This window comes from Coleofasciculaceae cyanobacterium (assembly GCA_036703275.1).
Lineage (GTDB): Bacteria > Cyanobacteriota > Cyanobacteriia > Cyanobacteriales > Xenococcaceae > Waterburya.
On sequence record DATNPK010000089.1, the window covers coordinates 1 to 57,671 of the forward strand.

Annotated in this window: 45 protein-coding genes (1 of these 45 running past the window's edge); 20 read left to right on the forward strand and 25 right to left on the reverse strand. The window is 38.7% G+C overall.

The annotated features are described in order from the left end of the window. The coding region (locus V6C71_16635) for a photosystem II q(b) protein (protein ID HEY9770087.1) at nt 1-193 on the forward strand (193 nt) is incomplete at its 5' end. 460 nt (nt 194-653) lie between these two features. On the opposite strand, the gene V6C71_16640 is transcribed toward V6C71_16635, so the two are convergent. Then, the gene (locus tag V6C71_16640) at nt 654-2,171 is read right to left on the reverse strand and encodes a PsbP-related protein (protein HEY9770088.1); all 1,518 of its coding nucleotides are present in this window, start codon (nt 2,169-2,171) and stop codon (nt 654-656) included. Between the two features lie 64 nt (nt 2,172-2,235). Next, entirely contained in the window at nt 2,236-2,841 is a 606-nt protein-coding gene (locus V6C71_16645; protein HEY9770089.1) for a peroxiredoxin, read from the reverse strand. A gap of 169 nt (nt 2,842-3,010) precedes the next feature. Between V6C71_16645 and sat the strand changes: the two genes are divergently transcribed. The 5 genes from sat (at nt 3,011) to V6C71_16670 (ending at nt 11,434) form a co-directional block, all read left to right on the forward strand. Further along, the gene (sat, locus tag V6C71_16650; protein ID HEY9770090.1) at nt 3,011-4,174 is read left to right on the forward strand and encodes a sulfate adenylyltransferase; all 1,164 of its coding nucleotides are present in this window, start codon (nt 3,011-3,013) and stop codon (nt 4,172-4,174) included. Nucleotides 4,175-4,393: 219 nt separating this feature from the next. Beyond that, nucleotides 4,394-6,694, forward strand: coding sequence for a caspase family protein (locus V6C71_16655; protein HEY9770091.1), 2,301 nt, complete (start codon nt 4,394-4,396; stop codon nt 6,692-6,694). A gap of 66 nt (nt 6,695-6,760) precedes the next feature. Further along, the gene (locus tag V6C71_16660) at nt 6,761-8,023 is read left to right on the forward strand and encodes a lipid-A-disaccharide synthase (GenBank protein ID HEY9770092.1); all 1,263 of its coding nucleotides are present in this window, start codon (nt 6,761-6,763) and stop codon (nt 8,021-8,023) included. A 682-nt stretch (nt 8,024-8,705) separates the two neighbouring features. Next, the gene (locus tag V6C71_16665) at nt 8,706-10,718 is read left to right on the forward strand and encodes an Rne/Rng family ribonuclease (protein HEY9770093.1); all 2,013 of its coding nucleotides are present in this window, start codon (nt 8,706-8,708) and stop codon (nt 10,716-10,718) included. 98 nt (nt 10,719-10,816) lie between these two features. Continuing rightward, nucleotides 10,817-11,434 carry a ribonuclease HII gene (locus tag V6C71_16670; protein ID HEY9770094.1) on the forward strand — a complete coding sequence of 206 codons (618 nt, stop codon included), beginning with the start codon at nt 10,817-10,819 and terminating at the stop codon, nt 11,432-11,434. A 29-nt stretch (nt 11,435-11,463) separates the two neighbouring features. On the opposite strand, the gene V6C71_16675 is transcribed toward V6C71_16670, so the two are convergent. After that, on the reverse strand, nt 11,464-12,048 hold the full coding sequence (locus tag V6C71_16675; protein HEY9770095.1) for a DUF1997 domain-containing protein: 585 nt from the start codon (nt 12,046-12,048) through the stop codon (nt 11,464-11,466). 121 nt (nt 12,049-12,169) lie between these two features. Here V6C71_16675 and pheA point away from each other — a divergent pair, with 121 nt between their 5' ends. Continuing rightward, nucleotides 12,170-13,075: a prephenate dehydratase gene (gene pheA / locus V6C71_16680; protein ID HEY9770096.1), complete on the forward strand. Its 906-nt coding sequence runs from the start codon at nt 12,170-12,172 to the stop codon at nt 13,073-13,075. Between the two features lie 68 nt (nt 13,076-13,143). Here the strand turns inward: pheA and V6C71_16685 are convergent, their stop codons facing one another. The 8 genes from V6C71_16685 to V6C71_16720 all read right to left on the reverse strand — a co-directional run bounded on the left by V6C71_16685 (nt 13,144) and on the right by V6C71_16720 (nt 20,443). After that, a complete protein-coding gene (locus tag V6C71_16685; protein ID HEY9770097.1) occupies nt 13,144-13,785 on the reverse strand; it encodes an LON peptidase substrate-binding domain-containing protein in 642 nt (213 codons plus the stop codon). Nucleotides 13,786-13,910: 125 nt separating this feature from the next. Then, on the reverse strand, nt 13,911-14,219 hold the full coding sequence (gene rpsJ / locus V6C71_16690) for a 30S ribosomal protein S10 (protein HEY9770098.1): 309 nt from the start codon (nt 14,217-14,219) through the stop codon (nt 13,911-13,913). Nucleotides 14,220-14,425: 206 nt separating this feature from the next. Next, nucleotides 14,426-15,655, reverse strand: a complete 1,230-nt coding sequence (gene tuf, locus V6C71_16695) for an elongation factor Tu (GenBank protein ID HEY9770099.1) — start codon at nt 15,653-15,655, stop codon at nt 14,426-14,428. Between the two features lie 19 nt (nt 15,656-15,674). Further along, nucleotides 15,675-17,756, reverse strand: a complete 2,082-nt coding sequence (fusA, locus tag V6C71_16700; GenBank protein ID HEY9770100.1) for an elongation factor G — start codon at nt 17,754-17,756, stop codon at nt 15,675-15,677. A 404-nt stretch (nt 17,757-18,160) separates the two neighbouring features. Then, nucleotides 18,161-18,631 carry a 30S ribosomal protein S7 gene (gene rpsG / locus V6C71_16705; GenBank protein ID HEY9770101.1) on the reverse strand — a complete coding sequence of 157 codons (471 nt, stop codon included), beginning with the start codon at nt 18,629-18,631 and terminating at the stop codon, nt 18,161-18,163. Between the two features lie 324 nt (nt 18,632-18,955). Then, a complete protein-coding gene (gene rpsL / locus V6C71_16710; GenBank protein ID HEY9770102.1) occupies nt 18,956-19,330 on the reverse strand; it encodes a 30S ribosomal protein S12 in 375 nt (124 codons plus the stop codon). Nucleotides 19,331-19,518: 188 nt separating this feature from the next. Beyond that, the gene (locus V6C71_16715) at nt 19,519-19,881 is read right to left on the reverse strand and encodes an iron-sulfur cluster assembly accessory protein (protein ID HEY9770103.1); all 363 of its coding nucleotides are present in this window, start codon (nt 19,879-19,881) and stop codon (nt 19,519-19,521) included. Nucleotides 19,882-20,020: 139 nt separating this feature from the next. Next, on the reverse strand, nt 20,021-20,443 hold the full coding sequence (locus tag V6C71_16720) for a phosphomannose isomerase type II C-terminal cupin domain (GenBank protein HEY9770104.1): 423 nt from the start codon (nt 20,441-20,443) through the stop codon (nt 20,021-20,023). A 900-nt stretch (nt 20,444-21,343) separates the two neighbouring features. On the opposite strand from V6C71_16720, the gene gltB reads away from it, so the two are divergent. From gltB to V6C71_16740, 4 genes are all read left to right on the forward strand, one after another. Then, nucleotides 21,344-25,987, forward strand: a complete 4,644-nt coding sequence (gene gltB, locus V6C71_16725; GenBank protein HEY9770105.1) for a glutamate synthase large subunit — start codon at nt 21,344-21,346, stop codon at nt 25,985-25,987. Between the two features lie 314 nt (nt 25,988-26,301). Continuing rightward, entirely contained in the window at nt 26,302-27,447 is a 1,146-nt protein-coding gene (locus tag V6C71_16730; GenBank protein ID HEY9770106.1) for an S-layer homology domain-containing protein, read from the forward strand. A 263-nt stretch (nt 27,448-27,710) separates the two neighbouring features. Then, a complete protein-coding gene (gene ylqF / locus V6C71_16735) occupies nt 27,711-28,571 on the forward strand; it encodes a ribosome biogenesis GTPase YlqF (protein HEY9770107.1) in 861 nt (286 codons plus the stop codon). A 36-nt stretch (nt 28,572-28,607) separates the two neighbouring features. Further along, nucleotides 28,608-28,910 carry a hypothetical protein gene (locus V6C71_16740; protein ID HEY9770108.1) on the forward strand — a complete coding sequence of 101 codons (303 nt, stop codon included), beginning with the start codon at nt 28,608-28,610 and terminating at the stop codon, nt 28,908-28,910. 16 nt (nt 28,911-28,926) lie between these two features. Here the strand turns inward: V6C71_16740 and cobN are convergent, their stop codons facing one another. Beyond that, complete coding sequence (cobN, locus tag V6C71_16745; GenBank protein HEY9770109.1) at nt 28,927-32,772, reverse strand: cobaltochelatase subunit CobN; 3,846 nt, start codon at nt 32,770-32,772, stop codon at nt 28,927-28,929. Nucleotides 32,773-32,881: 109 nt separating this feature from the next. Between cobN and V6C71_16750 the strand changes: the two genes are divergently transcribed. Continuing rightward, nucleotides 32,882-35,170 carry an ATP-binding protein gene (locus V6C71_16750; protein HEY9770110.1) on the forward strand — a complete coding sequence of 763 codons (2,289 nt, stop codon included), beginning with the start codon at nt 32,882-32,884 and terminating at the stop codon, nt 35,168-35,170. 331 nt (nt 35,171-35,501) lie between these two features. Here the strand turns inward: V6C71_16750 and psb29 are convergent, their stop codons facing one another. Further along, nucleotides 35,502-36,224: a photosystem II biogenesis protein Psp29 gene (psb29, locus tag V6C71_16755; GenBank protein ID HEY9770111.1), complete on the reverse strand. Its 723-nt coding sequence runs from the start codon at nt 36,222-36,224 to the stop codon at nt 35,502-35,504. A 209-nt stretch (nt 36,225-36,433) separates the two neighbouring features. Here psb29 and V6C71_16760 point away from each other — a divergent pair, with 209 nt between their 5' ends. Beyond that, a complete protein-coding gene (locus V6C71_16760; GenBank protein HEY9770112.1) occupies nt 36,434-36,721 on the forward strand; it encodes a hypothetical protein in 288 nt (95 codons plus the stop codon). 63 nt (nt 36,722-36,784) lie between these two features. Here V6C71_16760 and V6C71_16765 read toward each other — a convergent pair whose 3' ends face one another. Next, nucleotides 36,785-37,360: a phycobiliprotein lyase gene (locus V6C71_16765; GenBank protein HEY9770113.1), complete on the reverse strand. Its 576-nt coding sequence runs from the start codon at nt 37,358-37,360 to the stop codon at nt 36,785-36,787. Between the two features lie 143 nt (nt 37,361-37,503). Between V6C71_16765 and ruvB the strand changes: the two genes are divergently transcribed. Then, on the forward strand, nt 37,504-38,607 hold the full coding sequence (gene ruvB, locus V6C71_16770; protein HEY9770114.1) for a Holliday junction branch migration DNA helicase RuvB: 1,104 nt from the start codon (nt 37,504-37,506) through the stop codon (nt 38,605-38,607). 57 nt (nt 38,608-38,664) lie between these two features. Here ruvB and V6C71_16775 read toward each other — a convergent pair whose 3' ends face one another. After that, nucleotides 38,665-38,955 carry a DUF4090 family protein gene (locus V6C71_16775; protein HEY9770115.1) on the reverse strand — a complete coding sequence of 97 codons (291 nt, stop codon included), beginning with the start codon at nt 38,953-38,955 and terminating at the stop codon, nt 38,665-38,667. Between the two features lie 329 nt (nt 38,956-39,284). Here V6C71_16775 and V6C71_16780 point away from each other — a divergent pair, with 329 nt between their 5' ends. Then, complete coding sequence (locus tag V6C71_16780) at nt 39,285-40,229, forward strand: pentapeptide repeat-containing protein (GenBank protein ID HEY9770116.1); 945 nt, start codon at nt 39,285-39,287, stop codon at nt 40,227-40,229. On the opposite strand, the gene V6C71_16785 is transcribed toward V6C71_16780, so the two are convergent. Beyond that, complete coding sequence (locus V6C71_16785; protein HEY9770117.1) at nt 40,189-40,443, reverse strand: hypothetical protein; 255 nt, start codon at nt 40,441-40,443, stop codon at nt 40,189-40,191. The genes V6C71_16780 and V6C71_16785 overlap by 41 nt on opposite strands. 301 nt (nt 40,444-40,744) lie before the next feature. Here V6C71_16785 and V6C71_16790 point away from each other — a divergent pair, with 301 nt between their 5' ends. Beyond that, entirely contained in the window at nt 40,745-41,323 is a 579-nt protein-coding gene (locus V6C71_16790; GenBank protein HEY9770118.1) for a DUF3172 domain-containing protein, read from the forward strand. 66 nt (nt 41,324-41,389) lie between these two features. Continuing rightward, entirely contained in the window at nt 41,390-43,273 is a 1,884-nt protein-coding gene (gene glmS / locus V6C71_16795; protein HEY9770119.1) for a glutamine--fructose-6-phosphate transaminase (isomerizing), read from the forward strand. 751 nt (nt 43,274-44,024) lie between these two features. Here glmS and V6C71_16800 read toward each other — a convergent pair. Continuing rightward, entirely contained in the window at nt 44,025-44,960 is a 936-nt protein-coding gene (locus V6C71_16800; protein ID HEY9770120.1) for a glycosyltransferase, read from the reverse strand. Between the two features lie 603 nt (nt 44,961-45,563). On the opposite strand from V6C71_16800, the gene V6C71_16805 reads away from it, so the two are divergent. From V6C71_16805 to V6C71_16815, 3 genes are all read left to right on the forward strand, one after another. Continuing rightward, nucleotides 45,564-46,355 (forward strand): phytanoyl-CoA dioxygenase family protein, encoded by a 792-nt coding sequence (locus V6C71_16805; GenBank protein HEY9770121.1) that lies wholly within the window; start codon nt 45,564-45,566, stop codon nt 46,353-46,355. Nucleotides 46,356-46,517: 162 nt separating this feature from the next. Continuing rightward, nucleotides 46,518-47,726, forward strand: a complete 1,209-nt coding sequence (locus V6C71_16810; GenBank protein HEY9770122.1) for a DegT/DnrJ/EryC1/StrS family aminotransferase — start codon at nt 46,518-46,520, stop codon at nt 47,724-47,726. Between the two features lie 397 nt (nt 47,727-48,123). Further along, nucleotides 48,124-48,816 (forward strand): hypothetical protein, encoded by a 693-nt coding sequence (locus tag V6C71_16815; GenBank protein ID HEY9770123.1) that lies wholly within the window; start codon nt 48,124-48,126, stop codon nt 48,814-48,816. A 143-nt stretch (nt 48,817-48,959) separates the two neighbouring features. Here the strand turns inward: V6C71_16815 and V6C71_16820 are convergent, their stop codons facing one another. From V6C71_16820 to V6C71_16855, 8 genes are all read right to left on the reverse strand, one after another. Further along, on the reverse strand, nt 48,960-49,478 hold the full coding sequence (locus V6C71_16820; GenBank protein ID HEY9770124.1) for a hypothetical protein: 519 nt from the start codon (nt 49,476-49,478) through the stop codon (nt 48,960-48,962). A 163-nt stretch (nt 49,479-49,641) separates the two neighbouring features. Next, nucleotides 49,642-50,352 (reverse strand): hypothetical protein, encoded by a 711-nt coding sequence (locus V6C71_16825; GenBank protein ID HEY9770125.1) that lies wholly within the window; start codon nt 50,350-50,352, stop codon nt 49,642-49,644. Between the two features lie 511 nt (nt 50,353-50,863). Continuing rightward, a complete protein-coding gene (locus V6C71_16830) occupies nt 50,864-52,123 on the reverse strand; it encodes a lipopolysaccharide biosynthesis protein (GenBank protein ID HEY9770126.1) in 1,260 nt (419 codons plus the stop codon). 40 nt (nt 52,124-52,163) lie between these two features. Continuing rightward, a complete protein-coding gene (locus tag V6C71_16835; protein HEY9770127.1) occupies nt 52,164-53,141 on the reverse strand; it encodes a glycosyltransferase in 978 nt (325 codons plus the stop codon). A gap of 30 nt (nt 53,142-53,171) precedes the next feature. Then, nucleotides 53,172-54,140 carry a glycosyltransferase family A protein gene (locus V6C71_16840; protein ID HEY9770128.1) on the reverse strand — a complete coding sequence of 323 codons (969 nt, stop codon included), beginning with the start codon at nt 54,138-54,140 and terminating at the stop codon, nt 53,172-53,174. A gap of 54 nt (nt 54,141-54,194) precedes the next feature. Continuing rightward, nucleotides 54,195-55,040 (reverse strand): class I SAM-dependent methyltransferase, encoded by an 846-nt coding sequence (locus V6C71_16845; protein HEY9770129.1) that lies wholly within the window; start codon nt 55,038-55,040, stop codon nt 54,195-54,197. Between the two features lie 47 nt (nt 55,041-55,087). Next, nucleotides 55,088-56,380, reverse strand: a complete 1,293-nt coding sequence (locus tag V6C71_16850) for an O-antigen ligase domain-containing protein (GenBank protein ID HEY9770130.1) — start codon at nt 56,378-56,380, stop codon at nt 55,088-55,090. After that, a protein-coding gene (locus V6C71_16855) for a response regulator (GenBank protein ID HEY9770131.1) crosses the window boundary here: on the reverse strand, nt 56,377-57,671 show its 3' portion. The gene runs 676 nt beyond the window's last position; 1,295 of the gene's 1,971 nt are visible here — the last part of the coding sequence; its start codon lies off the right edge, out of view — the gene reads right to left on this strand; the stop codon is at nt 56,377-56,379. Before V6C71_16855 ends, V6C71_16850 begins: the two co-directional genes overlap by 4 nt.

A 57,671-nucleotide genomic window follows, 5' to 3' on the forward strand; every position in this document is an offset into this window, starting at 1 on the left:
AAATGGATTTAACTTCAACCAGTCGGTAATGGACTCACAAGGACGTGTAGTCAACACTTGGGCAGACATTCTCAACAGAGCTAACCTCGGTTTTGAAGTAATGCACGAGCGTAATGCACACAACTTCCCCTTAGATTTAGCTAGTGGCGAACAAGCTCCTGTAGCTTTGAGCGCTCCTGCTATCAACGGTTAGAAATGACTTTTGCTAAGATAACTTATCAGTGGTCAAGATAAAAGAAATGCTCTCCATGTACTTGGAGGGCATTTTTTTTGGCTAGTTTTTAGTTATATCAATAAGAAAAAATATACTTAAATTAAACCTTTACCTCCAAAGAATTTTTTAACTAAAATTTATCTTAAAGTAACGATTTGGTATAAATTCCATAATCCTGCTGCGTTTGACATCAAACTGTCATCAAGATTTTTAGTTTTTTTACAAGTTTACAAGAATTGCTGATATTATTATTCAAATGCCCGTATCAGTATATTTAAAAGCTTTTATTATTAATTATCTCTTAAAACTCTTAATAATCTATCCTGCTCGATTACTCTCGCTATTTTTAACGTTCTTTTGCTGTCGAGTATTTATTTTTATTTTTTCCTATTTTTAGATAAATTTATTATGTCGATTTTGCTTAAAGGTTATAACTTATTTACTGTATTTTCCAAGAATCAATCATCTTTTCAACAGTGTCATAAAACCGATAAAATTTAGCTCTTTCAGCAGTATAAATAGCTATGTAGACTTGATTGTTTCTGATTGTAAAAGCTTCCATTTGCCTGAGCTGCAATTTTCCTTCCTGACGAGAATAAATCACAGTCCGAGCAGGAAAATTATTGATAGTTGTTTTAGTGTCTTTATATGATTCAATTTTACTACCCTTTGCTTGATTAATACGATTGAAAACAGTTTGAGTGTATTGTTCTAAGCTAGTAGATTCTGATGGTAAATATTCAACAGCAATATTAACTTTTTCGAGGAATAAATCTGCATCGGTTTCTAAAGGAGAGGCGAAAACTACTATCTCTCCAGTAATTGGATCGTCTAATTGACGCTTTGACCAATCTTGAGGATATCTAATTTCAAATTGATAGTCATCATTAATATAGCTAGCGAAATTCTGGTCTGAGTTTTTATGAATACCAATAAATATAATTGTTGAAGCAAGAATAAAAGGCAATGCGAGCAGCGACCAAATTATTTTGGCGGAAAACTTGGAATGACCAACTGATGATAAGAAATTAGCTTGTTTTTTGACTCTCTTAGAAGATGATGGTACAAAGTAAGAGCTGTCAAAAAAAGGTGGAGGTAAAGTAATTACGTTGTGTACATTGTGATTGAAGTCTAGTTCAGCTAAAATTTCAGTTGCTGATTGATAGCGTTGATCGCGAACATCACTGACCATTTTATTAAGAATATCGGCTAACTCAACTCTGATATTTGCTGTAGACAAATTGTTCGAGCTACCTACTTGTGCAGGCTCGATTAAATCTGTAGATTTTGAATAAATAAAGTCAGTAATATTGCCAGTTAAAGCATAAATAATTGTTTTACCTAAGGCATAAATATCAATGTTAAAATCAAATTTTTCTCGATGTCTTGAAGGATTAAAATTGTTATTAATTATAATAGTTTTTAAAGGTTTATCGCTCGACAAAACAGCTGTTTTAATTGCAGCAAAATTAATTAAAAATTTTCTACCATCTTGATGCTGAACTAAGCTTGAAGGTTGTATATTGAAATGAGTTATACCTGCTTTATGAGTAAATTCCAAAATACCAATAATTTCTTGCAACCAGACAACTGCTTCTGCTTCATCGATTAATTTGTTCTTTAACTTTTGTTCTAAACTTTCACCTTTGATCTGTTCATAAACTAGATAAAATTCGCGATCGCATTCAAAAAAAGCTAATAGTTGGGGGATTTGCGGATGCTGGCTAATATTTTTCAGAAGATTCGCCTGAGTCACAAACGTTTGAAGAACTTTTTGCCAAGACTGTGCGCCTAAAACTTCGTTATCGTACTGAGGCTGCAATCGTTCTATTTTGCATTGTGCTTTGTTGTTTGGCTCGAGATCTTCTGCAAGATAAATTGTACTAAAATCGTCTTGACTTAGCTCTTGAAGGATGCGGTAGCGATCGCACAATATTTTACCAACTATTGACTCCATTTAGATTTAACTCAGCTCACAGCACCAAATAAACATGGGTTTCTATTGTAACTAAAACTAGTTTTCAACTAGATAATTCTCGATTTAATTCATCTAAACGGGCTAATACTTCCTGACTATGAATGCTTGGTCTAACTCCTAAAAAGGTTGTTCGCAAAATACCCTCTGGATCGATTAAATAGGTATGTCTCAAAGACATTGCTCCCAACCAAGAACCGTAAGCTTTGCTAACGCTACCATCCTTATCTGTTAACAAGGGAAAGTTAAGCCCTTCTGAATCGCAAAATTCAGCATGAGAATCAATATTATCAACGCTAACTCCTAAAACTTGTGCATTTCTTGTTCTATATTCTGCAAGGTCTTGTTGAAAACGTCGAGCTTCTAGAGTACAGCCTGAAGTAAAATCTTTTGGATAAAAGTACAGTACAACCCATTGTCCGCGATAATCTTTTAAAGCAATATCTCCATCACCTGTATTGGTAGGCAAAACAAATTCAGGAGCAGGCTTATCGAGTGGTGGCTGTTTGCCTCCCATTGCCCAGGCATCTGACAAAGTTAATCCAAAAAGCAAAAAAGACAAACCAATAGATAACCAAAATTGAACGCGTGGGATACGTCGTCTTAGGGTGCATATCCAACCACATTGTTGAATCGAAAGCAAACGTTTCATAATTTACAAAAATATGTTTTACTTATCATAAGATTACAAGTAATGCTTAAACCATAACAAAAAATTAACCTGCAAAATTAATTTGTTGTGGTTCAAATTGAGTACATTCTCCAAATTATTTGTTAACGTAGTTGCCTAAATATCAAGCTTAGTAATAAAAAAGGAATTTATGAGTACAAATTTAATTGCACCTCATGGCGGTGAGCTGATCGATCGCCTGGCTACCGCTGAAGAAAAGCAAAATTTCTTAGCCAAAGCAAATTCTTTGCCCAGAATTCAGTTAGACAAAAGAGCAACTTCCGATTTAGTTATGATTGCGATCGGTGGTTTTAGTCCAATCGCTGGCTTTATGGGTCAAGATGACTATTTAGGCGTGGTTAAAGATATGCGTCTGGCTAGCGGTGTTCCCTGGTCAATACCTGTAACCCTCTCTGTAACTTCAGAAGTGGCAAACCCTTTACAAGTTGGTAGCTTAGTTCGTTTAGACAATACTAATGGTAAATTTATTGGTATTTTGCAGCTAAGCGAAAAGTACAGCTATGATAAAAAGTTGGAAGCCAAAAATGTTTACCGCACTGACGAAGATAAACATCCTGGGGTAAAAGTAATCTACAAGCAAGGAGAAGTTAATCTTGCAGGGCCAGTTTGGTTACTCGAGCGAGAAGAACACCCGCAGTTTCCTAAGTATCAGATCGATCCTGCTGCCTCTAGAGCAATGTTTAAAGAAAAAGGTTGGAAAACAATAGTTGGGTTTCAAACTCGTAACCCAATTCACCGCGCTCATGAGTATATTATTAAATGTGCCTTAGAAATTGTTGATGGTCTATTCTTGCACCCTTTGGTAGGAGCTACCAAAAGCGATGACATTCCTGCTGATGTTAGAATGCGGTGTTACGAAATCATGATGGAAAACTATTTTCCCCAGGATCGGGTTGTATTAGCGATTAATCCCTCTGCGATGCGTTACGCAGGGCCTAGAGAAGCAATTTTCCACGCCTTAATTCGCAAGAACTATGGCTGTACACATTTTATAGTCGGTCGCGATCATGCAGGCGTGGGGGACTATTATGGTACTTATGAAGCACAAGAAATCTTTGGTGAATTTGACCCAGAGGAATTAGGGATCACTCCTCTTAAGTTTGAACACGCTTTCTACTGTACTCGTACAGAACAGATGGCAACAGCGAAAACCAGTCCCGCAACTAAGGAAGAACGCATTCACCTGTCGGGAACGAAAGTTCGGGCAATGCTGAGAGAAGGGAAAACTCCACCACCACAATTTTCTCGTCCTAAAGTCGCCGAAGAATTAGCCAGAGCAATGAAAGTCAATTAGTCTGGTTAAGTGGTGAAACAGTTCTGTCGGCGAAATCGTTGCAGAACCGTTGGAGCTTTTAATAAGATTGAGATAATTATTAATTGTTATGGCAAAACACTATAATTGGTTACAGGTTCAAGAGATTCACTTCTCGAGCTGTAACCTTGATGATTTCTACCAACATTTGGCAGCTATTATTGATAGGCTGATGCAGATTTCTAGACGCTAGTAGCTGATATGGGACTTGACCGCAGAACTTTTCTACAGCAAGCTGGATTGGCTTGGTTTACTTGGGGAACAACCGAGGCTGGAATTTCATCTCTATTGAGTAATAACCGCCTGGCAGCCTCAATTAATTCTTATCAAGAAACTTTAATACAACCGACTAACCGTAAATTAGCCTTGCTGGTAGGGATTAATCGTTACCCTTATCATGATAATTTGACAGGTTGTCTGATGGATGTGGAACTACAGCGAGAACTATTAATTCATCGTTTTAATTTCAATCCCAGTGATATTCTTACTTTAAGCGATCGCCAAGCTACTAGGGAAAATATTGAAACTGCTTTGGTCGAACATTTAGTAAAACAGGCTAAACCAGATGACGTGGTCTTGTTTCACTTTAGTGGTTATGGAGGTCAAATCAAAATGCCTTTAACCTCAGGTAGTGAAGCAGCTAAACAAACAGCCAGTACTGATTCCTTTGGCATAGCTAATAGCTTTGTACCAGTAGATGGATTAGCATCGTCAAAGAAAGCTTTGTTTGCCAACAGCATCCTGCAAGAAACTCTTTTAGTATTAGCCCAATCTTTATCTACGAGCAAATACACTTTTGTTCTCGATACTTGTTTTAATACCACTCCTGGCAGCCAACATGGCAGCTTTAAAATTCGCTCCATTCCTAACATAGCTGAAAGCCCCAGTTCTCAAGAACTAGATTTTTTGGCACAATTACGCGACAATCTAGCTAATAAAGGACTTAAACCCAGTAAAAGATTATTATCTCTGCCTGGAGTAGTTTTATCTGCTACCAGCAAAAATCAAATAGCAGCAGAAAGACAGTGGGGTGGTTTGAGTGCTGGGCTATTTACCCAAGCTTTAACGCAGCATCTTTGGCACATTACCCCCAGTAGCAAGGTACAAGTGGCGATCGCCAGAACGGCCGAAACGGTAGAGCAATTTATGGGTAACCAACAGCAGCCTACTCTGAATAATCCTAATAAATCAGCGCTCGCCTATTATTTAGCTGCTAGCGATGTTCCTAATGCTGTTGGAATGGTCAGTATGATTGCTAAAAATGGCAATGTAGAAGTAAAACTTTTAGGTTTGCCAGCTAATATTTTGGACTGTTACGGAGTTGATTCCTGTTTAAGTTTGGTATCTAATTCTCAAAATGCTGCTCCTCAACTACAGGTAAAGTCAAAAGAAGGTTTAATCGCGAAAACTCAATTATTATCTCCAGCGCTCGAACTTCAAGTCGGAGAATTTGCTGGTGAATCGATCCGCATTCTCAGGCGCGATCTAAATTTGAATTTAGCATTAAACGATGATTTGCAAAGAATCGAACGAGTTGATGCCACTAGCGCCCTAGCCAATATTGCCGCCATTAATTCCGCAGTGGTTGCTAAAGAACAAAATGCCGATTGTCTTTTAGGAAAAATAGCTTTAAATCCAGCTTTAAAATCTGCTGCTAATTTAGAAACTGAAACACCAGTCTTTAGCTATGCTTTGTATACTGCTGGCGGGAATTTGATTGCTAAAACAAAGGGAATAGTAGAAGAAGCCGTTAAAATTGCTATCGACCGTCTTCAGCCTCAATTCAACAATCTTTTGGCAGCAAAATGGCTGGAATTGACTAACAATGAATTTTCTTCGAGATTGAAAGTTAATGCAGCTTTGACAACAGGAGTTGCCAAACAATCTGCTAGCTGGCAAAGATCTACTCATGCTTCAGAGAAGCTGCAACTAGCTGCTAAACAACCAGTTTTCTCGACTAGTGTTGGTGGTTCAAATACTGACACTAAGAGTAACGTGCCGCTCTTAGTCAAGGGTACAGAAATCAATTTAGCTTTAAATAATACAGGCGATCGCCAACTGTATGCGGTCATCTTAGGTATTGATTCTGACTGTAATATCTATGGTCTTTATACTCCAGCAGAATCTTCTACTGCTGAAGCAGCAATCAAGCTGGAGGATATTGCGATCGCCTCTGGTAGTGAGTTGGTGATTCCTGACTCAGACAGTTCTTGGAAGTGGAAAGTTCCTGAATCAGTGGGCATCAACACTCTATATGTTATTTTTGCTGTTCAACCATTTCAAGCAACACTTAAAGCTTTTTCCACTCAACAAAACTTCAAGCTCGACCAACAGCAAGTGCTAAACGTGACTAATTCGATCGCTGTAATCAATTCCTTAATGCAGGATTTACACCAAGCAAGTTCTGTTTCGAGCGAACTATTGACTAACGGAAATGTCTATGCTCTAGATGTTAATAGCTGGGCAACCTTAAAATTTGTCTATGAAGTAACGACCGCTTGAATGATTACTAATTACTGATAATCACCCTAATCAGCTTATTTTATTGCTTAAATTCACGTCAGATAAATGCAACCGACTGATATTGTTATTTTATCTAATGGCCCTGGAGAAGTGGCAACTTGGGTACGTCCTGTGGTTAAATGTTTGGCTCAAGTTATGACAGATGAGCAAATTGGACAAATTAGGATTTCAGTGTTGTTGTCCCCTTGTCCTCATAGTACTGGTAAAGAAGCAGCGATCGCCTCTAGCTACCCTGAAGTAGAGCGAGTGTTACCAGCCTCTGATTTTTGGGCTTTTCTTTTTTGGGGCAAAACTAAAGATGATTGGCAATGGCATCAACGTGGCATCGTGGTCTTTTTAGGAGGTGACCAGTTTTATACCGTTGCTATCAGTAAAAGATTAGGCTACTCAAGCTTAATTTATGCAGAATGGGATGCTCGTTGGTATCGCTTGGTTGACCGCTTCGCAGCGATGAAACAAACAGCGATTGAGCGAGTACCGAAGTCTTATCGACACAAATTTACTCTGGTAGGAGATTTGATGGCAGATGTGACATTAGGAGTAGATAATCAATCTAGCCAGTTAAAACAAGATCCGCCTGTAATTGGGTTACTGGTAGGCTCAAAACCAGCCAAACTGTCTCAGGGTGTTCCTTTATGTTTAGCGATCGCTGAAAAAATTTGCCAGCAAGATCCTCAAGTTAAATTTATTATTCCTGTTGCCCCTACCCTCGATTTAACTACTCTGAGTAAATATGCCAATCGGCAAGACAATCGTTTAATCTCATCTCTAGGTAATGTTGAAGCAGAATTGGTTTTGGCTACCGCAACTCAAGCTGCTTATCTTTTGACCCCTCAAGGAACAAAAATTCAACTAATTACCAAGTTTCCTGCCTATGATACTTTAGTTAACTGTCAGATATGTTTGACTACTGTAGGAGCTAATACTGCTGAATTAGCCGCTTTGAAAGTACCAATGATTGTTTTGTTGCCGACTCAGCAACTAGATGCCATGCGTTCCTGGGACGGACTACCAGGGATTTTAGCTAATTTACCAGGGTTAGGATCGGCATTTGCCAAATTAATCAATTGGCTAGTGCTTAAGCAAGGACGTTTGTTTGCCTGGCCCAATATTTGGGCAGGAGAGGAAATTGTACCTGAATTAGTGGGCAAACTTGAGCCAGAAATGGTTGCTGAATTAGTGTTAGACTACCTTGCCCATCCCGAAAAACTTCAAGCCATGCGCGATCGTTTACAGGTACTCGGAGGACGAACTGGCGCAGCCAACCAGATCGCAGATATAATAAAACAAGAAATAACTAAAACTTAATAATCATTTGAACTCACTGAATTTTTAGCTTTACTCGGCTATGTGGTTCGGGGAACAGCCTAATTACCTTGCCAAAGATTGTTCTTCAAGGTTATATTCAGGTTAAAATTTGGTAGAGTAACGTCTCAGTAATTTCGTGTCTTAAGTAATCGTAGTTAGAAAATTGTAAATTCAACTGGCGGTCGCCCCAGAAGTGATTAAGCTAATCGCTATCTAAAGCTAACAAAATCCGACCGCCTCCTAAAAGTTACATTAGTCGGCTAAGCCTTGACCAACGGTTGCAGTAAGCTCTATCGTGAAACGGCGGAGTCCTGTAAAGCACCATCGAGATAGTCTGTGACTAATCTTAATAAAGTTGCAGCCTCAGCTATCTAGTTTAATTACTTTCGACCCTTGAATTCCTCTAACCTGCTTCTTTTTAAAAGAGCAAAAAAGTAGAAAGCTAATTCTACAAGAGACAAATAGCTAAATAATAAGCAAGACTACTCAAATAAATATTATTTGGTAACATCGAAACGCCATATAGCTTTAGATGGAATTTACTGATTTATTTACATTCCGTAATTTTTTTGCTTTGAGAAAAATCGAAAAATAAATGATTGCCCATTTCTCAATCAATGGATTGTGTGGTTTTAAGACAGGCTTATTGATAATCAGCCATCAGAATTTTTGAGGAAAATTAATGCCAAAACAGATTATTATTGCAGAACAACATCACATAGCTGCTGTTTTCTGGGAAGAACAGATACAAGAATTAATTGTTGCGACTGGACATCAACAGGTTAGTGATATTTATTTAGGTACAGTAGAAAATGTCATTCCTGGTATTGATGCTGCCTTTGTCAATATTGGTAATAGCGAACGCAATGGGTTTATTCACGTTACAGATCTAGGTCCATTGCGTCTTAAAAAAAGCGCAGCAGCCATTACCGAACTATTAATCCCTCAACAAAAGGCTCTGGTTCAGGTAATGAAGGAGCCGACAGGCAATAAAGGACCGAGACTCACTGGAAATATAACTCTTCCGGGTCGCTATTTAGTTTTGATGCCCTATGGCAAGGGAGTTAAGTTATCCCGTCGCATTTCTAATGAAAATGAGCGTAGCCGTCTTCGTGCTTTGGCAATTCTCATCAAACCCCCTGGTATGGGTTTATTGATTAGAACCGAGGCAGATGGTAAGGCGGAAGAAGCCATCATGGAAGATTTAGAATTTTTGCAAAAGCAGTGGGAGTCAATTCAGTATCAGGCAAATTATGCCAAGCCACCTGTCTTGCTCAACCGCGATGATGATTTTATTCAACGTGTGCTGCGAGATACTTTCTCCGCCGAAGTAAATACCATTGTGGTCGATTCGTCAGCGGGAGTAAAAAGAGTCAAGCAACATTTGATGAACTGGAGTAGTGGTCGCTCTCCTCAAGGGGTATTTATTGATTACCATCGAGAACCACATCCTATTTTAGACTACTATCGCGTTAGTGCTGCGGTCAGAGAAGCCTTAAAACCCAGAGTAGAGTTGCCGTCTGGAGGGTATATTATTATTGAACCCACCGAAGCTTTAACCGTAATAGACGTGAACTCAGGTTCGTTTACTCGTTCGGCAACAGCTAGAGAAACAGTGCTGTGGACAAATACCGAAGCGGCAACGGAAATTGCCCGTCAGCTACGCTTGAGGAATATCGGTGGGGTAATTGTCGTTGACTTTATTGACATGGACTCCCATGGCGACAAAATTAAATTGTTGGAACACTTTAACAACAGTTTTAAAGGAGATAAAGCTCGTCCTCAAATAGCTCAACTATCAGAACTAGGGTTAGTCGAGTTGACGCGCAAACGCCAAGGGAAAAATATTTATGAACTATTTGGTCAAACTTGTCATACTTGCGGAGGTTTAGGTCAGATAGCGCATCTTCCCGGAAAATTAGAGGCAGAATCAATTGAAACATCACCGATAATCCCACCCGCAGCAATTCGTGAACCGATAAATACGATTCGTCCAGTCATTCCCTCTCCGATAGAAAGAGAAAAAGTAGAAGTATCTAGCAAACCTCTTCCCAACCTGAGTTACGACGATAATAACCAACCGCCAGATTTAATTAATCATCCTAACTATCAGGAACAGGGCGTAAACAACAACGGTAATCGTCGTCGCCGTCGCAGTCGCCGCAACGATCTATTAATCAAAGATGAATTAATGGAACAGGAGGTTATATCGACTGATGAAAGCTTACAGGATTCTGAAAACAATAGTGAAGAGCGCAAATCTCGGACTCAATCGCGATCGCCGCGTCGAGATGAGGCTAACTTGGAAAAAGTTACGGTGGAAATGAATGATTTAGAACAAGAAATTTACGCCTTAATGGGAGTATCTCCTTTGGTTTATGCAGACCAATCTCAAGACCCAAAATCGGTATTAGTATATGTCAAAAAACCAGGAGAAGAATTGCCCACCACAGATTCACTCATCGTTTCAAACTTGGTAGAAACTGATACAGAAGCAGAACAACCTAAAGCCGAAAGAAAGCCCAGAACTAAAATCAAAAAAAATACAGTTCAAGACATAACTGAGTCAGAGCCTATGCCGCAAACCGAGCCAGAAATTACCAATCTAACTGAGCCTGAGCCTTTAGCTCAAGAGGCTTCTACCGATCGTCGTCGTCGCCGTCGTCGTTCTTCGGCCAAGGAAGCAAATCTGTAAACGCTGGGAAAAACTCAGTTTATCTTCAATAATTTGGTGGAAAGAAGAAAACAAAATGTGTATTTAATTTTCCCCAATTTATCTTTGAAGCTAGCTTGATGAATAAACCTTCTTTCGATCATTCTTTATTGGCAGAATTTAGCTCTCACTATACTTTAATTGCAGGAGTAGATGAAGTTGGCAGAGGTGCTTTGTTTGGTCCTGTAGTTGCAGCAGCAGTAGTTTTACCTCTGTCGGCTATTCCTCAGTTAATTGCCCTGGGAGTTAAAGACAGTAAAACATTGTCCTGGTCAAAACGTCAGGAATTAATTGGGCCGATCGAGGTGGTGGTGACTAGTTGGCATATTAGCTGTGCTAGCGTTGCCGAGATAGATCGGCTGAATATTTTTCACGCTTCTTTGCTAGCAATGAAACGATGCGTGATGGGCTTGGAAGCTACTCCAAATATCTGTTTAGTGGATGGTAAGTTTGCGATCGCTGATTTAGATCTTCCCCAAAAAACCCTGATTAAAGGAGATTTGCGATCGCCGATTATTGCAGCAGCCAGTATTTTAGCCAAAGTATGGCGTGATGAGTTGATTACTGATTTAGCTCAAAAATATCCAGAATATGATTTGGCTAATAACAAAGGATATCCCACTGCCAAACATAGATTAGCTATTAAACAATATGGAATATGTGCCGAACATCGTCGTTCGTTTAAATCCTGCCAGTAGCTTGGTGAAACGAAAACTTCTGTCTTCGCTTAATATCCCAGATCGGGAGACAATCTGGCTGAAGATTTTGGTTTTAACTGCACTTCTTGAGATGCCCAGGTGCGATAGTCTTGAACTAGCTGAGTGGTTAGCTTTTGTTTGATTCTACCCAAAACTCCTTTGAGTAATGTGTTGCCAGCTCTTTCTAAAAATGGTTTAGGGGTAAACATTAAAGCCGTAGGCAATTCAACTCCAACCTCTAAATCAGCTTGACCCTCAATAATAGTCAGACCCTGAAATTCGCGAGGATATAAAACTCCTTTCAGCTTCAGGGAAAAACGTTCATTAATATAGTCAATGCCTTTAATTTGACAATGTTCAGATTTCAAATATACACTGCCGTTAGAGCCAGACCAAACTTTCAGCAACACAATTGGCTGGAAATGATACATCTCCATAAAATTAATTGGTCGCATTTTTAATTCGTATAAATCTTCAGATATCTGCTTCATTAGTCGTGGCTCGGCGATCGCATTGACCAATCTTCTTGGTTGGCGTAGGTAATGCTGTATTGGTGTTGCCTCGTTGTTTACTGATATCTCGACTGATTCTGAAGCGTTGAAACTGACGTACATGAGTGGAACTACTAAACTTTTTACTATTTCTTAATCTTAGGTTACATTTCGTGAACAAGTTATCTTTATGTAAAAAAATGATACCTTCGTTATATTGTTACGTCTTCAAATTTTAATTTTTATGAAGCTTTCTCTGGCGTATCTTGGTCCTACAGGCACTAATTCTGAAACTGCTGCACTGACATATTCAGCTTGGTTATCTAAAAACCGACAATTTACAACTACTCTATGTCCCTATCCCAGTATTGCTCTGGCTCTACAGTCTGTAGCAAGAGGCGAAGTCGATTTAGCCGTAGTTCCCATCGAAAATTCGATTGAGGGCAGCGTAACTGTAGTTTTAGATACTTTATGGCAGTCTTCTAGTCTCCAAGTTCATCAGGAACTAACTCTTCCTATTTATCACGGATTGTTATCTTTTAGTCAATCGCTAGAACAGCTTGAAACTATTTATTCCCATCCTCAAGCTTTGGCCCAATGTCAGAAATGGTTAGAAAATTTTTTGCCACAGGTTCAGCTTGTTCCTACGAGATCTACAACCGAAGGAATTAAGCTGCTTAAAGAGGATTTAACCGCAGCGGCGATCGCTTCGCCAAGAGCTTCTGAGCTATATCAAGTGCCGTTATTAGAATCAGATATTAAAGATAGTCCTGATAACTGTACTCGCTTTTGGATTATCAGTTCTCAAGTTAGCCATAAGCCTAACGGCATCCTAAAGGATACCGCTTCGCATATAGCTTCGCTACGCGGTAGCCATCTTTCTTTAGCTTTCAGTTTATCCAAAAATGCCCCTGGAGCATTGGTTAAAGCGTTAGAAATTTTTGCTCGTAGAGAAATCAATCTTAGTAAAATTGAATCTCGTCCAACTAAGCGTTCTTTAGGCGAATATATTTTCTTTATAAATTTAGAAGGAAACTCTCACAATCCTGAGATTATCGCAGCTTTAGCCGAACTATCTAAATGTACAGAAAATTTAAAAATATTTGGCAATTATAATCAGCTAGACGTTGAAATAGCTTCGTTCAATTAAATTGATTTTTTGGGGTTATCTGCGCATGATAATCTCCTACTCTTCACCATGCTGTTTGAAGTTAAATATTAATTATCAAGAGCATCTTTAAGCGCAGTTCTAGCTGCTAAATGATTACGAGTAGAACTAAGGATCTCTTGTTCTCTTTGCAGACGTTTTAGGGTATCTTGCATCTCTAATAGCGCTTGCTGTTCTGATGCTACTCCATATAAGTTACTAGCTATCCAATATGATAATTCTGTAGGTGAACTAGGCAAATCATCGGGAAGTTCAATCTTTTGACTAGTCAATTTGGCAGAGAGATGCACTACATCTCTAAGCAATTCTTCAACTTCAGTCGCCATAGGACTCAAATCTTCCGCAGACGGTCGATCCTCAATCCACTCTACTAAACCCACGCGATAGGGTTTTTCGCGAACATATTCCAAAACTTTAAATCTTTGTTGACCAAAAGAAAGCATTTTCATTCGGTCATCAGGTAATCGCTGAAAGTGAAGAATTTCGGCGCAACAGCCATACTCCGCAATTTCTCCTGTGGTAGGATCGATTGACAACACTCCAAAGCGACGATCGTGTTCTAGGATCGTGTTCATCATGATCCGATAACGATATTCAAAAATGTGTAACGGTAATGGACGGCTGGGAAATAAAACTACTTCAGGGAGGGGAAATAAAGGTAATTCTCTAACTGCGATTGAAGGAAATGCCATCTAAACTTGTTTCTAGCTATAACTAGTGTTACTACTTATTTACTTTAGCTGATTTTTCCTCAAAGCGTACCTACCAGAATAACGCTCTAGGATACTAATATCAAAGGGTTATTCTGGTAGTAAGTCTAAAGTTTAACTTCAATATCAACGCCAGCAGGAAGGTCTAATTTCATCAAAGCGTCGATAGTTTTGGAAGAAGGCTTATATATATCAATAATACGGCGGTGGGTACGAGTTTCAAAATGTTCGCGAGAGTCTTTATCGACGTGAGGCGATCGCAAAACACAATAAATTTTCCTTTTTGTCGGTAAAGGTATTGGACCAACGGCGGAGGCATTAGTTCGGTTGGCCGTATCGACAATCTTTTCACAAGATGTGTCAAGTAAGCGTTGATCGAATGCTTTAAGGCGAATGCGTATTTTTTGTTGTTGAATCGTTGCCATATTGTTTAGTTGTCGAGGTACGGGTATTTAATCAAATATCGCTCAAAAGCAAATTAACATTTCCCAGAATAATATTTGCCAGGCTTCATTGTCTCATAAAAACTAAGAGAGTAGACCACGCTAGTTAGAATTTTGCCTGGCTCGGTCTACTCTCAAAGGTTTGGTTGCTTGTTTTAGATTAGTTGTGTCCTACGGACCTACTTAATAATCTTAGAGACTACTCCAGCACCAATCGTGCGACCACCTTCGCGAATTGCAAAGCGCATTCCCTGTTCGATGGCGATCGCGTTAATTAGTTCGACATTCATTTTAATGCGATCGCCAGGCATTACCATTTCTACTGCACTGCCATCATCAGCAGTATAGTCGGTGATAGTACCAGTTACGTCAGTTGTACGAACATAAAATTGAGGACGGTAATTTTTGAAGAAAGGAGTATGACGACCACCTTCTTCTTTAGTTAAAACATAAACTTCTCCTTCAAATTCAGTATGAGGAGTGATTGAACCAGGTTTAGCCAAAACCATACCGCGTTCAATATCTTCTTTGTTAATACCGCGAAGCAGTACACCAACGTTATCCCCTGCCATACCTTGATCTAGAGTTTTCTGGAACATTTCTACTCCAGTAACAGCAGCGGTGCGGGTATCTCTAATTCCAATAATTGCAATGGTTTCGCCAACTTTAACGACACCGCGCTCAATACGACCAGTTGCAACAGTGCCACGACCAGTAATAGAGAATACATCCTCTACCGCCATTAAGAAAGGCTTATCAATTTCACGTTCAGGAGTAGGAATATAAGTATCTACTTGTTCCATTAGGGCATGAATTTTATCAACCCACTCATTTTCACCTTTTTTAGTGTCGGGTTTAGCAGACAAAGCTTCTACTGCTTTCAAAGCAGAACCAGAAACAATCGGGATATCGTCACCAGGAAAATCGTACTCGCTCAATAGCTCACGAATTTCCAATTCAACCAATTCAAGTAATTCTTCGTCATCTACTTGATCTTCTTTGTTCATGAAGACTACTAGGCTAGGAACACCTACTTGTTTGGCCAATAGAATATGTTCGCGAGTTTGAGGCATAGGACCATCTGCTGCCGATACCACTAGAATACCGCCATCCATTTGGGCAGCACCAGTAATCATGTTTTTCACATAGTCAGCATGTCCAGGACAGTCTACGTGAGCGTAGTGACGCTTTTCAGTCTCATATTCAACGTGAGCAGTATTAATAGTGATGCCACGTGCTTTTTCTTCAGGAGCAGCATCAATATCTTCGTAATTTCTCGCTTTGGCATTACCCGTAGCAGCCAAGGCTAAAGTAATTGCTGCTGTCAAAGTAGTTTTACCATGGTCTACATGACCTACGGTTCCAATATTAGCGTGGTCTTTAGTACGTTCAAACTTTGCGCGTGCCATTAATTGATTTATTCCTTATTTAAACTAAAGTGTTCCCTTTGTTTTTTGCGATTATTACCTCAGCTTCATTGCTTGGAACATCGCTATATTCACTAAACTCCATTGAAAATATACCTCGTCCCTGAGTTTTAGAACGGATATCTGTTGCATAGCCAAACATTTTTGCTAAAGGGACTTGAGCATCTATTTTTGCTATGCCACTTTCGGAGTTCATACCTTCAATATTGCCCCGACGCGAATTTAAGTCTCCGATTACATCTCCTAAAAAATCTTCAGGAACTTCGACTTCAACTTTCATCATCGGTTCTAATACCACAGGAGCAGCCCGATTTACTGCATCTCTAATTGCCATAGAACCTGCTACTTTAAAAGCCATCTCGTTAGAATCTACATCGTGGTATGAACCATCCACTAAAGTTACTTTGATATCTATCAAAGGATATCCTGACAAGATACCAGATTCACAAGTTTGTTTCACTCCTTGTTCAATTGCCGGAATATATTCTTTGGGAATAGTACCGCCGACAATTTTGGAAACAAACTCAAAACCAGTAGCTGATTCGGCAGGCTCAATTTCTAATACGGCATGACCATACTGACCTTTACCTCCACTTTGCTTTATGTATTTACCTTCCCCTCGGCTGCTTTTACGAATTGTTTCTCGATATGCCACTTGAGGTTTCCCTACGGTAGCTTCGACATTAAATTCTCTCAGCATCCGATCTACCAAAATTTCTAGATGAAGTTCACCCATTCCCGCAATTACGGTCTGATTGGTTTCGGGGTTAGTACTAACGCGAAACGTAGGATCTTCATCACTAAGAGTCTGTAGAGCTTTGGATAGCTTTTCTACATCACTCTTCGTTTGAGGTTCTACAGCCACAGAAATTACTGGCTCAGGAACATAGAGAGACTCTAAAATAATGGGATTTTTATCATCGCATAAAGTGTCACCAGTCGCTGCAACCTTAAGACCGACTATTGCACCCAAATCTCCTGCTCTAAGTTCGTCAACCTCAATTCGCTCATTGGACTTTAAGACTACTAAGCGAGAAATTCGTTCTTTCTTTTGCTTGGTAGAGTTATAGACATAAGTTCCTTTTTCCAAAACTCCAGAATAAACTCTTACAAAAGTCAGGCGACCAAACTTATCAGAAGCAATTTTAAACGCTAATGCTGAAAATGGCTCTTCATCGCTGGAATGTCTAACTGCCTCATCTCCATTGGGCAATTCTCCTAAAATAGGAGGCACTTCCGAAGGAGCAGGTAGATAATCAACTACCGCATCCAAAAGAACTTGAACTCCCTTATTTTTAAATGCAGAACCACACAACATTGGCATAATTGAACCATTGATTGTCCCTTGGCGAATTGCTGCCTTTATTTCGGCTTCGCTAAACTCCTCTTCCATCATAAACTTCTCAAGGAGTGCCTCATCAGTTTCAGCGATAGATTCAATTAGCTTTGCTCTATATTCTTGAGCTTGAGCTTGAAGCTCATTGGGAATATCAGCTTCTTCTATTTCTTTTCCTAAATCATCTTTATAAATAATGGCTCTCATTTTGACTAAATCGACGATCCCTTGAAATCCTCCTTCGCTGCCGATAGGAATCTGAATTGGTACCGCATTTGCCTGGAGACGGTCTTTAATCTGCTCATAAACTTTAAAAAAGTTTGCCCCCGTGCGATCCATTTTATTTACAAAAGCGATTCTTGGAACTTTGTATCGATTCGCTTGTCGCCAAACAGTTTCTGATTGAGGCTGTACACCTCCAACCGAGCAAAAAACAGCGATTACACCGTCAAGAACCCGCATGGAACGCTCGACTTCAATTGTGAAATCAACGTGTCCTGGGGTATCGATAATGTTAATTTTATGATCCTTCCAACTGGTGCTGATAGCAGCAGCGGTTATGGTGATACCTCTCTCCTGCTCCTGCTGCATCCAGTCCATCGTGGCAGAGCCATCGTGAACCTCGCCCATTTTGTAGGCGATGCCAGTGTAGAAAAGAATTCGTTCTGTTGTTGTTGTTTTGCCCGCATCTATGTGAGCTGCGATACCTATATTTCGTACTCGCTCGAGCGGGATAATACGTCCCACAAATACCTCCTTTCATCTTGCAAGATGAAATTGCTAGATGTTTTTAACAATGCTTGAGCAGGCTCTCGGTAGATCGACAGAGGAGTCTGTGACTCGATCTAACACCGTTTATAATTCTATACTTTTATCTAAAAATTAAAGTACTAACCCTAAATATTGCTACTGTTAGTGTGTTGCACTTGGGATCAATAGCAGATAGATTTACTTCTAATTGAAATTTCTCTTTGCTAATTGAGAAATAACCAGATTGGAAGAAAATAGTCGATTTTGAGGAGCAAATCTTTTCAGAATTTACTCCCACTGTCCATCATAATTAAATAATGAGAGCCAAAATTTAATTTGAGATTAGTTGCGCCTTTACTTAATCAGCTATGTCATTGTCTAAAGCAACTTTAACTCTTGATTTAATAACGATAATGAGCAAAAGCTTTGTTAGCTTCTGCCATACGATGAGTTTCGTCTCTTTTTTTCATGGCACCACCTGTTTCGTTAGCAGCATCCATAATTTCGCTAGCCAGCTTAGTCGCCATGGTACGGCCACCTCGGGCGCGAGCAAACTGAATTAACCAACGTAGAGCTAAGGTTGTTCCTCTTCCTTGTCTAACTTCCATGGGAACTTGGTATGTTGCTCCACCTACTCGGCGAGCTTTAACTTCTACTAAAGGAGTAAGGTTTTTTATGGCTTGCTCAAATACTTCAATTGGCTCGTTTGCTGTTCTTTCGCCAATGATACTCATAGCATCATAAATGATACGAGACGCTAAAGATTGCTTTCCACTACGCATGATTCTTCTAATTGTCATGCTAAGCAAACGGCTATTATAAACTGGATCGGGGGGAACTGGACGCTTTTTATTACTAGAACGACGAGACATTTGCTTATTACTTAGGTTAAAGAATATGAAATTGCGATTTAGCCGTTTTCTACATTAATTATGTCATTGCCTAAACTATAACTAATAGAAAACCAACTAGTTTGAATCAAAGCTATTTACTGTCTGAATTTTGATTCACTAACAAGCTAATTAACTTGAAGGTATAAACAGCCATAATCATTTACTTTTGAATGTGTGAAGTTAAAGTTCTCATCTCCAGCCTTTATTCTAAATGCCATCTTTATTTTCAAACTGCAACCCTTAAAATTTCGATGGACTAAAGCTGCTTTACTTCAGCAATTATTCATAAGCTATGATATTGACTTAACTTTTAGGGCGTTTAGTACCATACTTAGAACGACCCTGCGCTCTATCTTTCACTCCAGTTGTATCTAGAGTTCCACGAACTATATGGTATCTAACTCCTGGTAAATCCTTGACACGACCTCCACGAATTAAAACCACTGAATGTTCTTGTAAATTGTGTCCTATTCCTGGGATATATGCTGTTACTTCAAAGCCTGAAGTCAAACGTACCCTGGCTACTTTTCTTAGTGCTGAGTTAGGCTTTTTGGGTGTGGTAGTATACACTCTAGTACAAACTCCGCGACGCTGGGGACACTCTTTTAAAGCGGGAGATTTAGTTTTCTTTTGCGATTTCGCTCTTTCGCTACGGATTAGTTGCTGAATAGTGGGCATAGTTGTTGACTTGTATAGTTTGAAGCCTTACTGTCTTATAATGTCAAAAAGATATAACACAATAGTAGACAAATTCTGATTATAGATTAATATTAGCTATTGCGTCAATTAATAGCTGAATTTTTAATTAATTGACTGTATATTATTATGGTTTAAATTTTTGCTTAATTTGATGCTTTAAGCAAATTTTATTTTAGTTCGGCAAAAGATATGCCGCAGCCACAAATGCTGATTATTCGAGGATTATGAAAGCGAAATCCTCCACCCATCAGATCTTCTGAGTAGTCTAGTCTTAGATTTTCGATATACCTCCAAGATTTAGCATCAACTTTTAAATTGATTCCGCTGATTGTTAATAAGCGATCGCCATCTTTTAAAGATAAATCAGGATCATTACTTATCAATATTGCGCTCTGTTCAAATTTTAAATCGTAAAATAAACCAGCGCAGCCCCCTGACTTAACTGTAAGTATCAAAGAGCTGCCGGTAGTTTGTCTGTTTGATCGAAGACGCTTAATCTCTATTATTGCAGCTGGACTAATATCAATCATGAAAAGCTGGTCTTACCAAGTTATCTATGCTTAACTTAATATGTTAGCGTAAAAAAACTCCTGCCCCAGTATTAATTAACCTACGTAAATGATTTTTAGGTTAATAATTAAATTTTGCCAGCAGTAGAGAACTTAGATTTTATTGACGAGCATAATCATCGCTGAAGCGAATAATATCGTCTTCGCCTAAATACTGACCATTTTGGACTTCAATTAAGACCAAATTAATTACACCAGGATTTTCTAGTCTATGAGTAGTACATTGGGGAACATATGTAGACTGATTGCTGCCTAGAATCATCTCTCGTTCGCCACACGTAACTTTGGCTGTTCCCGAAACTACAATCCAATGTTCGCTTCGGTGATGGTGCATTTGGAGGCTGAGGCGATGCCCAGGATTTACTTCGATGCGTTTAATCTTATATCCTAAACCTTCCTCTAGAGTTGTAAAAGAACCCCAAGGACGAATTTCTCTAGCGGCAACTCCTAGTTGAGTTGAGGGAGAAAGCTTATTCTCAATTTTTTGATTTGTAGCTGATTTAGTTTTGGTAGATTGAGACATAATTATTTAACTGGTAATAATATTATATGAACTTAATTTAAGTCAAATTGATAAATGACTAGATTATCTGCTATTGAAAGTTTTCCAATAAACTTATCCAAAAGATAGCAAATAATCGTCTGGAAATTAAAGATAATCCTGCGAAAATCAAACTATCCATACAGAAACTTTATAAATCAAAGTCAAAAAGCAGATAAAATCTGGCTGAAATTAAAGTTTAATTGAAGTTTAATTCGAGATAGCTACTGTAAGCTTGAGTGCAAATACTTATAAAAAATATTAAAATTCATTTGAGATCATTTGTTCTGTTCGTTAAAACTGTATTCGATAGAGCTTTTTATCGGATGTTACTTCGGTTACAATAAGGTGCTATAAAATTGAAACATAAGTTTTTGGCAACTGTGCAGATTAAAGAGCTGAATCTACTGCGTTAACGACTGAAAAAATTTTAGGGGAATTTGATACTGTTAGTTTTGATCACGCAAATTGTTAGGTATCATCAGAATTAACTATCTAGGTGGCTTCAGCCTATATGTATAGAAATGATGAGCTACGAAATAATCATTACTAGATTTTTGTAGGTCTATTTTTGAAAGCATCAGACACCAAAATAGTAGCTAGTCGTCTCAGTTAAACCTGTCAGCTTAATTATTGTGTAGCAGTACCATGCTTGATTTGATTATTTTATAAATTCCTATATTCAAGACATTTTGTATAATATTATACCGATAATCGGCGATGCTCATTTATAGTCTTGGAACAAATTAAGTCGGCACAAAACAATTGCTATCAATATATATCTTTTTGAACGAAAGCAAATTTTGAGATAGCCATTAACTTTAAATAACTATCCCCAAATAATTCATTTAATTCATTACCTTTCATCTAAGCGAGTAAGAAATGGAATTTAAACCAGTTACAAGTAACAATGTGCCTCAGCCAGACTCACCATCTAAGCCCTTTCAAGGTCAAAGGTGGTTAGTAGAAGAAAGAGATGCCTGCGGGGTAGGTTTTATTGCCTATCAAGATGGTCGCCAAAGCAACAAGACTGTCAAGCAAGCTTTAAAAGCCTTAGGATGTATGGAGCATCGCGGGGGATGTAGTGCCGATCGCGACTCGGGAGATGGTGCGGGAGTTATGACTGCCTTACCACAAAAAGTTTTTGCGGCTTGGTTTGCTGAAAATAATATTTCTCAGCCACAGCCAGAGGCTTGGGGTGTGGGAATGGTATTTTTGCCTCAAGATATGAGTCAAATTGCCGAATCTAAGCAGTTTATCGAAAAGATAGTTAAAGCGGAAAACTTACGGGTACTGGGTTGGCGAAAAGTACCAGTAAGCCCAGAAATACTAGGTCAACAGGCAAGAGATAATCAGCCTCATATTGAGCAAATAGTAGTTAGCTCGCCTGACAATCTTGTAGGAGACGATCTAGAACGCAAACTATATATAGCGCGATCGCGAGTCGGCAAAAAACTATCAGATGATTTTTATATCTGTTCTTTTTCTTGTCGTACTATTGTGTACAAAGGTATGGTGCGTGCGGTTATTTTAGGCGATTTTTATCAGGATTTGCTAAATCCAGATTATGAAAGCAACTTTGCCGTTTATCATCGTCGTTTTAGTACTAATACAATGCCAAAATGGCCCTTTGCTCAACCGATGCGCATTTTAGGTCATAACGGTGAAATTAATACTCTGCTAGGTAATATCAACTGGATGTCCAATAGAGAAAAAGAATTGATATCTAGCTTCAGCGAGTCAACCTTACCTGGCTGGACTCAGGATGAGATTGAAGGACTAACGCCAATTGTCAATAACGATAATAGTGATTCTTACAACTTAGATAGTGCTATGGAGTTGCTGGTAAGAACTGGTCGCAGCATTACCGAAGCTGCCATGATTCTTGTCCCCGAAGCATATCAAAACCAGCCTTCGTTAGCAGAATATCCAGAAATTGTTGATTTTTACGAATACCATAGTGGGCAGCAAGAACCTTGGGATGGGCCAGCATTACTAGTGTTTGGCGACGGTAAAACAGTTGGTGCAGCTTTAGACCGCAACGGTTTGCGCCCTGCACGCTACACCATTACGAAAGATGGCTATATAGTTGTAGGTTCAGAGACAGGAGTAGTGGATCTGCCTGATGAGGAAGTAATCGAAAAAGGTAGATTGGGACCTGGTCAAACAATAGTGGTCGATCTTCAAACTAAAGAAATATTGCGTAACTGGAAAGTAAAACAACGAGTTGCGCAAGCAAATCCTTATCGCGAATGGATCGAGCAATATCGCCAGTCAGTTGAGCCTCAGAAATTTGGGACAAAAAATCTTTTGGCCTCAAACGAACTATTATGTCGGCAAACTGCTTTTGGCTATACAGCTGAAGATGTGGAGCTGATTATTCAGTCAATGGCAATCAACGGCAAAGAGCCAACTTTCTGTATGGGAGATGATATTCCCTTAGCGGTACTTTCTGATAAGCCTCGATTACTCTATGACTATTTCAAACAAAGATTTGCTCAGGTAACCAATCCAGCAATTGACCCTTTACGAGAAAGTTTAGTTATGTCCCTATCGATGCAGTTAGGGGCAAAGGGTAATATTCTCAACTTAAAACCCGAAGATGCCAAATTACTTAAATTAGAATCCCCAGTATTAAATGATGAAGAATTAGCCAGTATTGAGGCGACTGATTTTAAAACTCAATCCTTGTCCACCTTATATCAAATCTCTACAGGTCCAGATGGTCTGAAAGATGCAGTAGCTAAATTGTGTCAAGATGCAACTGCTGCGGTTAAGGCGGGAGTGGAAATTATTATTTTAAGCGATCGCCCCAAAGCGTATCAAATCGGTACAGAATATAGCTATATTCCCCCTTTACTGGCTGTGGGAGCAGTTCACCATCACTTAAGTCGCCAGGGATTACGCTTGAGAACTTCTTTGGTCGTAGATACGGCGCAGTGTTGGAGTACACATCACTTTGCTTGCTTAATCGGTTATGGTGCGTCGGCAGTCTGCCCTTATTTAGCCCTAGAAAGCGTTCGTCAATGGTGGAATGATCCTAAAACCCAGAAATTGATGCAGAATGAGCGTATTGAAGCAGTTGCTTTAGATAAAGCTCAGCAAAACTATCGTCAGTCTATTGAAGCGGGATTACTCAAGATTCTGTCAAAGATGGGAATTTCGCTGCTGTCTTCCTATCATGGAGCGCAAATTTTTGAAGCATTGGGCTTAGGAGTCGATTTAGTTGACTTAGCTTTTGCTGGCACAACTTCTCGCTTGGGCGGTTTAACTGTAGCCGAGTTAGCACATGAAATTATTGCTTTCCATCACAGAGCCTTCCCCGAACTTCAGGGCAAAAAGTTAGAAAATTACGGCTTTGTCAAGTACAAAAAAGGCGGCGAATATCACATGAACTCCCCTGAAATGTCGAAGGCACTTCATAAAGCGGTAGAAAGCAAACAGTATGACCATTACGAGCTTTATAAGCAGTATCTCCACGGCAGACCAGTAACAGCACTGCGTGATTTATTGGACTTTAATCCAGACCGCGAATCTATTTCTATTGACGAAGTTGAATCCGTAGCCAGCATCGTCAAACGCTTTTGCACTGGCGGGATGTCTTTAGGTTCTTTATCCCGAGAAGCTCATGAAACTTTGGCGGTGGCGATGAATCGAATTGGTGGCAAATCCAACTCAGGAGAAGGAGGAGAAGACAGTATTCGCTTCAAAGTATTAAATGATGTGGAAGCTAACGGCAAGTCTCCAACTCTACCTCATCTTAATGGCTTGAAAAACGGCGACACTGCCAGTTCTGCCATCAAACAGGTAGCATCAGGGCGCTTTGGGGTAACTCCAGAATATCTAATGAGTGCCAAACAGCTAGAAATCAAACTAGCTCAAGGAGCGAAGCCAGGAGAAGGAGGACAGCTACCAGGAAAAAAAGTTAGTCCTTACATTGCTTCTTTGCGACGTTCTAAGCCAGGGGTAACTTTAATTTCTCCTCCACCGCACCACGATATTTACTCCATTGAAGATTTAGCTCAGCTAATTTTCGATCTACATCAAATTAATCCTCAAGCCAAAGTTTCCGTTAAGCTGGTGGCAGAAATAGGCATCGGGACAATTGCTGCGGGGGTAGCTAAAGCCAACTCTGATGTGATTCAGATTTCGGGTCATGATGGTGGTACGGGAGCATCTCCTCTAAGTTCAATCAAACACGCAGGGGTATCTTGGGAATTAGGACTAACTGAAGTACATCGAGTATTGCTCCAAAATCAGCTACGCGATCGCGTCTTATTACGAGCCGATGGTGGTTTAAGAACTGGCTGGGACGTAATCATGGCTGCTCTGATGGGTGCAGAAGAATATGGATTTGGCTCAATTGCGATGATTGCCGAAGGCTGTATTATGGCGCGAGTTTGTCACATGAACACCTGCCCTGTAGGGGTAGCAACTCAACAACAGCATTTGAGAGATCGTTTTAAAGGTATTCCCGAAAACGTAGTAAATTTCTTCTACTTTGTCGCGGAAGAAGTGCGATCGCTGTTAGCCAAACTCGGCTATCGTAGTTTATCAGAAATCATTGGGCGTACCGATTTATTGGTACAGAATCTCAATGCCCAAATTGCTAAAACTAAGGGCTTAGACCTAAGCTGTCTGATTGATTTACCTAATGTGAAAAACGACCGTAGCTGGCTAGAACACGTTGAGGTTCACACTAATGGTGCCGTCTTAGATGAAGAAATATTAGCCGATGAAGCCATAAAAAGTGCGATCGCTAATCAGGACAAAGTGACTAAAGACGTAACGATTATTAACACTGATCGTAGTGTAGGGGCAAGAATTTCTGGAGAGATCGCTTCTAAGTATGGTAACAGTGGTTTTGCTGGAGAAATTACGCTGCAATTTAAAGGTACTGCGGGTCAAAGCTTTGGCGCATTCAATCTCCCGGGCATGAATCTAATTCTCTCGGGAGAAGCTAACGATTATGTTGGTAAAGGAATGCACGGCGGAGAAATTATCATTACTCCCGCTCAAAACGCTACCTATGATTTTGCTACTAACGTTATTGTCGGTAATACCTGTCTTTACGGAGCGACTGGTGGGGAACTTTATGCCAATGGACGTGCCGGCGAAAGATTTGCGGTACGTAACTCTCTCGCTAAAGCGGTAATTGAAGGAGCGGGCGATCACTGCTGTGAGTATATGACAGGCGGTTTGATCGTGGTTTTGGGTGAAGTTGGTCGCAATGTCGGCGCGGGGATGACTGGTGGTTTAGGTTATTTCCTCGATGAAAACAATACTTTCCCCAATAAAGTCAATCCTGAAATTGTCAAAATTCAACGGGTTGTTGCTGATGAAGGAGAAAAACAATTAAAAGAGATGATTCAGAATCATGTTGACAAAACTGGTAGTCCCAAAGGCAAAGCAATTCTGCAAGATTGGGATAACTATCTAGGCAAATTCTGGCAGGTAGTACCGCCATCAGAAGCAGACAGCCCAGAGGCTGGTGCAGCAGAAACCAAAACGCTGACATCGGTATAGTATTTTACGATTTAAGAAAGCTAAGTGCTGTTTAATTCTTGAATACTAGGGTGGTTGTAATCTAAGTGACAACTACCCTATTTTTGTTCTGGTGAAATCAACTTTTGCTGAGTTAAGCTGATTTTTGTTGCTAAGAGTAACTATCATCAGCTTTGTGAGTACACTTTTGCTAAAAAATGCTTAATATTTTATTACCTGCTTGCATCTAGTTAACTTAAAGCTTAAAACCTAAAAACTTAAACTTATTTTCTGGGCAGTAGCTTAAACTTAGTTTATTTTCTAGATATCATTGTTAAATTCGCAGCTTAATATCTATGACAAATTCATCACCTCCAGAACCGCAGAATCCGATTCCAGAGCGCAGAAGAAGACCGGCAACTGGCGTAACCTTTGACGAAATGATTGCGATTATTGTTGCTTTTTCTACTATTGGAGCAATATTATTTTGGTCTATTGGCGGTAGAAATCGCAATTTTGGTTTGGGAAGTAGTAGCAATTTACTATTTTCAGATCGAACCACAGATACGGGTCTTGGTCTTGGTAATTCTGGTCTAGAAGATACTAGCTCGGGCGAAGTAGAATCTGATGAACAAGAATTAGTTACTCGCTTGCGTCAGCAAGAATCACCCGTTGCTTATGTTCCTCCCGCGCAAGACCTTGATTTACCGCCAAGAGTAGAACAAAAATCTTATCAGCTTGATTCTGGAGCAAAGCTAGTTCCTTTGACTGGAATTGCAACTCTACCAGCATTGAGAACTAATCCTCAGGAGAAAATTAATACTCGCGATCGATTACAAACTAAAACTCCTGAAAAAACTGTTAAGCCAGTAAAACCACAAGCAACTGCTCCTAGACAAACCGAAATGCCTAGGGATGTTACTTCTGACGATTGGGCTTATCCATTTGTGAAGCAAATGAGCGATCGGGGATTGGTTAGCGCCTTAACAAGAGATCAAAATTTTGAACCAAATAAGCTGATTACTAGAGCTAGTATGGCTACTTTAATTATCCGAGCTTTTGATACGCAGCCTGAAACTCAAGGGATTAAACAATTTCAAGATGTAACCAATAGAAATGAGATTGCAGCTGATATCGATAAAGCCGTTCGCCTTGGCTTTATGAAGGGTTATCCTGAGAATACGTTTCGTCCTCTAGAAAATATTCCTCGCTATCAAGTATTAGTTGCTCTGGCAACAGGATTGGGTTTAAAACCATCTCAAGATGCTGACCAAATTCTGCAAAAACTCAATGGTAGTAAGAATTTACCTGATTGGGCAAAAGAACAGATAGCCGCTGCTTATGAAGCAAAATTAATTGTTAATCGTCCTGGTTTTGCGAAAAATTCGCTTATGCCCAACAAATCAGCAACTCGTGCCGAGGTAGCAGCGATGATTCACCAAGCTTTGGTCCAACAAGGAAGACTCCAACCTATAGATTCCGAATATATTCTTCAACCATAAAAATTTATGCCTCAGTCATTTAAAGATAGTTTTAACGTCTATTGTTCTACCTATACCAAATAGTTACATCTCCATCAAAACAACAACTATTGCCAATTGATGACTATAGCCCCTAGATTAATCTATGGGGTTTTTCATTAGCAAGGTTTGAGTTTTGATCGATTAATTTTGTTCTTGGCTCTGCTTCCCCGAGATTCAGCCAGCAATTCTTGGTTAATAACTACAAATTAAATTTAATAATTTTCGCGCAGGTTAATAATTCCATGTCTGCTCCCCCTATTCAATGGTATCCAGGTCATATTGCCAAAGCCGAAAGGCAGCTAAAAGAACAGCTCAAAAAAGTTGACGTAGTTCTCGAAGTACTGGATGCGAGAATACCGATGGCTTCTCATCATCCTCAGATAGATAGCTGGATTGGCAGCAAGCCAAGAATTATAGTTTTAAATCGCATGGATATGATTCCTGAATCTGCTAAACAAGATTGGTTACGGTGGTTTCAAGCTCAGTCAAAACAACCATATTTTGCCAATGCTAAACAGGGAAAGGGAATTAAGGCCATTAAAAGTGCTGCTCAAAAAACAGGAGTGGCGATGAATCAGCGTCGGCGCGATCGCGGAATGCGTCCTCGTCCAGTGCGTGCAGTAGTAATTGGCTTTCCTAACGTGGGCAAGTCTGCTCTCATCAACCGTTTAGTCGGCAAAAAAATTGTAGTTAGTGAGCGTCGTGCAGGAGTAACTCGTCAGCTACGCTGGGTCAGAATCTCCGATGAAATTGAATTACTTGATGCTCCTGGAGTTATTCCCTGGCGGTTAGAAAATCAGCACGATGCGATAAAATTAGCTATTTGTGAGGATATTGGTCAAGCCTCTTATGATAATCAGGTCGTTGCAGCCTGTGGGGTAGATTTACTAATAAATATAGGTTACGATCAGACCTTAAAATCTCGCTTTAATTTTGATTTCGACCCCGCCGAAACAACGGGAGAAGCCTTTATTCAAGAAGTTAGCGATCGCTCTTATCAAGGAGACAAGGAAAGAGTAGCCCGTCAGATACTGGATGATTTTCGGACAGGAAATATGGGAGAGATTCCCCTGGAGTTGCCCCCCTTTTTAAGTAGCAAGTAGAAAGTAATAAATTATTGGCAGAGATGGTTGGAAGTAGTGAGATATAGACGGCTGTTCTTATTGTTATTGCTAGTGTTTTGGCTAGGATTTGCGCCGATAGCTGATGCGGCAATGTGTCGCGATCGCAACGGTCAACAGGTGTGTATTCTTAAACTTAAACGTAGTGCCAAAAACTATTGGGAATATCGAGCTAAAGTTAGTATTGATGGCAAAAAACAAAAAGACCAAGAAATTTATAACTGTCGCGATCGCACTTTAACCCGTAAAGGTAAATATCCCATTCCCTTCAAGTCTGCTAGTCCAGGCGAATTAGTTTGTAGTATACTTAAACATACTTAAACATACTTAAACATACTTAAATTTCTTCAATTACTGCTTCGGACTGATTGGCGATCGCTTTTAAGTCATCAATCATTTGCGGCGCGACATCTTGCCATAGTCCTCGTTGGTAAGCTTCTAGCAGTCTTTCCGACATATCTCGCAACGCCCAAGGGTTTTTCATGTGCAAGAATTCTTGTACCTGTCGATCAAAGATATAAGCTTTAGCTACTCCTTCGTACATATGATCGGCAACGCAGTTAGCCGTAGCATCGTAGGCAAACAAATAATCTACCGTAGCAGCCATCTCAAACGCACCTTTGTAACCGTGGCGCATTACACCTTTAATCCACTTGGGGTTAATTACTCGCGATCGATACACTCTAGCTATTTCTTCGCTTAACTTGCGTACTCTGGGGTTACTTGGCTGAGAATTATCGCCAAAATATACTTCAGGGTTTTTCCCTGTTAGGCTACGTACCGCAGCAGTTATCCCTCCCTGAAACTGATAGTAATCATCGGAGTCGAGCAAGTCATGTTCGCGGTTGTCTTGATTATGTAAGACGATCTGTAGCTGTTTTAAGCGACGTTGAAAGGATTCAGGTGCAGCATAGCCTTTGCCACTGGCATCATAAGCATAAGAACTCCAGTTAAGATACGCCCTGGCTAAATCCTCATCACTTTGCCAATTTTGCGCCTCAATCAACCCTTGCATTCCTGCACCATAAGCCCCAGGCTTAGAACCAAATACACGATAGCTAGATCTTTGTCTGGCGGTTGCTGCATCTATTCCCTGTGTCTGTAGGATCTGCTGTTCGGTTTGCACCTGGGCAGCTAAAGGATTGACTTGTGCGACTTCTGGTAAGCTGGCGACGGTTTGGGTAATTTGATTCAGCAAGTTGATTATATTAGGGAAGGAGTCTCTAAAAAAGCCCGATATCCTTACCGTTACATCTACACGAGGACGATTTAAAATAGAGGTAGGCAACACTTCAAAGTCTACTACCCGACGGGATATACCATCCCAGACTGGTCTAACTCCCATCAACGCCATTACCTGGGCAATATCATCTCCTCCTGTACGCATGGTAGATGTTCCCCAAATAGAAATAGCTAAAGATCGAGGATATTCACCGTTTTCTTGGGTATAGCGTTCAATTACGGCTTCGGCTGCACTGCTGCCTACTTCCCATGCGGTTTCGGTAGGAATACCTCGAATATCAACCGAATAAAAGTTGCGTCCTGTAGGCAATACTTCTGGTCTACCTCTGGTAGGCGCGCCCGATGCGCCACTGGGTATATATTTGCCGTCTAAAGCCTTAAGTAAATTGGTGATTTCGCGATCGCTTTGAAGTAAATTCGGCAACAGGGTTTGCTTAATCCACTGGAGTTGTGATTGGGTAAAGGGTAGGGGAAAAAGGGACAAGGGTTTCTGGTCGATAATTTGTTCGACTAACTCGATGGCAATTTCTTCGAGGATAGCGATCGCATCACCTTTTTGGGCTTGTTTTAATCGTTGTAGATAATTGTCCTGCCAACCTGTCATTTCTGGTAAAGGCGATTGGTCAATCATCTTTAGATCGTTGTTGTCTGTGCCTAGTAAAGGATCGAAATCTAAACCAAAATCTTTGGCTAAAGCCTGGGTTAAACCTATACGGTTGTAGCTAGGTGAACGAGCGATCGCAATGATTAAATCTCTCAGTTGTTCTCCTGCTGGACACTGCCCAAAAATATGTAGCCCATCTCGTATTTGTGCCTCTTTTAATTCGCAAAGATAGCCATCGGCGACAGCCAGGAATTGCGTTAGAGTTTGGGTGTCGGTAGGGTTAATGCCCAGATCTCGATCTAAGTTTTCCTGTTGAACTAGTTTGGTAATGCGATCGCTAATAATATTTAAGCGAGTTGGATCTAAACTCTGGGCTTCGTAGTATTCATCGATCAAGGCTTCTAGTTTTTCTAACCCACCATATAGTTCAGCGCGGGTAAGAGGTGGGGTGAGATGATCGATAATTACCGCTTGCGATCGCCTTTTTGCCTGTGAACCTTCCCCTGGATCGTTAACAATAAAGGGATAAATATTCGGAATAGTAGAGAGTGCAACTTCAGGATAGCAGTTAGCTGATAGTGCCAAACTTTTTCCTGGTAGCCATTCTAGGTTGCCATGTTTGCCAACATGAACAATCGCCTGTACCCCAAAGCAACTTCTCAACCAATGATAGTAAGCCAGGTATTCGTGGGTAGGTTCTAAATCTGGTGCATGATAATTTAAACTTGGATCGCGATCGTATCCCCGCGATGGTTGAATACCGATAAATATATTCCCTAACTGAATACCAGGAATTTGTATGGACATCTGATTGAACATTGCCGATCCTTGTAAGGGCGTTTCGCGTTCGCGTAGCGTCTTTGAAGGAGATAACGCCCCTACGTCTCCCCATCTGTCGATTATGCCCTGCTGTACTGCTGCGGGTAATGTGTGCCAATATTGCTGATATGCTTCGATTGAAAGACTTTGATAACTAGGGCGACTAATTCGGCTTTCTGGATCGTTGGTAATACCTGTAGTTAGGCGTTGAATTAATTCGTCTCCTGTAGTGGGAATATCGGTAATCGTATATCCTGCTTGTTGCAAAGCTTCTAAAATTTTAATGCAGCTTGCGGGAGTATCTAAACCAACTCCGTTGGCAATTCTACCGTCTTTATTGGGATAATTAGCCAAAATCAAAGCTACTTTGCGATCTGAAGATGGCGTATTTGCTAGATCGATCCAGTTGGCTGTGGAGTCAGCGACGAAATCTAGGCGATCGCTCTTTGGTTGATAGACAACAACATTAGTTTCTAGTTTAGCGTTCCAGGTTTGGACTGATTTAAAAGAGATAGCGCGGGTAATGATTCTGCCATCAACTTCAGGTAACGCCACGTTCATCGCAACGTCTCTAGGCATCAATCCCTGTGGACTAGACTCCCATTGCTCTTTAGTACTACCGCTTAAAATAATTTGTAACACGGGAATATTTAGCTGTTGCCAAAACTCTAACTGCGCTGATTTCCCTATTTTTGCCAAAGAAAAACTAGTGGTATTGAGCAGAACTTTTACAGTCGTTTTTTGAAGTAAAGCTAACAGTTGTTGCTGTAATTCTATATTTCTTAATGAAGAGATAAATATCGGTACGGGATGTAAATTACGCGCTATTAGCGACTGGCATAAAGAATCAATTGGTAAAGTATTCCCTGCCAAATAATGAGAACGATAAAAGAGTATTCCGCATTGGCGATCGCCATTTAAATTTAGCTGTTCGTTACTAAATTTAGTTGAATTATTAGCTTGTTCTTGCCATTGATATATGCCTAATTCAGGAATAGATTGTGCTGGTGCTGGATTGTAATTTGTTTGTAGACAAGTATCACTAAGAAACTGCAAAGCATGAACATAATTTTCTTTTCCTCCTTCAATTAAATATCGCCATAAATGATTGACGGCAGCAAGAGGAACTGTAGAATGACTAATTAAATCTAGATCGGGAGCATTGTCACCTGGTAAAATAAATAAAGCTATATTATTAAACTGGGCAGTTTCTTTAATTCTCTCAAATCCATAAGACCAGTAAGTACTTCCACCTAATAAACGTAGCACGACAATTTTAGCTTTTGACAAGACAGTTTCCAAGTAAACATCTATACTTAATTGCTGTTGTAAATTCAGCAAATTAACTACTCTAATTTCGGGAAAACTATCTCCTAAAAATGATTGTGCAGTAGCAATAGTTTGAATATCTGTATCAGCATAAGTCAGAAAAATAATGGGTGCAGGAGACTGATCGATAAAAATTACCCCTTGCGTATTAGGATCCCATCCCCCAGGTAGTGCAGCGATTTTGTGCATAGTTTTATTAGTCTAATCTTGAGAAATAATTACGGTTCAGTCTAAGCCCATAAAAATGAGCCAAGCTATATAAACAGAAAAAAGTTGTGCTGTTAGCTGAATTTTAATTGTGTCGAGTTATTCATCTTCTTTGGGTTTTAAAAAAATTGTTAATCATCAAGTTTGGCAGCAGCTTGTCGATCTCTGGTTGACAATGGGAGCAGATAATGAAACTTTTTTGTTTACGGAAGATACACTATTTAAGCTACTAGAAAATGGTCATAAAATTGATGCTTCACCACAATTAAAAACAGACAAGTTTTTTTTGTTAATAACACCCAAGTTTAATGCTTTATTGCGTCAACACAAAACAATAGCAGTAGAGACATATCAGGTTAGCGTAATTTTCGATCGAGCAGCAATTATTAATCAATTAACCCAACTTGGCTGTCAGCAAAAGTGGCACACTGCGGTGATTAATCGTTTACAGAGCAAATTTATGCTCAAATTAACTAAAAATAACGATAGTGACTCAGAATTCATGGTTAAAGCAGTCAAATTGCTGACAGATAGCGCTGAGCAATCTGATCGCCAATATGGTTCACATCACACTCCCCCAATGGAAAAATTATTTCATTACCAGATCGAACAAGAACGTATTTTTGAGCAGATCAAGATTCAGATTAGTCAAAATCTAAATTTATCAGAAATTATTCAAACAACAGTCAATCACAGCTGTAGTTTTTTAGAGTTAGATCGACTATTGGTTTATCAACTTGATGTATCCTTAGAGTCAAATTATCAACAGCTTCAGCCAGTTTATACAGTAGATACGATTACTTATGAGGCAAAGAAAAGCGACAATATTACCTCTACCCTGTATCTTCAGGAAGAAGCCTGTTGGCGAGATTCATTTCAGTGTAGAGATAAATATCATCAGGGATTTAACCTAGTAATTAACGATCTTGATGCTTCTAACCTTACACCCTGTCTCAAATCTTTAATGGCAAAACTACAGGTAAAAGCCAAAGTTGTCATTCCGATTAACGTTAAAGATAAATTATGGGGTTTAGTCATTGCTCATCAGTGCTTTGAACCCAGACAATGGCAGCATCAAGAGGTTCACTTTTTGCGTCAGGTAGCAGAATATTTAGCGATCGCAATTTTTAACCACCAATCCTATCAGCAACTACAGCAGCAAAAACTATTATTAGAAAAGCAGGTTCAAATCCAAGCACATCAAATTAGAGATGCTTTAATAGCCGCCGAAGCAGCTAGCAAATCGAAGCATGACTTTTTGGGTAGCATGAGCCATGAACTACGCACACCTTTAACCTGCGTTATTGGCTTGTCTAGTACTTTGCTCCAATGGTCATCCACTAATGAAAGGATACCTCTATCTCCAGAAAAACAGCACAAATATCTTCATTTAATTCAGCAAAGCGGAAAGCATCTTCTGGCGTTAATTAATAACATTTTGGAGTTTTCCGACGTTGAGTCAGGCAAACATCTTTTAAACATCAAACAGGTATCTTTGACTGATGTGGTTAAACAGTCGATGCAGTTATTACAAGAAAGTGCTGAAGAGAAAAAGATTACTTTTAGTTCCCAAATAAAAATTGAACCAGAACAAGATTATTTCTTTGCCGATGAAACCAGATTAAAGGAAATACTGTTTCATATACTCAACAACGGCATCAAGTTTACTCCCGAAGCAGGTGAAGTTACTCTCAGAATCTGGCGCGAAAAACGTCAGGTAGTCTTTCAGATTGAAGATACAGGTATCGGTATTGCAGCAGCAGAAATTCCCTTGCTGTTTGAAAAATTCAAGCAAATTGAAAACTTTCGCCAGCGGGTTCATGGAGGTACAGGTTTAGGTCTTGCTCTGACTAAAAAACTAGTGGAGCTTCACGGTGGAACGATTGAGGTGGAATCGGCTGAGGGTAAAGGTTCGATCTTTACTATCTATCTTCCTGAGAAGAATTTTACCAAACTCGAATTATCTCAACCAGCAATTTCTGCTCAGGCATCTGTTGAATCTAAAACAATTATGCTGATTACGGAAGATGAGGAAAGTGCTACTTTTATTTGTCAATTACTAAACACAATTGAATATCAAGTGGTTTGGCTGATGGATTATGCTATGGCAATTAATCAGATTGAACTACTTCAACCAAGAATTGTCATTATTGAGCGAGATTGTTCCTTAGCGGACGTTAAAAACGTGGTTAGTGCCATTAATCGCACCCCATTAACCCATGTTACTAATGTAGCTTTATTATGCGATCGCTTTGAGCATCATGAATGGCAAAAGTTTGTTGAATGCGGGGTTAATGAATATTTACTTAAATCAATGAATCCGACTCAAATTATTAATAAAATAGCTCGCCTCACCAAAAAAGATAATTTGTACAATTAATTTCAGAACGATAGTGATTTAGTTGGTTAACCTGATGCTTAGTGCAGCAATAGCTTTTACGCAACATTAGTGTAGTTAAACACATTGTGCCAGGGCAAACTGCGATTCACCCTGATACAAATACCATTTGTTTATTTGTTGTCAAACAGGAATTTTTTGAATTGAGATAAATTCCTCAGCTTAGGGATAATTTAAAGCTTGATGGTCGATCGTCAATATTATTGTAGATTGTTCAACTTGGTTCAATAGATTTAAAACAATTAACCATCAATTATTTAAAGGTGTTCAAAGTATTAGCTCTACCTGCTTGATAGCCAAGCCATTGACTATCTTATTCTGCTGCTGCTTCGGCTTCTTTATTTTCTTGGTCTTGCTTGATCTTACTGGCTTGCTTTTCTTGTTCTCTTTTTTCTCGCTGTTTACGGCTAGCTTCCAAGACATCTTCAATTACCTTGAGTAACTGAGTCATTTTCTCTAAATTACCCTGGTATAGATCTAAATCCTTCTTCATCTTTTCGCTAGATATCTGGAGATTTTCAGCGATAGTATCTACAGCCTGATTACGCTTGTCGCGATCTTTAACTAACTCGAGATCGCATTCTTCTAAAAGAGTATAAATACCAATAGCAAAAGGACGACTATATTTAAAATTATCATTGCTGGCGATCGCTTTAATTGGTTCTACAATATAGCCACTATCATCTGTTGCCGTCGGATTGGCGAACCAACTAATCAGTTCGTCTACAGATTTATCTTTAGCTAAAGATAATAGCCTTTCTGCTTGAGATTTGTAGATTTGAGGATCGGCATCGGTAGAGGTACAAAGAGCATTAAAAATTTGCTCCTTATCTTTTTCTGGTTGATAACCCTGCATCAAACGCTCAAAAGAAGTAACAATGCCTAAATAATAAATAGGATCTGATTTAAAATCAGCGTTTACTGATAGTAGGTGCATTTCTACCAGTAATTCTTCGATCACTCGGCGATAGACTGAGTTAATTGGTCGAGGATAAGCACTATAGAATACCCTTTTGCTATCGGAAACAGTTTTCATAATAAGTTTTATTTTTTTTGCTCTAACAATATATTCATCCTATGAGTTTTGAATTACCTTCCTCGGTTGCGGTTTGTTTTAACTAAACTCTTAGTATATCTTTATATTATGCAATGATTCTGTCCCACTATCGGAGATTTCTGATCGCAGACCCAGGTAGAAAATGAGAAAATAATTAAATAATTTTACCTTGATGCAAAATTTAGCTTATGGAATCCTCGACCATTAAACAAAATCGTCAGCAGCTTAGCTGTCCCCAGTTACCGCTTGCAGTATATCGCGAAGTAGCTGCTCATTTACGACAGGTAGAAGGAGTCGATACTAGTTTAATCATGCGTTCTACCGAACACAATTCAGCCGAAAAGTTTGATTACTGTCAAAGCCAGGTTGCAGCTTTGCAAATTAGTTATGCTGAAAATATCGCCGAAACTGACCAAAAACAAGTCGCAGCCATCTTAGACTATTACGCGCAACGCTACTATCCCTGGGAAAAATAAGCAGGCACAAAAAGATTTATAACTAAATAGCTACTTCAAAAGACTCATTCTCAACATAGCCAATCAATTAACGTGCTTTTGAGCCAATTTTTGCAGATCTTTTGGTGAGACACAACGGCGTTCAGAACAATAAGCCATCAAGCTTACCCCATTAAGCATTTGAATGGTACTAACTCTAACCCGAAAGTCATCGGTTAAAAACCAGCAGCGTTCTTGCCCTTGGTTATTATCATAGTCGGTGTTAATCGTTAAAATACCGTCTTCGCCAAACCAATAGCGACTGATTACAGGTAGACCATCAACATAACCCTTGTCGCGAATTAACTTGCCACTGCGTCCTGTCTCGTCATCGGGAACATCAATTAAAATAGCAGCGTAGTTAGGATTAGGCTCTTTTTCTTCTAAATTATCTTGCCAGCTAAAACTACCGCCTCCTTTGGCCTTTATGGGGTCGATTCTCTGTAGGTCACATACCTGCTTAACTTTAGGATCGTCAGGCTCAACAACTTTGACAATTAAATTAGACTCTCCTGATTCATCGGCTACTACGTCAAAGTGATGCACGCTTCTTTCGGTGTACCACTTGCCCTCACTTTTACGGAAAAACTCCATCATGGTCATGGGAACAGTTAAACGCATAAAATTACTCCTAAAAAAACTTATTACTTAATTTATCTGAAAATTAGTTTAGTACTAAAACCAGTACAGATGACAATCAATGTAACAATAACAGTACAATCAAAATCTTAAAACTGACAGCGATCGCTGATTTCCAAGTTATCATGGCAATTAAAAGATCTTCTGAATCTCAAGAAATTCCTTCTAAGCAGTCTCGCCAACCAAAACAGATAAAGAGGCAAGATCCTGACATCAATCTAATGTCTCCTCAGGCAAACACCCAGGAAATAGAACCCAACGAAGAAAAAATTCGTCCCCAGAAACTAGCGGACTATATTGGACAGAAAGATCTCAAGGGAATTTTGAATATTGCGATCGCTGCTGCTAAAGGCAGACAAGATCCTTTAGATCATTTACTGCTTTATGGGCCTCCAGGTTTGGGTAAAACTACCATGTCTCTAATCCTGGCAGCAGAAATGGGCGTAGACTGCAAAATTACTTCAGCACCCGCGCTAGAGCGACCTAGAGATATTACAGGACTTTTAGTAGGTCTTAAACCAGGAGACATTATCTTTATTGACGAGATTCACCGTTTAAATCGGATGACGGAAGAATTACTTTATCCGGCAATGGAAGATTTTCGTTTGGATGTAACTATTGGTAAAGGTCAAACTGCCAAAACTCGTAGTATTCCTTTACCTCCTTTTACTTTGGTAGGTGCAACTACTAAAGCAGGTTCTCTTTCTTCGCCGTTGCGCGATCGCTTTGGGATTATTCAAAGACTGCGTTTTTATGAACTAGACGAACTAACTTTGATCGTTAAACGGACTGCGGAAATTATCAACATTACTATTACTGAAGAGGGTGCAATAGAAATCGCCCGTCGTTCTCGTGGAACTCCCCGTATTGCTAATCGGTTACTAAGAAGAGTTCGAGATTATGTGCAGGTACAAAAGGCGAAAACTATCACTTCTGAACTGGCAGCTACGGCGATGAATCTGTTTGATGTAGATACTCATGGCTTAGACTGGACAGATCGCTTAGTATTAAACACGATTATCGAACAGTTTAATGGTGGTCCTGTCGGATTAGAAGCGATCGCCGCCGCGACAGGAGAAGACCGCAAAACTATTGAAGAAGTATATGAGCCATATCTATTACAAAATGGCTATCTTAGCCGTACTCATCGAGGCAGAATGGTTACAGCCAAAGCCTGTCAGCATTTGGGTTACGCAGCCAACGAACCTACTCAAACCGAGCTATTTTAAATTGTTGAGCGTACTGTTATTAACTAATTAGGATAATTGGGCGAACGGAAGCTGGATTTAGCTGCCGTAATAAAAAGCAATTTCGCGCTCTTTTAACGGCGGAAATTCTGCCTCTAGCAACATTTGATTTAATTCATCTTGAGCTTGATGTTTAGCACCAATACGGACAATACGTGACCTCATAGTGTTAGTAACTCCGCTGCGCTGTCTCCCCGCCTCAAAACCCATTACCTTGTTATACAGATCCAGTTTATTAGCTGGAATAGGCGAACCGTCTAAATCTAATCCTTGGGCGATCGCTTTATCTACCGCATCTGCACCTTTTGTATCTGCCTTTGTATCTGCCATGTTGCTATTTTTTTTAAGTTGAGTGCATTTTATCAGAGTTTAAGTCGATATAGGGCGAGGATTAGGGTTAACCGTATTGCAGGTAGCAGAAGGCGACTTTTAAACTGCTTCGATTGCTGACTATAATTAATTCAGACAATGAATTTGTTTACAAATCGAAGCAGAAGCTTACATAAAATATATTAATAAATATAATAATAAAGAGTTATTAGAGCGAGCGATTCTCTGACTAATTATTCTAAAATTATAATTAATTAGTAATTTTAGGCACCATCACTGCCTGACAGTTTGAGTTAAACATAGGAAACAGTTAAGGAAGGATTGCCATAGTGATTCAAAACCTAGAACAACACTATAAAGTCTTGGGATTAGAACCAGGCGCATCTATCGAAGAAGTTAATCAAGCATATAAAGACTTGGTGTTTATTTGGCATCCTGACCGTGTTCCCCAAGAAAATGCCAGATTGCTCAAAAAATCTGTGGAAAAAATCCAGCAGATCAATGAAGCGCGGGATTCTTTACGTTCATACCACCGTAAATACCAGAAAGCACCAGCGAAAAAGCAGCCTGAACCTCAATATGCCGATCGCGCTGCTTATTCGACGAGTAATCGCCAAGCTTATCAGCAGGAAAGTCGTTCAGGCAGTGAACGGGCATATCGCGATCGCTATGAAAGCTATCGTTCTCCTTACACCGATACCAGAAACCACCAGCAGACCTATACTCGACCTAATTACGATCGACCCAAAAGTTACGAACAGACTCGTCATTGGAATTATCAAGACTATTATTCAACGTCTAGTAATCCTGGACATAGCTCTAAAAAAGATGGCTATCAAGATTTTCGCGAATCCAGCAAAAGCTATGGCTCAAGCCGTGAAGCCGAAAGCAACTATCAAAGACCATACTACAAGGATCTTAGAGGTGCAGATCTAAGTCACTCTAACTTCAAAGAAAGAGACTTTTCTGGTAGAGATTTATCACAGGCGGATTTATCCTACGCTGATTTAAGTGATACTTTTCTACACAAAATTACTTTAGAAGAAGCCAACCTTCAGGGAGCAAATTTAAAAGGCGCTAACCTGCTGCAAGCAAATCTCCGCAAGGCCAACTTAAAGGATGCTAATCTGATTGGCGCAGACTTGAGTGGTTCAGATCTTAGCGGTGCAGACTTAAGCGGCGCAAAAGTTGGCTTCAATAACAAAATTATGGTTAAAATAACCGCCGTTAAGCTCACTGGCGCAATTCTTCCCGATGGCTCGATTCATCCGTAAGATCTTGTTGATTTCTAATTGCTGATTTTTTAGCCTCTTTGATGAGAAAACTAATTGGCACCAATCGCCGAAAAAGTGATGCAGCCGAGCCAGCTACGGGATTTATCCGTTCTTTGGTTTGTAACCCGTTGTAAAACGACATTAAAAAGCGATCGCCATCATTAACAAAAATAGTAGTTTTGTAAAAGTTTGGTTGAATAGGCGATCGCCACATATGGACAAGGTTGTCCCGCCAAAGCTAATCGTTATTGAAGCAAGAGCGACTACAATGGTCGAGCTTGGTCAAAGATTGGGCTGGAAAGCCTGTGAAAAACTTTTAAAATAAAATATATAGACAACTAATACTATTAATCTTTAACACTCTATCAGCAATGGGTAAGGGCAATTGGCGACCCGAAGGACGCGACGTAAGGGGCTAATCCTTTAGGGCTAGTGCTAAAGCATACCGCTCCGCATATCCTTTAGGGCGAATTAACCCCTACAGTATTCCTAACCTCTAATCACCAAATAATCTTATGGCTCGCAGAAACCGCAACGTTAATAATAGAGAGAATCGAGAATCTAATCGTTACGATCCGCCCAACTATCGTTCTAACCCTACTCCACCGCCTCAGAAAAAAAGCCCGATTGATGTGGCAAAAGTTGCCATCTTGGCTAGCGTATTTATCGTAGGCATTGTGGTCGGACTTGGTTTAAACTTAACTACCAGTTCTAATCCCAGCACAATTGAATCCAGTTTGCAAATTGACCGTCAAGCACCTAATCCAGAACTCTGCCAGCAGTTTGGCGCGAGTGCGATCGTGACCGATATGAGAGTATTCTTAACCTTAAGTCCTTTTAGCGTTTATTTAACTCAACCTAGTATGCAGCCTGGGTGTGTTTTACGACGAACCAACTGGTCAATTTTGGAACAGAAAAAATTAGTAAATTCCGAGCAGGTGAGAGATTGTAAACAACGCATGAACACTTTTGGTTTTATCGGTCCTTTGGAAGGAAAACCAAAAATCGACTGTATTTATCAAAATGATGCTGCTGGTAATTTATTTTTGGATCGCACAGGAGTTGCACCAACACCAGAATCTGATAATTTTTAACCACGACGATTTTGATGATTTGATATACACTTAAGGCGATCGATATACTTTAAAAAATTTGTTAATATGTGCGGAATAGTCGGTTATATTGGCACTCAAGCAGCTACAGACATTTTAATATCTGGTTTAGAAAGATTAGAGTATCGAGGTTACGATTCGGCGGGAGTAGCGACTGTTGAAGAAGGTCAAATTAACTGTGTTAAAGCTAAAGGTAAGCTGCTAAAGCTAAGAGAAAAGCTAGAACAAGCCGTCAATAAATCTCAACTCGGTATTGGTCATACTCGCTGGGCAACTCATGGTAAGCCAGAAGAACACAATGCCCATCCTCATCTAAATTCCGCTCGAACTCTGGCTGTGGTACAAAATGGCATCATTGAGAACTACCTAGAGTTGAAAGAAGAATTAATTAGTCAGGGGATTGAATTTCGCTCCCAAACCGATACTGAGGTTATTCCGCACTTAATTTCTCAGTTTTTAGCTAACTCCAAATCTTTATTAGAGTCAGTGCAAAAAGCGATCGCCAAACTAGAAGGGGCATTTGCGATCGCCGTTGTCAGTGCCGATAATCCCTATGAATTAATAGTTGCTCGTCAACAAGCGCCTTTAGTCTTGGGTTTCGGACAAGGGGAATTTTTCTGTGCTTCTGATATGACAGCAATTTTGCCTCATACTCGGACTATTCTCACTTTAGACAATGGAGAAATAGCTAGACTTACGCCTCTAGGGGTAGAAATTTATAATTTTGCAGGCGATCGTGTTTCTCGTTTTCCTCGTACCCTTGACTGGAATCCCGTACAGGCAGAAAAGCAGGGTTTCCGTCACTATATGCTCAAGGAAATATATGAGCAACCTGCGGTAGTGAGAATTTGCTTGGATAACTGCCTTAATCCCAATTGGCACGCCCATGAAAATCCTGATTATAGTCCTGTAAATCTTGGTTTGTCGCCAAACCTTACTGATAACTTGGAACATATCCAAATTTTAGCCTGTGGTACAAGCTGGCACGCTGCCTTGGTTGGCAAGTATTTATTAGAACAAGTCGCAGGTATTCCCACTACCGTAGATTATGCTTCTGAGTTTCGCTACTCTCCCAAGCCGATCATTGCTAACACCTTAACTATTGGTGTAACCCAGTCTGGAGAAACCGCCGATACTATTGCAGCCTTAGAATCAGAAAGAGCTAGAAGAGCTAATTTAGAACCCAAGCGACAGGCAAAGTTAATCGGGATTACTAACCGCCCAGAAAGCACTATTGCGCAGATAGTCGATCGCGTAATTGATACTCATGCAGGTTTAGAAATCGGCGTTGCAGCCACTAAAACCTTTACCGCCCAGGTAATTAACTTCTATTTCTTAGCTTTAGATCTTGCTTATCGCCGTAAGAATATACCCAACAGTAGAATCGGCGAGATCATCGAAGGTTTACGCCATATTCCTAGCCAGATTGAAACCATCATTGACACCCAAGCAGATGCGATCGAAGCATTGGCACACGACTTTACTACCGAAACCGAAGACTTTATTTTTATTGGACGGGGTATCAACTTCCCGATTGCTTTAGAAGGTGCATTAAAGCTCAAAGAAATTTCTTATATCCATGCAGAAGCCTATCCCGCAGGAGAAATGAAGCATGGACCGATCGCTTTATTAGACAACAAAGTACCAGTAGTCGCCATCGCGATGCCTGGAAGCGTCTATGAAAAAGTCATTTCTAATGCCCAAGAAGCCAAAGCAAGAGATGCTCGTTTAATTGGTGTCACTACTGCTATGAATGCCACCGAAGCAGCCCACACTTTTGATGATGTCTTAACTGTCCCAGAAGTAGATGAATTAGTTTCTCCTGTGTTAGCGGTTATACCCTTACAGATGTTGTCGTATCATATTGCAGCGATTAAAGGGCTAGACGTAGATCAACCAAGAAATCTCGCAAAAAGCGTTACTGTTGAATAATCGACTCGATTTTTTGCTCTTAATTGTGGATTAATAATAAAGTTGGAAACTTAGTAATAAAGTTGGAAACTTTTTGCAGATTAATAATAAAGTTGGAAACTTTGACTGTACAATAATAGTAATACTGTATTGTTCAGTTTTCTAATGGCTAGAAGCAGATACGATTGGACTCAAGCTAAGTTTGAGCGATATGTAAAAGAAGGACGAGGTAAAGGTAGAGGAAAAGACTACAAGCCTTTGTAGAATTCAACTGAATTTATCCCCAAAGCCCTATTTAGTAAATTCAGGTTAATCTTGTTAATATACCAAACGTACGATTAGTCAAATTATCAAAATTGCTAGTTATGAAAACTTTATCCTGTATAAATTTCAGCAAAGTTTCCAACTTTATTTAATAAGGTTCATTTTTATCTGACCTAACAATAGGCTTTTTAGCCTGCAAAAGTTCCCAACTTTATTGTCACTCCACATTATTGCCAACATAAATGTCAAATCTAGAGCCGCTATCTGGATTTAAGATGTATTTTTTGCCTAGAAGTTAGCGATCGCCCAGTTTCAGGCTGCGTCCGACCTTGAGTACACAAAATGTATATTTCCCAATCTGACTATTAGAGCGATCGCCATAAATCTGGAGCTAATTTGTTTTGAATTAACAGTGATCGCCATTGAATTTGATAAATTAGTGTATTTATCAAACAATTTAAATCAAAATTTTTTTATCTTCTGTAGAAAAAATATCGCTTATTGCAGATTATAATTTGCTTAAAAACTTTACTGGAGCAATAAAATATAATTCTGATAAAATTAGTTTAATTAATAATCTTTGAGTGTTAATTTGCAGTAAGCTCGGAGGATACAATAAAATAGAACTTTTAAGATTTTGCTTGGCACTAACTAGACTTTCACGATTATTAATACTGATCTTTTTTCGATACAGATCTGCACAGTATAGATATAAAATACTATAACTTTGGTTTTTTTGTAGTTTTAGGTCAGTTGTCGCTGTTTGGTAAACTCGGTCTAGTAATAATAAACTTTCTTCCTTGAGCTGTTCAACCTTAGTAGACATCGAATTGGCAGACTGGCGATAATAAATCTGGAATTTAGGAACAACTGCAAAATTAAAATTTTTGGCTAAACGCAAATAAAAATCCCAATCTGCTGTATAGGCAAGTTTAGGATTAAAACCTGGAACTAGATCTAAAACATCTCGATGAACGAGAATATTAGAAGCATTAGTTAAAAAGTTGGTTTGTAGAAGCTGTTGGTAAACATCTCCTCGATAAGAGTAACGAGTTCCTGAAAATAAAGGTTTTCCCTGTTCGTCAATATACTGAGTCCAGCTATAAACCACTTTAGCTTCAGGATTTTGGTATAGTGCTTCAATCTGCAATGCTAATTTATCTGGACTCCATAGGTCGTCTGCATCTAAAAAAGCAATGAATTCTCCAGTAGCATGAGAAATACCGCGATTTCGAGCGGTAGCTACACCGCCATTTTCATAGCTAAAAAGCTTTAGTCGAGGTTCGGCTATATTTTTCACTACCGCTATCGTATTATCTTGAGAGCCATCGTCAATTACAATTATTTCGTAGTCACTAAAACTTTGTTGCTGTAGCGAAGTAATAGTTTCTTCTATTGTCTTCTTGGAGTTGTAAGTGGGAATGATTATTGATATTTTGGACATCTTGGCAAATTTTTAGGTTGAGTTGCAGAGATTAGCTGTAGAGTGCAAAGCGCAATTCACTCTAGAAAAATCAGGAGATAGGCAACAAAGGTTCAAAAGTGATGATTTAGTTAAGATTTTAGGCTAAGACTTAGGCTTAAATTATCTTTAAAATACTGCGTCTGATGTTTTGAATAGTTATCAATGATACTGAAAGAAGTTAAATCATCATAAATTGAAGCTGTGTTAATTTTATCTAAAGCAGGAATACCAGCTACAATAACATAAAAAAGCTTTAAAACTTTATATTTTTATCAAAAAAATATTTATCATTTTTTTGTGTAAAACTTTGGCAAAATCTGGTATATTTATTTTTTAATAATACATTTTTTGAATATATAAGCAATGCCTTGAGCAATAATTATTTTTTCTAAAACAAAGTGATTTAGATGAATATTTGATGATCTAAATAAAGCTATAAAATATTTTTATTTAATTTTGTAATATGCTTATTAGGCATCAATCTTATCAATTATCTATTGTAAACTAATGTAGAATAAAGGAAATTTTGACATCATCGGAGCAAAATTTTGTTCAGCAATTTTTAGGTTTTTAGAAACATTTATGAACGAAAAAGAAATTAAAACAGCATTTGCTAGAGATGGTTTTTTGGTGTGTAAAGGACTTTTCTCTCCAGAAGAAATGCAAATTTTACTCCAAGACATTAAAAATTCTCAAAGAAGATATGGAAAAGATGATTTAACCAAAGGTTCTATGACCTTTAAAAGCAGTGTTTTTTTTCGTAGTCCGAGAATTCAGCAATTTGTTAGTCAACAAAAGATTATCGATCTACTAAAGGTGTTGATTGGTCCCGATATCTGGGTGCGTTGGGATCAGGCAGTTGCTAAAGGTCCAAATTCCGATACTTTTCCTTGGCATCAAGATAACAATTACAGTAAGTTAAAAGATCCTCACTATCAATTTTGGGTGGCCTTAACCGAATCGAATGCGAATAATGGTGGTCTACTTGTGCAACCAGGTTCACATAAGCAGAATTTACTTTATCGATATGATGGATATGAAGTTGTTTATGATGGAGTACCACAAAGCCCTCTCTTAATTACAGCAGAACCTGGTGATGTAGTGATTTTTTCTTCGTTTACACTCCACAGTACGACTCCCAATATCACTCAAGATACTAGATGGGCGTATGTAATCGAATATATGTCTGTCGACCATTACGATCCTTATGTAGAGCCTCCTTACTTTGTCGTTGCTCGAAATGGTAAATCAAGCCCAGAGTTTGTTCATTCATATCGCGGCAAAAACAATCCGCTATCTCGTTTAAAATACTATATTTCTGACTTAAAACAACCTCAAAAAATACTTAAAAAATTAGCCTCCGGCAAGAATTAACCAAATTTTATAGTACAAAATAAATATATAAAAATGACTAATTAGCGAGATAAAGATATATGATTGATCTTTATCTCAGCTAAAGTTTTGTAATAGTTTTGATTAATTCAAGATCTATATTATTTTGAATTCTATCTACGAATAATCCTTTTAAATATTGCTATGCAAGCTACTATCGACGATAAATTTCCAATTCGTGCCAAAAAAGATTTCTTAGTATTTGGCTCACCTCTGATTGAAATTGATGAGATTAAAGAAGTTGTTGCCAGTATGAACACTGGCTGGCTGGGAACAGGTCCAAAAGTGGCAAAGTTTGAGCAAGTTTTTAAAAGCTATAAAAATGCAGACTATGCAGTTGCAGTTAATTCTTGTACAGCGGCGATACATTTGAGTATTTTAGCGACGGGGATTAAGCCTGGTGATGAGGTTATTACTACGCCTCTAACTTTTTGTGCTACTGTAAATGCCATTCTTCATGCGGGAGCAACTCCTGTATTAGCAGATGTAGATCCAGTTACGATGAACATAGACCCTGAACAAATAGCAGCAAAGATAACCGACAAAACAAAAGTTATTCTTCCTGTTCATTTTGCGGGTCGTCCTTGCGATATGAATGCTCTTTCTTCCTTAGTTGCAGACCACGATCTTAAAATGATTGAAGATTGCGCTCATGCAATTGAGACAGAATATCAAGGCCGTAAAGCTGGAACGTTTGGCGACTTTGGCTCTTTTAGTTTTTATGTGACTAAAAATATTACCACTGGGGAAGGCGGAATGATTCTGGCTCGTCAAAAATCTGCTGCTGCTCGTATTAAAACACTAGCATTACATGGAATGAGTAAAGATGCCTGGAAACGTTTTGGTGACGATGGCTATAAACACTATTATGTAGAAGAGTGTGGTTACAAATATAATATGATGGATCTGCAAGCTGCGATCGGAATTCATCAGCTAGCTAGAGTAGAAAAATATTGGCAGAGAAGAGAAGCAATTTGGCAACGATATCTACAAGCTTTTAGTGATTTACCCATAGGTTTACCAGCAAGTCCCGAAGTAAATACCAGGCATGGTTATCACTTGTTTACTATTCTTGTGGATGAGAAAAAAACAGGGATTAGTCGTGACAACTTTTTGAATGCAATGACAGCTCAAAATATTGGCGTGGGGGTACATTATTTGAGTATTCCCGAACATCCTTATTATCAAAAAACCTTTGGCTGGAAACCAGAAGATTATCCTAATGCGATGATGATTGGAAGACAAACGGTTAGTTTGCCATTGTCACCCAAGTTAACAGATAAAGATGTTGAGGATGTTATCTTAGCGGTTAAACAAATCTTTGAGTCAACTAAACATAGAAAAACTATTTAATTTAATCGTTTTTAAGTATAAATTATACGTTGAGCAGCAAAACAACTTGAATATCTAATTTTTGTAGCTTAGGTTGGCGATCGCAACACGGTACTTAGCCAAATCTAGGCCTTTCTTGGGTTTCAAACTTGCCATAAATCCAAACAAATCTAAATTGATGTTTAAACTTTTATTTAAACATCAATTTAGATTTGGCAAAATTTGACCCGAGAGGATTGAGGCAAATATAAATCTGTATAAAGCTGTGCTATGCAACACATATCATACCTAACAGCCTAAATTTGTTTTAGAAGTATGCTCAATTAATGCTAGTTTAATTAAAAGTTAACAAGTCCTTATTCATTGCTTAACTTAACATTCTATTAGCTACTATCCTTTTAGTCACTACTTATTGGGTTTGAAAAAGCAGTTAATTTCCGCAAATTTAAATTTATTTGGCGAACAGACATTGAGTCTGGCAAAAATATATATACCTGCCTTCTTATTCATTTTTTTAGTGTGGTTGACAAGTGAACTTACCAGCATCTCAGTGTATGAATTGGTTTCCGATCCTCATGAAGTAGGACGTATAGCACCATATGTTGGAATAGTTTCTAATGTTGGCCTTTTGTTTTTTTGTTGTACTGCCACTACTTGTTTGTTTACCAGTTATCTGATGCCTGCCGATAATAAGCAGAATAAAAAATGGAGATTATTTTTTCAATGCTCGGGATATCTCATGCTTCTGCTATTAATTGATGATGGCTTTCAGATTCACGAAAACTTTTCCACTTTACTATTTGGAGTGGATGCTAACATCGGGGTAATCAATAAAAAACTGCAAAGTGTATTGGAAACAATTGTATTTGGCTTCTATGGCTCCCTGTTTTGTTTTTACGGTCTTTATTTTAAAAAATTAATCTATCGTACAAAAACTTTATTGCTTGTATTAGCTTTTGGTTTTTTGGGGATGTCTATTCTTGTGGACGTTCTGCCTGAGAATCTTAAAGGTCACTTTATTTTAGAAGAAGGATTTAAATTATTAGGTATTGTCAGTTTAATGGCTTATTATATTAAGTTATGTTATCAAACAGTTAAGAAAACGTTATAATTGCGTTGTCTTGCCTAAGTTAACTTTTAGCGATTGTGTAACTGGTTAGTTTTCATTCTCTTGATTAAAAAATTGATAGTAGATTCCTCTACCATCTGTACCAATAAAAACTAGATCGGTTTCTTGCTGACTAGCTTCTAAAACTAAAATAGTTTTTGCACTATCGCTAATAAAGAAATATCGTTTAGTTTACGCCAAGATTTTCCCCGATCGCGAGATCTAAATAGACCTTCGCCTTGGTTAGCAACTTTGCCATATAGATAAATAATAGGAAAGTCATTGGTTTTTGTTGGTTTCCCAAAGGCAAAAAGTCTAGATTGTTCTATTTGGGGTATGGCAGTGAAATTAATTCCGCCATCTTGAGAAACATAGATGCCATCGCGATCGAGACTTAACCAGACCTCATCTTCTATTCCTGGTACAGTTTTAATAACATGATCCTCAACCGATGGCAAAGAGTTATTAACCCCCGAAAAAGTTACTCCGCCATCATCGCTACCATATAACGTTCCTCCTGCATAGTAATAAAACTTGTTACCATCAACCCCATCAGCAGCCAGAGACTGCGCCCAATTCCAAGGGCCAATAACGCCATCAGGTAATCCTGAAACCTGTTGCCAGGACTTGCCGCGATCGCTATAAAGACTGTCAGTTGTGAGCAAAGCAAAATTAGATAAACTCAGCACTCGGGTTGGTTAAGGTAGTTGACCCGACTCGACAATCATTTATTGTGGGGAGACGGGATAATTAAGCTCAAGGATCGAAATAGTTGTCATTTAATATGGAACTTTTCAACAATTAGCTAACCTAATCAGCATTTATCAGTCAATCGACCTCAACAGGGGGAGGATTTTGACTAATTTGAGTCGCTGAAAGAGTAGTCATAGTAAAAGTCCGCCACCTTTTTTTAACGTACTTGAATTTACCAATGCCTATATCGCCGACGGTAGTCCAAGAGCTATCCCATTGAGCATTCAAACTCTTCCAATAATCACCGCCCATACCAAGTAGATAACGAGCTTTAGATCTATCGTCTGCTAGTCGAGGATTATCAATTACGAGTCTTGCTTGTACGGCAGTATAGATACCAGCTACATTTTTAGGATCGATCGACACTCTACCAGTTGTGGGCCAAAAGTGAAAGTTATATCCTTTGCCAGCTTTAACCGATATGCTATCGTTCTTTTCATAACGGATATCTGCTGATTTGCTAGCATTACCTGCATAATCTTCTCGATATGCTGCACCTTCAACCTTTTGCGAGCTTTGCAAAAGATGCCATTTGCCATCCTGTTTACCGAGCATGTATGCTTTAATATTTTTGATTTGCACTCGGCTGTTAACAGCAGGATTGCCTGTGGCATCTTCGTACAGATGCCCCCATGCCGTCATAGCTTGGAAGTTGCCTGGATTATTTCCCATACTCAAACGAGGTTGAGATGCCCAATCTAAATTTTCTGGAACGCCTTTGGGAATTCCTTCATGGGGGGGAGTCATATCGTAAATGATAGTTTTAACCAAATTTATTTGGTTCATAGTACTTTCATTTACTATAGAAATTGTATTTAGAGTCAGTAAGTTTACTTGGTAAACAACACAGCTAAATACTATGGCAAAGAGACAAAATAGAAAAGATAATTTTTTAATTCGCATATTAGCATATCAATAGATTGAGAAATAGAAAACAAAATCGCATACGCCATTGTACTGTCTAAATTTAAAATTTTATGACTAAAAAAGCTATAAGCTCTATACACTGTAGAGTCTATCGATTTTGCGTTTTATTTAACAGTTCTATTTATCTATGCTATTGTTGAAAAAATTTTACTTTTCAGCGCGATTTTTTTACCTATCGTAATTACATTGCTTAAAAGACAAAGCTTTTGGCAATTTCTACTAATGGCTTTCGTTTGGATTAGAAATTGTAACTCTCCCTTGTTTTAAAAGTGTTAATATCCATTTTTTGATTAACCACGTTATTAAGTCTCTAATTGTACTGGACTTTATTCGCAGGTTTTTGAATATCTTCAATTTTTTCTTGAATTATTTACCGTACAAAGGTTTTTGGGTTGAATGCCTGCCGCGTAGCCCAAATACTAAAAAAAGGTAAAACTATAACATGAGATAACAAAACAGCTGCTGCAACCCAATAAATTCCCCAGCTAACAGCAATTAAAATAGACGCTACAAAAACAACCGTAAATATTAGATCTAAATAAAGACTTACCTGAGTTTTGTTAACAGTATTTAGAAGTATAGAGGCTGTCCAAGCAAAACTACGAGGGATTACTGAAAGACAAATCATAATTAAAATTGGTACGGCAGAAATCCATTTTTCACCAAAAATAATTGGTACATAAACAGGAGCTAAACTTGATTGTAATAACACTAAGGGAACTAAAATTAACGCATTGGACTTTAAGCTACTGTAATATTGTTTTTTTAGCTTATCTCGATTTTCTCTAACTTCACAAAGATGAGGAAACAAAGCTGAATTTAGAGCATAGACGACATTGGTGGTAATACCCGAACCAGCATTGAAAGCAAAAAAGTAACTTCCTAAAGCTTCAACTCCTAAAAATTTACCCACAATTAAATAGTCAAAATTCATTCTTAATTTATTAAGAAGCTCTACTCCCAATAAGTTTTTGCCAAAGTTAGTTATTTCTTGCCAGCCTTCAAGATTAAACTTTCTAGGTGGTCGCCAAGAACTATATTTCCAAGTAATAAAAATCCACACTGGGTTAGACAACAACATCGCGAAAACTATTGACCATATTCCCATTCCCAATAGGGTTAAAATAACGATAATAAGATTACTGACAAAAGATTGTCCAGCATGGCACATTGCTGTAATTTTAAGTCTATTTTCCCGTTCGATAATGGCAGAATTAACCATGAACAATGGGAAAGTCAAATAAACTAAAGCTGATGCACAAAGAGGAAAAATTAGCTTGTTATTATCATAAAAATAGGCAATAGGAAAAGAGGCAGCACACTGAAGCACAAAGATGCCAATGCACATAAACCAATTAAGCCAGTAAGAAGTGTTGGCAATAGTGGTTACATGTCTTTCCTCGGCTTGAATAATTTTGGCACTAATACCATGTTTAAAGGTAAAAATACTGGCAATATCGAAAGTAGTGTAGACAAATGCCATTAATCCATAATCTTCAGTACTAAATACTCTTGCTAAAGTAACTGTTGCACCCAAACGAAAAATTCGATTAAATAGTTCTGCCCCTCCAAGCCAACCAACATTACGTAAATATTTGCCAGAAAATATTGCTTTAAATTTATCGAGCATTTATTTTTATTTATCAATAAATAATTTTAAGTTCCGATTGTTATCGAGGATCGCTAACTAAAAAAGGTTTTTTAAGTAAGGAAATTAAATTATTTACCAGATTATTTGGTAAAGCTTGTTTAAGTAATAATTTAACTAACAATACATAACTATCTTTCTGGCGTAAAATAGTAGGATCAAGGCGGATTGCTTGCCAAAATCTAGCTCTAGCCTGTGCCAAATCTCGAACATCAGAACTATGGTTAAGATATAGTCCCCCACAGTACCAAGCAAAATTAGCCAGACTTTTGTTTTTTAAGGATTTAAGCTCTGCGGGCATAGTTTGATAAACCCTTTCCAAAACACGCAATCCTTCTGTTTCCATGATGTGCGCTTTGGAAGTCATAGTTCCTGCTGTCTTGAGATAAAGAATTTGTGAATCTGGAACTAGGACGAATTCCCATTTTGCTGCTAGTCGCAAATAATAATCCCAATCTTCGCAAGATTTCAGGGTTGGCTTAAACTCTCCTACCGATTCAATTGCTTCCCGTCGAGCCAATATATTAGAACCATTGCCAATGAAATTACCTAATAATAAGTCAGGATAAATATTGCCTGTCAAATTAGATTTCTGCTCAGGGACAAAAGTAATCTTATCGGGATTTTCAGGATCTTGCACCATACAAATTACCCAGCTATAGGCTACTCCTGCTTGAGGGTTTTGTTGTAGTGCCAATAGTTGTTTTTCTAGCTTATCTTTTGTCCACAAATCATCAGCGTCAATAAACGAAATATAATCTCCAGTGGCACGAGATATGCCACGATTACGAGCGGTAGGTAATCCGCCATTTTTATAGGAATAAACCTTGAGTCGTTCATCGCGAACAGACTCTAATAGTTCTAAGGTGCGATCGCTAGAACCATCATTAATGACTATAATTTCTAGGTTTTTATAGGTTTGTTGTCGAATTGATTCTATGGTCTTAAGAATTGTTCGTTCGGCATTATAAGCAGGAACGATCGCTGAAATAGTAGTCATATTACAATCAAGTAATTGTTTTGACGGGAATTAGTTGCCAGAAAATTTTAAGCTGCGACGCAATCTGTAGAAAATGGCTAAAAATTGTCGATAGCCGTCTGTCCCGAAGCATTGCATGATTGCGATCGCTAAAGTTATACGAATATGTTCTTTAGAAAAACGTAGCCAAGGATGATAAAGAAGAGCTTGTTCATAAAAATATTTTGCTTTTTTGTAATCAGGAGCGCGACTTTGTAGAGCTTTCCAAGCAAGACAAAAGTAAGCAAAACCATAGCTTCGCCCTTTCAGGTAATGCAAGTTTGATGGAGCAGAAGCAAATGCTTTTTCAAGAACAATACTAAAACTTTCTTCCATTGCTTGCCAATTTCTGGAAGCACTTGTAGAAGACTGCCGATAATACACTAGAGTTTCTTTTATTACTTTAAAAGGATAAACAGAGGCAATCCTCAACCACATATCCCAGTCTTCAACAAAAGAGCGCAAATTCTGGTCAAACATTCCCACAGCTTCAAAGCAGGAGCGACGAACCATAGCTACACTGCCACACCAAACAATATTGTAACCAATCAGAGTCTTCCAGACATTACCTTCAGCATGACTTTTAAACACCCTCCCTGTCCGTATACCTTGCTCGTTAATTAAAGCGGACCAAGTATAGACTAGTCCTACTGCTGGGTTTTCTTCAAGACAATGTACTTGCTTTTCTAATTTAGTTGATTCCCAAAGATCGTCCGCATCCAGAAATGCTAAATACTTGCCTTGAGCGTAGCCAATACCCGTATTTCTTGCTGCTGCTAATCCTTGATTAGTAGTGTGACAAATAAGTTTGACTCGCGGGTCTGTTATTTGGGAAACCCACTTCTCAGTTTTATCCGAGCTACCATCGTTAACAACTATCACTTCAAAATCAGCGAAAGTTTGACTTAGTACAGTTGCCATAGTTTCGGGAAGATAAGTCATGGCATTGTAGGCTGGAATAATAATAGAAATATTTGGCATCTTTTTGTTACTAAAAATTGATTTGAAATATCATTTTTACAAAGTTCATTTTCATTACTTTTGTCCCACTAATATCACTCCCAATAATGCCCTTATCGGTAAAAAATTTCCTAGTTTGTTCCTTAGCTTAAATGGTATTGATTTCAAAATATTTTCAATTATTTTAATTATAAATAACGGAAATCTTAAATAAATTCCCTTTCCACCTATATAAGCTATCAACTTAGAAAAACCAACCTGATAAAAAAGATCGGAAAGCTCAGTTTGAGTATATTCTTTCAAATGAAATCCTGTTGCTTCTTCATCAAAATATTTAGAAACATCGTGTGGTCCACACAACCGATTTGGTGTGATGCAAATATATACACCTCCAGGAGTAATAGATTGATAAATATTATGTAGTTGTTCTAAAGCATCGTCAGGATGTAAATGTTCCATTAACTGATTACTATAAGCAATAGTTATAGTATTTTGAGAAAGGGGAATGCTGCAACCATCAGAAATAATTAATTTAGAATTTTTAGGATAGGCTGAATGTTGAACAATTTCTGGAGATACATCAACTGCATAAACTTTTTTTACCCATTTAGCTACCTCAAATGATAAACAACAATCTCCAGGTCCGACTTCAAGAAAGATAGAGTCGGGTTTTAAATATTTAATTAATAGACGCATCTTTCGCGATACTTCTTTAGCAGAAGCTACAGGATCGGCTTTTCGATTTATCTGCGGATGACTAGGAACTTGCTTAAATAATTCATCATAAAGAGCATTGTATAAATATTGTCTTTCTTCCTTACGAGAATTTCGTAATTTAGTAGCTAATTCCTTTTCTATTTTGTAGTGTTCTTTAATTTGTTGAAGTGTTCTGTTATCGTCCTCAAATCTTTTTATATTCATTAAAATATTTCCATAATTATGTATGCGAACTAGTTAGCATGTATCTGCTAATACGCTTCCAATTTTTGTTTAGTTCGATTAAATAAAAAACTTTTTTCTTTAAAGGCAATTCCTAAAATTACTAAACCAGGCCAATAAATATAAGTTAAACCATCAATATTTTCGCCAAAACTAAAGATTATTATTACTAAAAGAAGGCTCAAGCCTACTTGTGCTATTTGGGAGTTTTGGGCTTTAAAGACTAGCTCGATCAAACTCCAAACTAAAGGTATGGCTAAACTCAAACAACCAACTATACCATGAGCGTAGAGAAGGCTAAACCAAGTATGGTGAGTTCCGATAGGCAGATTAGCTGTTACTATTGGTCCGCTTGCGCTAATCGAGCCATGTCCCCAGACTGGAGCTTCATTCTGCCAGCGATATAAAGCCATTCTTTGTAAAACACTTCGAATTTTAGAAGAACCAGGTCTGGTATTGGTAAATTCTTCTTTAAAAGCATTCATCGCATTAATGAGTGTCGGTGCTAAGAAACCTCCGCCAAAAGCAACCAATCCAGTTAGTAACTGTATTAAAGGACGAGAGATATTAGATAACAACCAACTTAAAAACCAAGCTAGAGGTAAACAAATAATTGCCAACCGAGAAACAGAACCTACTACCATTGCAACTGCGCCAATCATTCCCAAGCATCTCAATTTACGATTTTCTTCCTGCCATGCGAGAAAAAAATAAATATTGGCAACTAAGCCTAAAGCAGGAGCCCAAGGAGTAAATAATACTAAACGAAACTCGGTTCCATTATCCAAAAGACTGCCAAAAATGTACACATTATAAAATTCGCCCCCACCAAAAATTTGCAGTGGAGACGTATAAATCACATCGGGCATTCTTACAACACTGGCTATCAATACCATAAATATGCTTTGTATACAGAGAATGCAAACAGCCCGATAAATTAATTGAGGACGAATCTTAAAACTGCCAACTAGCATAAATACGGGAAACAGAACCCAAGTTCTCAACCATCGGTTCACTGAAGAACTGATTAATTTTGTCAAACCCAAGTCAAAATTAGAATGCCCTACAATCAAAGCTACTTCAATCATCAAAATTCCAATAATCCACAACCAGACAGTGAAGGGTATAGTTATTTTTTCTTCTGAAGAAATTGTGTCCGTTTGATTCCACCATTGCCAAAAAAGATATAAAACCAAAAAATATCCGAGTAATGATGCGAGTAAGTATTGCCCTCCCAAATAGTAGATAGGATACGTTCCAATTATGTAAGACCAAATCAATTTTTCTGGCAGATTTTGGGGTTCTATTAAATTGCCGCTCATTTTTTACTCGCTACTGAATTGTTAGAATGATTAAAGCTTGGCAGCAGATTTAGTTCGAGTTTTTCTTCTTTTTGTGCTTGCCGATTTTGGCGATCGCGCCACCACAGCGAAAACAATCCTGTAGTTAAGAAAAAAGAACCCATAAAAGAACCTAAAAGCACAAAATTTGACTTCAGACTGCTAGGTTCATCTGGAATACTAGGTTTACTTACTATTTGGATCCGAGGATAAGAGGCAAAAATATCTGATTTACTCAAATCTAGTTTGGTCATGGTAGAAGAAAAGACTGCTTCTGCAATTTGAACATCGCGTTGAAGATTAGCTAAATTTGACTCCTGCGGGGACAAACTTGACAATCTATTTTCTAAATTCTTAATTTGCTGCTCTAATTCTCGAGCGCGATCTTGAAGACCTTTTTGCTGTGTTTGCTGTGAGATTAGTTCTTGAAATAGAACTGCTCTTTTTGAACCATCTGAACTACTACTATTCAAACTCAATCGTTCTAAGAAAGACTGAGAAACAGATCTATTTAGTAAAGACTGACCTCGTTGCACGAGTGACGACAATACTTCATTTTTTTCTGCTTGTTTGTCAATTACAATCGGATTAGCCGATAAAAACTTAGATTCCAAATTAACTAACTCACCATTTATTCGGCTATAATCGCTCAAATATTGTTGAAATAGCGGATCGGACTGAAGCACAAAGGCATCAGCAGCTTCTCGAGCAGATAAACCCAGATTGACTGACAGCTCTTGTAAACTGGCATCTATTTGCTTTAGTTCTGCTAAAGTTTCCGCTTTCTGTAATCGCAAGTTTTCAATATTGGTGGATAAATTTTGCATTTGTTCTCTCGAACTAACAGGTGCAAGAGTTTTATACTTAGACAGACGTTGCTGTGCTTTTTGCAACTGCTTTTTTGATGAATCGAGAGTTGCCTGCAACTTCCAATCTTGCTGCTCAATTTCTTGTTCTCTAAGTCGATCTAATCTCGCTTCCAAAGCATCTTGGAGAGCTAACGCCTTTTTATAAGCTTTTTGGGGAGTTTCTCCTTCAATCTCAAACTTCATTAAGGTGGTATTATCCACAATGTTGATTTGAGGCTTTCCTAATTCTCCAATCGGAATATAGAGTTGACTTGCTGCTGCTTCTCGAACTTCTGTTGTTTCAGCCAGAAATTTATAGTTTTCTCTGGGATCGGAAACATCGCTATTGCTGAAGGGAGAATCGCTTTGAGAAGAAGCATTGGCAATTTCGGGTAAATTGACATTGGTAGAGCTGCTGCCTGTCG

Coding starts and splice junctions, on each gene's coding strand:
- V6C71_16640 (HEY9770088.1), bottom strand. CDS start 2,171: ATGGAGTCAATAGTTGGTAAAATATTGTGCGATCGCTACCGCATCCTT.
- V6C71_16645 (HEY9770089.1), bottom strand. CDS start 2,841: ATGAAACGTTTGCTTTCGATTCAACAATGTGGTTGGATATGCACCCTA.
- sat (HEY9770090.1), top strand. CDS start 3,011: ATGAGTACAAATTTAATTGCACCTCATGGCGGTGAGCTGATCGATCGC.
- V6C71_16655 (HEY9770091.1), top strand. CDS start 4,394: ATGGGACTTGACCGCAGAACTTTTCTACAGCAAGCTGGATTGGCTTGG.
- V6C71_16660 (HEY9770092.1), top strand. CDS start 6,761: ATGCAACCGACTGATATTGTTATTTTATCTAATGGCCCTGGAGAAGTG.
- V6C71_16665 (HEY9770093.1), top strand. CDS start 8,706: ATGCCAAAACAGATTATTATTGCAGAACAACATCACATAGCTGCTGTT.
- V6C71_16670 (HEY9770094.1), top strand. CDS start 10,817: ATGAATAAACCTTCTTTCGATCATTCTTTATTGGCAGAATTTAGCTCT.
- V6C71_16675 (HEY9770095.1), bottom strand. CDS start 12,048: ATGTACGTCAGTTTCAACGCTTCAGAATCAGTCGAGATATCAGTAAAC.
- pheA (HEY9770096.1), top strand. CDS start 12,170: ATGAAGCTTTCTCTGGCGTATCTTGGTCCTACAGGCACTAATTCTGAA.
- V6C71_16685 (HEY9770097.1), bottom strand. CDS start 13,785: ATGGCATTTCCTTCAATCGCAGTTAGAGAATTACCTTTATTTCCCCTC.
- tuf (HEY9770099.1), bottom strand. CDS start 15,655: ATGGCACGCGCAAAGTTTGAACGTACTAAAGACCACGCTAATATTGGA.
- rpsG (HEY9770101.1), bottom strand. CDS start 18,631: ATGTCTCGTCGTTCTAGTAATAAAAAGCGTCCAGTTCCCCCCGATCCA.
- rpsL (HEY9770102.1), bottom strand. CDS start 19,330: ATGCCCACTATTCAGCAACTAATCCGTAGCGAAAGAGCGAAATCGCAA.
- V6C71_16715 (HEY9770103.1), bottom strand. CDS start 19,881: ATGATTGATATTAGTCCAGCTGCAATAATAGAGATTAAGCGTCTTCGA.
- V6C71_16720 (HEY9770104.1), bottom strand. CDS start 20,443: ATGTCTCAATCTACCAAAACTAAATCAGCTACAAATCAAAAAATTGAG.
- gltB (HEY9770105.1), top strand. CDS start 21,344: ATGGAATTTAAACCAGTTACAAGTAACAATGTGCCTCAGCCAGACTCA.
- V6C71_16730 (HEY9770106.1), top strand. CDS start 26,302: ATGACAAATTCATCACCTCCAGAACCGCAGAATCCGATTCCAGAGCGC.
- ylqF (HEY9770107.1), top strand. CDS start 27,711: ATGTCTGCTCCCCCTATTCAATGGTATCCAGGTCATATTGCCAAAGCC.
- cobN (HEY9770109.1), bottom strand. CDS start 32,772: ATGCACAAAATCGCTGCACTACCTGGGGGATGGGATCCTAATACGCAA.
- psb29 (HEY9770111.1), bottom strand. CDS start 36,224: ATGAAAACTGTTTCCGATAGCAAAAGGGTATTCTATAGTGCTTATCCT.
- V6C71_16760 (HEY9770112.1), top strand. CDS start 36,434: ATGGAATCCTCGACCATTAAACAAAATCGTCAGCAGCTTAGCTGTCCC.
- V6C71_16765 (HEY9770113.1), bottom strand. CDS start 37,360: ATGCGTTTAACTGTTCCCATGACCATGATGGAGTTTTTCCGTAAAAGT.
- ruvB (HEY9770114.1), top strand. CDS start 37,504: ATGGCAATTAAAAGATCTTCTGAATCTCAAGAAATTCCTTCTAAGCAG.
- V6C71_16775 (HEY9770115.1), bottom strand. CDS start 38,955: ATGGCAGATACAAAGGCAGATACAAAAGGTGCAGATGCGGTAGATAAA.
- V6C71_16785 (HEY9770117.1), bottom strand. CDS start 40,443: ATGTGGCGATCGCCTATTCAACCAAACTTTTACAAAACTACTATTTTT.
- V6C71_16790 (HEY9770118.1), top strand. CDS start 40,745: ATGGCTCGCAGAAACCGCAACGTTAATAATAGAGAGAATCGAGAATCT.
- glmS (HEY9770119.1), top strand. CDS start 41,390: ATGTGCGGAATAGTCGGTTATATTGGCACTCAAGCAGCTACAGACATT.
- V6C71_16800 (HEY9770120.1), bottom strand. CDS start 44,960: ATGTCCAAAATATCAATAATCATTCCCACTTACAACTCCAAGAAGACA.
- V6C71_16805 (HEY9770121.1), top strand. CDS start 45,564: ATGAACGAAAAAGAAATTAAAACAGCATTTGCTAGAGATGGTTTTTTG.
- V6C71_16810 (HEY9770122.1), top strand. CDS start 46,518: ATGCAAGCTACTATCGACGATAAATTTCCAATTCGTGCCAAAAAAGAT.
- V6C71_16825 (HEY9770125.1), bottom strand. CDS start 50,352: ATGAACCAAATAAATTTGGTTAAAACTATCATTTACGATATGACTCCC.
- V6C71_16830 (HEY9770126.1), bottom strand. CDS start 52,123: ATGCTCGATAAATTTAAAGCAATATTTTCTGGCAAATATTTACGTAAT.
- V6C71_16835 (HEY9770127.1), bottom strand. CDS start 53,141: ATGACTACTATTTCAGCGATCGTTCCTGCTTATAATGCCGAACGAACA.
- V6C71_16840 (HEY9770128.1), bottom strand. CDS start 54,140: ATGCCAAATATTTCTATTATTATTCCAGCCTACAATGCCATGACTTAT.
- V6C71_16845 (HEY9770129.1), bottom strand. CDS start 55,040: ATGAATATAAAAAGATTTGAGGACGATAACAGAACACTTCAACAAATT.
- V6C71_16850 (HEY9770130.1), bottom strand. CDS start 56,380: ATGAGCGGCAATTTAATAGAACCCCAAAATCTGCCAGAAAAATTGATT.